The 55,445-nt window shown below is 66.7% G+C and carries 53 protein-coding genes and 1 pseudogene (1 of these 54 only partly in view); 24 read left to right on the top strand and 30 right to left on the bottom strand.

All coding sequences use genetic code 11. The annotated features are described in order from the left end of the window. Both ON40_RS40020 and ON40_RS40025 read left to right on the top strand, forming a co-directional pair. Positions 1–79, top strand: the 3' end of a protein-coding gene (locus ON40_RS40020; RefSeq protein WP_040830752.1) for a ZIP family metal transporter. 749 nt of this gene lie to the left of the window's left edge; the window shows 79 of its 828 coding nt (coding positions 750–828); its start codon lies beyond the left edge, outside the window; its stop codon occupies positions 77–79. A gap of 54 nt (positions 80–133) precedes the next feature. Further along, positions 134–319, top strand: coding sequence for a hypothetical protein (locus ON40_RS40025; RefSeq protein ID WP_040830753.1), 186 nt, complete (start codon positions 134–136; stop codon positions 317–319). A gap of 239 nt (positions 320–558) precedes the next feature. Here the strand turns inward: ON40_RS40025 and ON40_RS40030 are convergent, their stop codons facing one another. The 4 genes from ON40_RS40030 to ON40_RS40045 form a co-directional block, all read right to left on the bottom strand. Continuing rightward, on the bottom strand, positions 559–1,044 hold the full coding sequence (locus ON40_RS40030) for a hypothetical protein (protein ID WP_157186748.1): 486 nt from the start codon (positions 1,042–1,044) through the stop codon (positions 559–561). A gap of 852 nt (positions 1,045–1,896) precedes the next feature. Next, positions 1,897–2,913 (bottom strand): aldo/keto reductase, encoded by a 1,017-nt coding sequence (locus tag ON40_RS40035; RefSeq protein WP_040830754.1) that lies wholly within the window; start codon positions 2,911–2,913, stop codon positions 1,897–1,899. A 132-nt stretch (positions 2,914–3,045) separates the two neighbouring features. Further along, positions 3,046–3,804 carry a carboxymuconolactone decarboxylase family protein gene (locus ON40_RS40040; RefSeq protein WP_040830755.1) on the bottom strand — a complete coding sequence of 253 codons (759 nt, stop codon included), beginning with the start codon at positions 3,802–3,804 and terminating at the stop codon, positions 3,046–3,048. Positions 3,805–3,828: 24 nt separating this feature from the next. Further along, positions 3,829–4,251: a (R)-mandelonitrile lyase gene (locus ON40_RS40045; RefSeq protein WP_040830756.1), complete on the bottom strand. Its 423-nt coding sequence runs from the start codon at positions 4,249–4,251 to the stop codon at positions 3,829–3,831. A 141-nt stretch (positions 4,252–4,392) separates the two neighbouring features. On the opposite strand from ON40_RS40045, the gene ON40_RS40050 reads away from it, so the two are divergent. Next, positions 4,393–5,277: an aldo/keto reductase gene (locus tag ON40_RS40050; RefSeq protein ID WP_040830758.1), complete on the top strand. Its 885-nt coding sequence runs from the start codon at positions 4,393–4,395 to the stop codon at positions 5,275–5,277. A gap of 27 nt (positions 5,278–5,304) precedes the next feature. Here ON40_RS40050 and ON40_RS55640 read toward each other — a convergent pair whose 3' ends face one another. After that, positions 5,305–5,856 carry a protein kinase domain-containing protein gene (locus tag ON40_RS55640; RefSeq protein WP_040830760.1) on the bottom strand — a complete coding sequence of 184 codons (552 nt, stop codon included), beginning with the start codon at positions 5,854–5,856 and terminating at the stop codon, positions 5,305–5,307. A gap of 225 nt (positions 5,857–6,081) precedes the next feature. Between ON40_RS55640 and ON40_RS40060 the strand changes: the two genes are divergently transcribed. Next, a complete protein-coding gene (locus ON40_RS40060; protein WP_040830816.1) occupies positions 6,082–7,263 on the top strand; it encodes a spirocyclase AveC family protein in 1,182 nt (393 codons plus the stop codon). Between the two features lie 22 nt (positions 7,264–7,285). On the opposite strand, the gene ON40_RS40065 is transcribed toward ON40_RS40060, so the two are convergent. Then, the gene (locus ON40_RS40065; protein ID WP_040830762.1) at positions 7,286–10,561 is read right to left on the bottom strand and encodes a protein kinase domain-containing protein; all 3,276 of its coding nucleotides are present in this window, start codon (positions 10,559–10,561) and stop codon (positions 7,286–7,288) included. Between the two features lie 124 nt (positions 10,562–10,685). After that, entirely contained in the window at positions 10,686–11,243 is a 558-nt protein-coding gene (locus ON40_RS40070; protein WP_040830764.1) for a TetR/AcrR family transcriptional regulator, read from the bottom strand. A gap of 78 nt (positions 11,244–11,321) precedes the next feature. Here ON40_RS40070 and ON40_RS40075 point away from each other — a divergent pair, with 78 nt between their 5' ends. Next, complete coding sequence (locus tag ON40_RS40075) at positions 11,322–12,365, top strand: aldo/keto reductase (RefSeq protein ID WP_040830766.1); 1,044 nt, start codon at positions 11,322–11,324, stop codon at positions 12,363–12,365. Between the two features lie 46 nt (positions 12,366–12,411). On the opposite strand, the gene ON40_RS40080 is transcribed toward ON40_RS40075, so the two are convergent. The 6 genes from ON40_RS40080 to ON40_RS40105 all read right to left on the bottom strand — a co-directional run bounded on the left by ON40_RS40080 (position 12,412) and on the right by ON40_RS40105 (position 18,319). Further along, a complete protein-coding gene (locus tag ON40_RS40080; RefSeq protein ID WP_245568200.1) occupies positions 12,412–13,590 on the bottom strand; it encodes a cytochrome P450 family protein in 1,179 nt (392 codons plus the stop codon). Positions 13,591–13,905: 315 nt separating this feature from the next. Beyond that, entirely contained in the window at positions 13,906–15,012 is a 1,107-nt protein-coding gene (locus ON40_RS40085) for an alpha/beta hydrolase family protein (RefSeq protein WP_040830769.1), read from the bottom strand. 157 nt (positions 15,013–15,169) lie between these two features. Further along, a complete protein-coding gene (locus tag ON40_RS40090) occupies positions 15,170–15,703 on the bottom strand; it encodes a LysR substrate-binding domain-containing protein (protein ID WP_051194331.1) in 534 nt (177 codons plus the stop codon). Between the two features lie 30 nt (positions 15,704–15,733). Continuing rightward, positions 15,734–16,723: an Rpn family recombination-promoting nuclease/putative transposase gene (locus ON40_RS40095; protein ID WP_157186749.1), complete on the bottom strand. Its 990-nt coding sequence runs from the start codon at positions 16,721–16,723 to the stop codon at positions 15,734–15,736. Positions 16,724–16,983: 260 nt separating this feature from the next. Next, positions 16,984–17,784, bottom strand: coding sequence for a hypothetical protein (locus tag ON40_RS40100; RefSeq protein ID WP_040830771.1), 801 nt, complete (start codon positions 17,782–17,784; stop codon positions 16,984–16,986). A gap of 1 nt (position 17,785) precedes the next feature. Further along, a complete protein-coding gene (locus ON40_RS40105; RefSeq protein WP_051194332.1) occupies positions 17,786–18,319 on the bottom strand; it encodes a lipoprotein LpqH in 534 nt (177 codons plus the stop codon). Between the two features lie 192 nt (positions 18,320–18,511). On the opposite strand from ON40_RS40105, the gene ON40_RS40110 reads away from it, so the two are divergent. From ON40_RS40110 to ON40_RS40125, 4 genes are all read left to right on the top strand, one after another. After that, positions 18,512–19,825, top strand: a complete 1,314-nt coding sequence (locus ON40_RS40110; RefSeq protein ID WP_040830818.1) for a hypothetical protein — start codon at positions 18,512–18,514, stop codon at positions 19,823–19,825. Next, complete coding sequence (locus tag ON40_RS40115) at positions 19,825–20,841, top strand: hypothetical protein (RefSeq protein ID WP_040830772.1); 1,017 nt, start codon at positions 19,825–19,827, stop codon at positions 20,839–20,841. Before ON40_RS40110 ends, ON40_RS40115 begins: the two co-directional genes overlap by 1 nt. 83 nt (positions 20,842–20,924) lie before the next feature. Then, a complete protein-coding gene (locus ON40_RS40120; RefSeq protein ID WP_040830774.1) occupies positions 20,925–22,424 on the top strand; it encodes a tetratricopeptide repeat protein in 1,500 nt (499 codons plus the stop codon). Between the two features lie 32 nt (positions 22,425–22,456). Next, positions 22,457–23,686, top strand: coding sequence for a CHAT domain-containing protein (locus tag ON40_RS40125; protein WP_051194345.1), 1,230 nt, complete (start codon positions 22,457–22,459; stop codon positions 23,684–23,686). Positions 23,687–23,749: 63 nt separating this feature from the next. Here ON40_RS40125 and ON40_RS40130 read toward each other — a convergent pair whose 3' ends face one another. Further along, positions 23,750–24,565 (bottom strand): SigB/SigF/SigG family RNA polymerase sigma factor, encoded by an 816-nt coding sequence (locus ON40_RS40130; protein ID WP_040830776.1) that lies wholly within the window; start codon positions 24,563–24,565, stop codon positions 23,750–23,752. A gap of 149 nt (positions 24,566–24,714) precedes the next feature. Between ON40_RS40130 and mbp1 the strand changes: the two genes are divergently transcribed. Further along, positions 24,715–24,966, top strand: a complete 252-nt coding sequence (gene mbp1, locus ON40_RS40135) for a microaggregate-binding protein 1 (RefSeq protein WP_040830819.1) — start codon at positions 24,715–24,717, stop codon at positions 24,964–24,966. A gap of 151 nt (positions 24,967–25,117) precedes the next feature. Here the strand turns inward: mbp1 and ON40_RS40140 are convergent, their stop codons facing one another. Further along, complete coding sequence (locus tag ON40_RS40140; RefSeq protein ID WP_040830820.1) at positions 25,118–25,960, bottom strand: DoxX family membrane protein; 843 nt, start codon at positions 25,958–25,960, stop codon at positions 25,118–25,120. 120 nt (positions 25,961–26,080) lie between these two features. Here ON40_RS40140 and ON40_RS40145 point away from each other — a divergent pair, with 120 nt between their 5' ends. Further along, positions 26,081–27,130 (top strand): phosphotransferase family protein, encoded by a 1,050-nt coding sequence (locus ON40_RS40145; protein ID WP_051194333.1) that lies wholly within the window; start codon positions 26,081–26,083, stop codon positions 27,128–27,130. Between the two features lie 15 nt (positions 27,131–27,145). Here the strand turns inward: ON40_RS40145 and ON40_RS40150 are convergent, their stop codons facing one another. Continuing rightward, positions 27,146–28,003, bottom strand: a complete 858-nt coding sequence (locus ON40_RS40150) for an SDR family oxidoreductase (protein WP_040830822.1) — start codon at positions 28,001–28,003, stop codon at positions 27,146–27,148. A 102-nt stretch (positions 28,004–28,105) separates the two neighbouring features. Here ON40_RS40150 and ON40_RS40155 point away from each other — a divergent pair, with 102 nt between their 5' ends. Further along, complete coding sequence (locus tag ON40_RS40155) at positions 28,106–28,933, top strand: helix-turn-helix transcriptional regulator (protein WP_040830777.1); 828 nt, start codon at positions 28,106–28,108, stop codon at positions 28,931–28,933. Between the two features lie 76 nt (positions 28,934–29,009). On the opposite strand, the gene ON40_RS40160 is transcribed toward ON40_RS40155, so the two are convergent. Next, entirely contained in the window at positions 29,010–29,486 is a 477-nt protein-coding gene (locus ON40_RS40160; RefSeq protein WP_040830778.1) for a MarR family winged helix-turn-helix transcriptional regulator, read from the bottom strand. A 41-nt stretch (positions 29,487–29,527) separates the two neighbouring features. Between ON40_RS40160 and ON40_RS40165 the strand changes: the two genes are divergently transcribed. The 4 genes from ON40_RS40165 to ON40_RS40180 all read left to right on the top strand — a co-directional run bounded on the left by ON40_RS40165 (position 29,528) and on the right by ON40_RS40180 (position 34,153). Next, the gene (locus tag ON40_RS40165; RefSeq protein ID WP_040830823.1) at positions 29,528–30,424 is read left to right on the top strand and encodes an alpha/beta hydrolase; all 897 of its coding nucleotides are present in this window, start codon (positions 29,528–29,530) and stop codon (positions 30,422–30,424) included. A gap of 61 nt (positions 30,425–30,485) precedes the next feature. Next, positions 30,486–32,051, top strand: coding sequence for a DUF6924 domain-containing protein (locus ON40_RS40170; RefSeq protein WP_051194334.1), 1,566 nt, complete (start codon positions 30,486–30,488; stop codon positions 32,049–32,051). Positions 32,052–32,096: 45 nt separating this feature from the next. Further along, entirely contained in the window at positions 32,097–33,068 is a 972-nt protein-coding gene (locus ON40_RS40175) for a fumarylacetoacetate hydrolase family protein (RefSeq protein WP_051194335.1), read from the top strand. A gap of 392 nt (positions 33,069–33,460) precedes the next feature. After that, entirely contained in the window at positions 33,461–34,153 is a 693-nt protein-coding gene (locus tag ON40_RS40180) for an LppU/SCO3897 family protein (RefSeq protein WP_169541990.1), read from the top strand. Between the two features lie 98 nt (positions 34,154–34,251). On the opposite strand, the gene ON40_RS40185 is transcribed toward ON40_RS40180, so the two are convergent. The 3 genes from ON40_RS40185 to ON40_RS48890 form a co-directional block, all read right to left on the bottom strand. Further along, a complete protein-coding gene (locus tag ON40_RS40185) occupies positions 34,252–36,744 on the bottom strand; it encodes an Hsp70 family protein (protein ID WP_040830780.1) in 2,493 nt (830 codons plus the stop codon). Positions 36,745–36,807: 63 nt separating this feature from the next. Beyond that, on the bottom strand, positions 36,808–37,170 hold the full coding sequence (locus ON40_RS40190; RefSeq protein WP_051194336.1) for a hypothetical protein: 363 nt from the start codon (positions 37,168–37,170) through the stop codon (positions 36,808–36,810). Positions 37,171–37,195: 25 nt separating this feature from the next. Beyond that, positions 37,196–39,955: a tetratricopeptide repeat protein gene (locus ON40_RS48890; RefSeq protein ID WP_051194337.1), complete on the bottom strand. Its 2,760-nt coding sequence runs from the start codon at positions 39,953–39,955 to the stop codon at positions 37,196–37,198. Between the two features lie 255 nt (positions 39,956–40,210). On the opposite strand from ON40_RS48890, the gene ON40_RS40200 reads away from it, so the two are divergent. Beyond that, a complete protein-coding gene (locus tag ON40_RS40200; RefSeq protein WP_040830781.1) occupies positions 40,211–40,408 on the top strand; it encodes a hypothetical protein in 198 nt (65 codons plus the stop codon). Positions 40,409–40,715: 307 nt separating this feature from the next. Further along, the gene (locus ON40_RS40205; protein WP_063713200.1) at positions 40,716–42,344 is read left to right on the top strand and encodes a serine/threonine-protein kinase; all 1,629 of its coding nucleotides are present in this window, start codon (positions 40,716–40,718) and stop codon (positions 42,342–42,344) included. Positions 42,345–42,356: 12 nt separating this feature from the next. Here the strand turns inward: ON40_RS40205 and ON40_RS40210 are convergent, their stop codons facing one another. The 3 genes from ON40_RS40210 to ON40_RS40220 are packed head-to-tail and all read right to left on the bottom strand — an operon-like array spanning position 42,357 to position 44,824. Continuing rightward, a complete protein-coding gene (locus ON40_RS40210; RefSeq protein ID WP_051194339.1) occupies positions 42,357–43,136 on the bottom strand; it encodes an ABC transporter permease in 780 nt (259 codons plus the stop codon). Positions 43,137–43,176: 40 nt separating this feature from the next. Continuing rightward, positions 43,177–43,740, bottom strand: coding sequence for a TetR/AcrR family transcriptional regulator (locus tag ON40_RS40215; RefSeq protein WP_040830782.1), 564 nt, complete (start codon positions 43,738–43,740; stop codon positions 43,177–43,179). A 16-nt stretch (positions 43,741–43,756) separates the two neighbouring features. Next, a complete protein-coding gene (locus tag ON40_RS40220) occupies positions 43,757–44,824 on the bottom strand; it encodes a magnesium and cobalt transport protein CorA (protein ID WP_040830783.1) in 1,068 nt (355 codons plus the stop codon). A 141-nt stretch (positions 44,825–44,965) separates the two neighbouring features. Between ON40_RS40220 and ON40_RS40225 the strand changes: the two genes are divergently transcribed. Beyond that, a complete protein-coding gene (locus ON40_RS40225) occupies positions 44,966–45,592 on the top strand; it encodes a VOC family protein (protein WP_040830834.1) in 627 nt (208 codons plus the stop codon). Between the two features lie 47 nt (positions 45,593–45,639). On the opposite strand, the gene ON40_RS40230 is transcribed toward ON40_RS40225, so the two are convergent. Next, entirely contained in the window at positions 45,640–46,950 is a 1,311-nt protein-coding gene (locus ON40_RS40230) for a DUF3089 domain-containing protein (RefSeq protein WP_157186751.1), read from the bottom strand. Between the two features lie 320 nt (positions 46,951–47,270). On the opposite strand from ON40_RS40230, the gene ON40_RS40235 reads away from it, so the two are divergent. Further along, the gene (locus tag ON40_RS40235) at positions 47,271–47,762 is read left to right on the top strand and encodes a beta-class carbonic anhydrase (RefSeq protein WP_040830785.1); all 492 of its coding nucleotides are present in this window, start codon (positions 47,271–47,273) and stop codon (positions 47,760–47,762) included. A gap of 211 nt (positions 47,763–47,973) precedes the next feature. On the opposite strand, the gene ON40_RS40240 is transcribed toward ON40_RS40235, so the two are convergent. Both ON40_RS40240 and ON40_RS40245 read right to left on the bottom strand, forming a co-directional pair. Continuing rightward, a complete protein-coding gene (locus tag ON40_RS40240; RefSeq protein WP_040830786.1) occupies positions 47,974–48,174 on the bottom strand; it encodes a DUF397 domain-containing protein in 201 nt (66 codons plus the stop codon). Further along, on the bottom strand, positions 48,171–48,974 hold the full coding sequence (locus ON40_RS40245; protein WP_040830787.1) for a helix-turn-helix domain-containing protein: 804 nt from the start codon (positions 48,972–48,974) through the stop codon (positions 48,171–48,173). Before ON40_RS40245 ends, ON40_RS40240 begins: the two co-directional genes overlap by 4 nt. A gap of 306 nt (positions 48,975–49,280) precedes the next feature. Here ON40_RS40245 and ON40_RS40250 point away from each other — a divergent pair, with 306 nt between their 5' ends. Next, a complete protein-coding gene (locus ON40_RS40250) occupies positions 49,281–49,598 on the top strand; it encodes a hypothetical protein (RefSeq protein ID WP_040830788.1) in 318 nt (105 codons plus the stop codon). 28 nt (positions 49,599–49,626) lie between these two features. Here the strand turns inward: ON40_RS40250 and ON40_RS40255 are convergent, their stop codons facing one another. The 3 genes and pseudogenes from ON40_RS40255 to ON40_RS40265 form a co-directional block, all read right to left on the bottom strand. Then, positions 49,627–50,577 carry an FAD-dependent oxidoreductase gene (locus ON40_RS40255; protein ID WP_040830789.1) on the bottom strand — a complete coding sequence of 317 codons (951 nt, stop codon included), beginning with the start codon at positions 50,575–50,577 and terminating at the stop codon, positions 49,627–49,629. Positions 50,578–50,756: 179 nt separating this feature from the next. Continuing rightward, positions 50,757–51,082 (bottom strand): annotated as a pseudogene (locus ON40_RS40260) (darcynin family protein). A 103-nt stretch (positions 51,083–51,185) separates the two neighbouring features. Continuing rightward, positions 51,186–51,440 carry a Rossmann-fold NAD(P)-binding domain-containing protein gene (locus ON40_RS40265; RefSeq protein WP_157186752.1) on the bottom strand — a complete coding sequence of 85 codons (255 nt, stop codon included), beginning with the start codon at positions 51,438–51,440 and terminating at the stop codon, positions 51,186–51,188. Between ON40_RS40265 and ON40_RS40270 the strand changes: the two genes are divergently transcribed. Then, positions 51,428–52,294 carry a LysR family transcriptional regulator gene (locus ON40_RS40270; RefSeq protein WP_051194341.1) on the top strand — a complete coding sequence of 289 codons (867 nt, stop codon included), beginning with the start codon at positions 51,428–51,430 and terminating at the stop codon, positions 52,292–52,294. The two genes, ON40_RS40265 and ON40_RS40270, sit on opposite strands and share 13 nt — an antisense overlap. 111 nt (positions 52,295–52,405) lie before the next feature. Here ON40_RS40270 and ON40_RS40275 read toward each other — a convergent pair whose 3' ends face one another. Next, positions 52,406–52,951, bottom strand: coding sequence for a PadR family transcriptional regulator (locus ON40_RS40275; RefSeq protein WP_040830790.1), 546 nt, complete (start codon positions 52,949–52,951; stop codon positions 52,406–52,408). 47 nt (positions 52,952–52,998) lie between these two features. Between ON40_RS40275 and ON40_RS40280 the strand changes: the two genes are divergently transcribed. Both ON40_RS40280 and ON40_RS40285 read left to right on the top strand, forming a co-directional pair. Then, positions 52,999–53,562 (top strand): peptide deformylase, encoded by a 564-nt coding sequence (locus ON40_RS40280; protein ID WP_040830791.1) that lies wholly within the window; start codon positions 52,999–53,001, stop codon positions 53,560–53,562. Positions 53,563–53,640: 78 nt separating this feature from the next. Next, a complete protein-coding gene (locus ON40_RS40285) occupies positions 53,641–55,242 on the top strand; it encodes a dolichyl-phosphate-mannose--protein mannosyltransferase (protein WP_245568203.1) in 1,602 nt (533 codons plus the stop codon). Positions 55,243–55,445: the final 203 nt, after the last annotated feature.

The raw sequence follows: 55,445 nt of genomic DNA on the forward strand, positions 1-55,445 counted from the left end.
GCTGACGACCTGGTGTGTCTTCGCCGGTCTCGTGCTGGGCTTCGCCACCGACGCCGTGGTCACCGCAGCCGGGGCCTGACTCAACCACGCCTCAGCAAGCCCAGCCGCGGCTACTGCCGCCGTATGCGGCACCATGCCGACGAGATACGCCACCTCGCCGACCGAATCCATTGGGCAACCGTCGTTTCCGATCGGTATCCACAACGCCGGTTCGTCCGAATTCGGAGTGTCGCTCAACACCCTGGGCCGATTCGGCGACCGCCCATCAAGCGGTGAGGTATTCATCGAGGTCCGCGTATCGGTCGCGGCCGCGGCCTGATATCGATGACGCTGAGGGGCAATGATTTCCGGCTCCATCCCCAGATACAGCGGCCCGTCCCCGTGGAAAGGGGATCGGGTTTGTAGCTGTAGTTCCACACCTCCGCACCCGACCGACAGGCATCACAGACTCTGTAGTCCGGCAGCAGCGCGCCGCACTCCTCACATGCGGAAAACCCAGCCGCGCAGCCTTGGCAGACGCGGCGCCCGCCGGACACGTAACGCGCGGTGCGTGAGCGTTCAGTGGCCGAGGTCGGCGAAATGGCAATCCGGGGCGTGGTGCCCGGTGCAGGTGACGGTTCCCATCGTGCGGGTGGTAACTGCCAGCTTGCGACGGGCCGTGGTCTCAGCAGCGTCGATCAGGGGGCCGACAGCGTCTTCGTAATAGTCGCGCATCGAGCCGCCGACCGGAGGGAAACCGGCCTTGCGCCACATCCGCAGATACAACCCCGCGCCTGTGCTGTCGAGCGGCGTGGCAAGGCTGGTGGTCATCATCGCGGCGGCAACTTCGGCCGCGGTGCCCGGCCGGGTATCGCCCCCTGCGGCAACACGTTCGAGCAACTCACGCACATGGCTGCGATACACGAACTCGGTCGACATCACCCGATGAGTCGGCACACACAGCCCATCGCAGTGCCACAACAGATCCCCCGCCTCAGGGTGACGTTCCTGCGCCTGGCCGATCTCGTCCTCCATCCACTCACGCTGCGCGAACACAGCGTTCACCGTGGATTCGATGTGCCCGGAACAGGTCACGCATATTGCCGAGTGCTGATGGTTCACGCTCACCAGTCACGAATGTCTCTCTCCGTGGCGCAGGCGTCGACTTCGGTGAGCACGGCTGTCATCTCGGTGACGGCCCGCTCGGTGAGTGTTCGAATCAGGTGTTGACCTGCGTCGTCGCGTACCTGATCGCGGCTATAGCCGCTGGTGGACTCGGACTTGTGCTGGGTGCACGATTCCCGACGGCGGTGACTGTGCCCGCGATCGTGCTCATGCTCATCTGGCGGCGATACCGTTCTTGCTCATCGCGCTGATCGTCAGCGCCGTGAGCGGAACCGCCTCGACCGAACGCCACGCCCACTCCGCTCCCTATGGCACACCGCATCCATCGCAGGGGCCTGCTCAATATCCGAATCCAGCTCCTTACGGCATGCCGCATCCGCCGCAGGGACCGCCGCCCCAATATCCGAATCGAGCTCCCTACGGCACGCCCTACCCGCCGCAGGCGCCTCCCCCTGAGCCGGATCAACCGATGTTGGTGTTGCCCCGGCGGGGTCATGGGGCCGGAAGCCGCTGTTCTGTCCACCTTCCACCGTGCCGGTAGTGGCTCGGCTGAGGGTTCGAGCGGGGGGACACTGTGCAGCGACGGAAGCAGCGCTCCGGGTACCCGCTCGCACCATGGTGGCGAGGCGAAGAACGAGGGGCACGTCCATCATGGTGGCGGCTACGGTAGCAGGCGGGCAACACCGCGCGGCCTGGGTGAGGGGAGAGGTCAGGACGTACCCCGACATGAATTCGGCTGCGTCCCACGGTGTCACGGTGGGTGCCTCTCCCCGGATATGACGTGGATGACGGTCAGCGGCGGCGGGCTGCCGGGAGGAGTTCGTGGGCTCCGTAGCTGTTGTCGTCGGGGTTGATCGTTACGCCGGGTGCTACGAGTTCGTCGATCCGGTCGAGGACGTCGGTTGTCAGGGTGATATCGGCTGCGGGCAGGTAGGACTGGAGTTGGTCCATCGTGCGTGGGCCGACGATCGCGCTGGTGACGCCGGGGTGGGTGAGGACGAAGGCGATCGCGAGTTCGAGCAGTGAGATGCCGGTCTGTTCGGCGAGTTGTGCGAGGTTCTCGACGACGTCGAGTTTGCGTTGGTTGGCCGGATCGGTCATGTCGAAGCGGGCGCTCGGGCGGGCTGCCGAGGTGGGCGTGGGGGCGGCGTTCTTACGCCACCGGCCCGAGAGCCAGCCGCCGGCGAGCGGGCTGTAGGTCAGGGTGCCCATGCCGTGGCGCTGGACGGTGGGGAGTACGTCCTCCTCGATACCGCGTACGAGGATCGAGTACGGGGGCTGCTCGGTGACGAACCGCGAGAAGTGGTTCTGCTTCGCGGCCCATTGCGCTTCGACTATCTGCGAGCCGGAGAACGACGACGAGCCGATGTAGCGGACCTTGCCCTGGTGCACGAGGTCGCTGAGCGCGCCGAGGGTCTCGTCGATGTCGACGTCCGGGGTCGGCCGGTGTACCTGGTACAGGTCGATGTAGTCGGTGTTCAGCCGGGTGAGGGAGTTCTCGACCTCGCGGATGATCCACCGGCGCGAACCGCCCCGCTGGTTCGGGTCCTCGCCCATCGGCATGAAGAACTTCGTCGCGAGGAATACCTCGTCTCGGCGGTCTTTCAGAGCCTCGCCGACGATCTGTTCGGAGACGCCGCCGGAGTACACATCCGCGGTATCGACGAAGTTGATCCCCGCGTCGAGCGCGGCGTGGATGATGCGGATCGAGTCCGCTCTGTCGTCATTGCCCCACGGGCCGAACATCATCGCTCCGAGGCACAGCGGGCTGACCTGAACGCCGGTACGGCCGAGCGGACGGTACTGCATAGCGGAACTCTCCTCACCGATTCGACAGGCGGCCACAGCGACGCTGCGGCCCAGGGCCGATGCCCGCATCCGACGCTAGGCCCATGGCCGACAACGAGGGAGGGGCTGTCATTACCCCTGACCGAGAGTGATTCACGCTGCGGGTGCGGTGTCGTCGAGGATGCGTAGGGCGTTGAGGGTGCGTGGGTAGCCGAGGAAGGGGAGGAGCTGAGTGAGCACGGTCAGCAGCAGGGCTCGGTCGTTGCCGACCGTGAGGTTGGCCGTGACGTGGCCGCGTAGCTGGGCCTCGCAGCCGCCGAGCGCGGCGAGCATCGAGAAGGTCAGCAGTTCACGGGTTTTCAGATCCAGGCCGGTGCGGGTTAGGTGATCGCCGAAGCAGTTCGCCGACAGATAGTGCTGGATGTGCACCTCGTCGTCGGCGGCAGCGGCGTACATCCCGTCCACGACCTGCTTGCCGACGATTCGTTGCTGGACCGCCAGCCCCTCCTCCTCGCGCGTCGACGGCGAGGTGGTGGACTGGCCGGGCAGGGGGAGATCGAGGCCGTGCTCGGTCAGCACGTCGTTGGTGGCGTGCAGGAAGTCGAATACCTTGCCCATGCCGACGTACGGAACGGCCTGGTAGACGATCTCCCTGGCTGCCACTGGCGTGACGCCCGCGGTGAGCGCCGCCCCGAGCATGACTCGGTACTCGCCGAGTGCCGGGATGGCGATGAGTGCGGCCAGTTGGGTCATGAGCCGGGTGCGGGTGTCGAGTTCGCCGTAGCGCAGGACCTCGTCGAAGGCGAAATTGTCGAAAATCTCGATCAGTTCGGGGTCGGTGTTCCGCAGGGTCGAGACGTGTCCGGGGAACAGGGCGGCGTGGTTGGCGCGGGCGGTTTCGCTCAGTGCCATGGAGTTCTCCTTCCAAGCGTGCGGTCAGGACCGATCGCGCTGGTGGTCGGCGCGCCGGTATTCGTCGTCGGTGACCTGCTCACCCCAGGTGGTCTCGGGGACGTTCGGGTCGCCCGCGCCCTCCCAGATCGCCAGATGGGTCATGAAGTTCTCGGAAGTCGCACCGTGCCAATGCCATTCGCCCGGCGGGGTGTGGACGGTGTCGCCGGGACGCATCACGATCACCTTCCCGTCGCGGGTGGCCACCAGGCCGATGCCCTCGGTGACGTGCAACGTCTGCCCGACGGCGTGGGTGTGCCAGGCGGTGCGAGCACAGGGAGTGAAATGAACGGCGTTCACTCTGGCTCGCGAGGGCTCCTCGCCCCGGTAGATCTGGTCGAACCAGACCTCCCCGGTGAACGACTCGGCAGGGCCCTTCCGGGATGCCGGATTTATCAGTCTCTCCATGGTGTCGAACCCTTTCTGCAGAAGTATCGATCCGTTGTTCGTATTCGAGTACACGCCCCGGACCAGGGCTGTGGGAGTCACGGGGCTTCCAGGTAATCGCAGTACCTCCCTCGCACGTCACGCACGTTTTAGGGTCGGGATATGACTACTCCGAACCTCACCCTGAACAACGGAGTCACCATGCCGGCCCTCGGGTTCGGCGTCTTCCAGACGGCTCCGGACGAGACTGTCGCGGCTGTGCAGGCAGCGTTGACGACCGGGTACCGGCATATCGATACCGCTGCGGTCTACGGCAACGAACGCGAGGTCGGCGAGGCTGTTCGCCGCAGTGGGCTCGACCGCGACGAGCTCTTTCTCGAGACCAAGATCTGGATCACCGATTTCGGGTACGAGCAGACTCTGCACGGTTTCGACAAGAGTGCCGGAAAGCTCGGTGTCGAGCAGATCGACCTGCTGATCCTGCATCAGGCGGTGCCCGGGGAGTTCGAGCGCACCATTCAGGCGTACAAGGCGCTGGAGAAGCTGTACGCCGATGGCCGGGTTCGCGCGATCGGCGTCTCGAATTTCATGCCCGACCACATCATCCGGCTGCTCGCGGCGACCGAGGTCGTGCCCGCGGTCAACCAGATCGAGGTGCACCCGTATTTCCGCCAGTCGGATCTGCTCGCCGTCGACAGCGAGCACGGGATCCTCAATCAGGCGTGGTCGCCGATCGGTGGCATCACCTTCTATCGAGGTGGGCCCCACGGATCCACGCTCGAGGACCCTGTGATCGCGGAAATCGCTGCGGCGCACGGTAAGTCACCCGCGCAGGTGATGCTGCGCTGGCATCTGCAGCAGAACCGGCAGGCGATTCCGAAGTCGGTGCGTCCTGCCCGGATCGCGGAGAACTTCGACATCTTCGATTTCGAGCTGACCGCCGCCCAGCTGGCGGCGATCGATGCACTCGATACCGGTGTGCGCGGCGGCCCGGACCCGGTCGACATCACCCGGGAGAACTACGGCGTCGAAATCCCCGAAGCCTGACCGGGGAACGTGGTCGCCGCTTCGGGGTCACTCGCCGCGCACGTCGGTGCCATCGCTTGGTACGCCGTTTCGGGTGACGGCACGGGTGGGACCGGCTGCGAATGGTCGATGCACCGGTGCGGGGTGGCCCTGTTCGGCGATCCACGCGGCGATCTGGGCGCGTGAGGTGAATCCGAATTTGGTGACGATGTGTTCGACGTGTCCCTGGGCGGTGCGCTGGGAGATGCTCAGTCGGCGGATCCGGGCGTCCAGGGAACCGTGCGGGTAGTAGGGCGTAACCAGATAAGGCACCCCCGAGGTGGTGGTGCCGACCTGCAACACACCCAGGACATTGGGCTGCCTGGTCAGTCGGCCCATCGCTCGCTGTTCCCGGACGAATCGCTGCATATTCGTTGCATACTCGGCGGTGAGCACCTTGACTGCCGCGGTCCGGTCCAGGGTGGCCTGGTTGCACCTGTACACCACGCCGAACCCACCGCGTCCGATCTCCTCTGCGCCGGAAAATCCGGCGTCTGCCAGCTCGGACGTGACTCCTGGGATCACGGTGCGTTGAGTTTTCGGCGAGTCGATCGCACTCATTCTCGAGTCCTGGTCTGTGGTATGGCTCACTCTACCGCCTGGTCGGCTGTGATCGTGATGAGTCGAAATATTGCATCGAATCGGCTGTGCCGATCCGTTGGACGCGTCCGACGCCCTACGGGCCGAGTTTCGATATCGCATCTCGAATACCATCCGGATACTCAGATACTAGTTGGTATATTGGCGGCGGTCGCGCGTGCGAGCGATGTGGATACGGGAGGCATCATGAGCGAGCTGTCGAACGAAAAGTCCTCGGTGACAGGGGAACTCGACTCAGTGGTGCAATCTGCCGAGGTCCGATCAGCCGCGCAGGATCGTCTGCGGGTGAAGCGAGTGCAGGTCTGGGCGACGGCGGGCGGGCTGCTCCTGGCGCTCCAGGTGTACGTGTGGGTTCGGTGGATCACCGGGCCGTACTTCCAGCGGGTGCCCGGCGGGCCGACCAACCCGCCGACGTACATGAAGGCATTCCTCACGATGAACGCCGTCGTGGTGTGTATCGGTCTGCCGGTGGCGATCTGGTGGTTCATCGTCCGGCCCTGGCGCCGGGAGCGCAGGATCACCCTCGACGGCATGTTGCTGGTGTCGATGGGGTTGATGTTCTTCCAGGACCCGCTGCTGAATTACCTGAACACCTGGTGCACCTACAACACGTGGCTGTTCAATCGCGGGTCGTGGTCATCGGATATTCCGGGATGGGTCTCGCCCGAGCAGCCGGGACACCAGGTTTCCGAGCCGCTGTTGATCAATGCGCCCGGTTACGCGGTCGGAGTTCTGATGATCACGATCTTCGGCTGCTGGGTCATGGGCAGGATCTCCTCGCGCTGGCCGAATATCACCAATCTGCGGCTCATCGTGGTGACCTATGCGTTCACGTTCGTGCTCGACTTCGTCATGGAGGCGGGTTTCATGCTGCCGTTCGGGCTCTACACGTATCCCGGGGCGATTCGATCCGTCTCCTTCGCAGCGGGCACCTATCACCAGTGGCCCGTGTACGAGGGGCTGATGTGGGGTGCGGTCCAGGCGGGCTTGTGTTGTCTGCGTTTCTTCACCGACGAAGACGGTCGTACCGTCGTCGAGCGCGGACTCGATCATCTTCGTGGCGGATCGGCGCGGCAGCAGCTCGCCCGGTTCCTCGCGGTTTTCGCCGGTGTGAGCGCATGCTTTTTCTTCTTCTACAACGTGCCTGCGCAATGGATCGGCACGCATTCCGATCCGTGGCCGGCGGATCACCTGAAGCGCTCGTATTTCAACGGGGGTATCTGCGGTGACGGTACCGACGTGCCGTGTCCGGACCCCGCGCTGCCGATGCCGACGAAGCGGTCGGGTTACATCGACACCGACGGGAAACTGCTACTGCCCGGCGGAGTCCGAGTTCCGCAGACCGTGCCGTTCCAACGCACGAATTGACTTCGGGCGACCGAATTTCACCTCAGGTGTTCTGCCGGTCCGTGTCCTCGATCACCCACGCGGCGATCTGCACGCGGGAGTTGAATCCGAGCTTGGCGAGGATGTGTTCGACGTGGCCCTGGGCGGTGCGTTGGGATATCACGAGTTTCGCGGCGATCTGCTTGTTGCTCAGGCCCTGGGCGACGAGTTCGGCGACCTGCTGCTCACGATTGGTCAGATGTACGGCAGGGTGTGGTGCCGCAGTGGTGCGGTCGTCTCCGAGCGCGAAGGTGAGTGCGGCGGCCATACCCATCGACTGGCCGCGGCGGAATGCCGTGCTGAATTTTCGGTTCCCGAGTGCGCGACGCGCTGTCTCCTCACATCTCTGGTGAAATGGCGACATATCCGGAGAGATGATCGTGGCGCTGCTCGTGGCCGGCCACATGGTGTCGGTGGCCCCCATCAGCACCGCGGCCCGTTCGGGATCGATATCCGCCACCACCCATGCCAGGGACTGAAGTACGAAAGAGGCACTGACCGGGCTGTTCAACTCGCTGTTCAGGCGCAGCGCGGTCTCGATCAACTGCTGGGCACGGTCCCGATCGCCCTGCTGCCACGCCTGCACGCCGATTCCGCGCAGGGCGGCACTGCGATAGGCCAGCTCGCCGGACGGTTCGGTGACGGCCACTATCCGCCGGAAGTATTCACTCGCCTGTTCCAGGTCGTCTCGCATTTCACAGACCCACCCGAGATAGGCCAAGCAGCTGACGTACAGCTCGGATTCCTGCTGCGATTCGAGTCGGCGCACCGCGCTTTCGAGGAACGAGCATGCTCGGTCGACCTCGCCGCTCAGGAGTGCGAAAGTGCCGTCGGCGTGATCGATGTGCGCCCGGATCGTGGGGCTCGGGTCCTGTTCCGCGAGCGCCCGCGCCTTCGCCAATGCTGTTTCGGCGGTAGCCAAATCCCCATGCGCGGAGGCGAGTTGGAGGTCGACCCACAGCGCGCGTACCCGGTTGGGTATCGGGCCGGCGTCGGGACGGGCCAGCGCACGCTCGATCCACGACCGGCCTTCGCCGTACAGCCCGCCGAAGAACCAGAACCCGTGCAATGCGACAGCGGTTTGCAGGGCCGCGTCGGCCGCCTCCGCGGACTCGTCGCAGAGGAAGGAGTCGAGTGCTTCGCGAAGGTTCGGCTTCTCCCGATCCAGGCGAGCGAACCAGTACGGTTGCCGACGGCTGAGCCACTCGGCGTCGGCCTCCAATACCAGCTCTCGATACCAATCCCGGTGTCGTCGCCGCAGTTCCTGGTATTCGCCGGATTCCTGTAGCTTCTCCCGACCGTATTCGCGCAGGGTTTCGAGCATTCGGAAGTGGACGACGGCGCCGGCTTCTTCTCGGACCAGAATCGATTTGTCCACCAGGGAGGACAGCACGTCGAGCACGCTGTCCAGCGTGTGCAGGGGACCGGATACCTGTGTGGCAGCGTCGATTTCGAACGTTCCGGCGAAGATCGTCAAGCGGGCCCACAGCTGTTGTTCGGCCGGGGTGCACAGCCCGTAGCTCCAGTCGATACACCATCTCAATGCCTGTTGCCGGGTGGGTGCGGCACGACTTCCGTGGGTCAGTAACGAATAGCGGTTGTCCAGGTGCTGCAGGATCTGCGTCGGCGACATCGAACGCAGGCGAGCCGCCGCCAGCTCGATCGCGAGCGGCAATCCGTCGAGGCGGGCGCAGATCTGCGCTATGGCGGATTGGTTCTCCTCATCGAGCACGAATCCCGGCAGGGCTGCGACGGCGCGGTCGGTGAACAGCGTGACCGCGTCGAACCGGGGCATCCGCGCCAGCGTGGGCTTCTGGTCGGGGACCGTCAACGGCGGCACTCGAACCACCGACTCTCCGGCGATGTTCAGCGCCTCGCGGCTCGTGGCGAGGATCCGCAGATTCGCACAACTGCGCAGCAGGGTGTCGGCCAGTTTCGCCGCCGCGTCCACGAGGTGCTCGCAATTGTCCAAGATCAGCAGCATTTCCCGAGAGCTCGAGAAATGGATCACCACGTCGAGTAACGATGCGCCCGGCATGTCCCGGAGGCCGAGCACGGCTGCGACCGCATCGACCAGGAGTGTCGGATCGGATACGTCGGCGAGTTCCACCAGCCATGTTCCGTCGGCGAAGTCGCGTTGCTGGGTCGAGGCGGCGCGCAGCGCCAAGCGGGTCTTTCCGACGCCTCCGATGCCGGTCAGTGTCACCAGCCTGGACGAGGTCAGGAGGTTCTTGACCTCGGCCAGCTCGCTGCGCCGGTTGATGAAGCTGGTCAACTCCGACGGCAGATTGCCGCGGCCCCGGCCGCCTCCCGGCGCCCCCAGCGCGGCCGGGGGCTGCGGGGGGACAGGAGCCGTCCGGTCGCCGGACGGGCGGCCGGGCTCGGCGGGCAGCGGCATCTCGTCCACCGGAAAACCGTTTTGCTGTTGGCTCCGGCGCAGAGCCTCGCCCAACGCCGCGGCCGTCGGCCGTGCGTCGGGGTCACGGCTCATCGCTGTGGAAACGAGTGACGCGACGTCGTCGGGAAGACCGTTCCGCTGGAGATTCGGTATCGGCTCCGTGGTGATCCGAAGAAACTGCGTCATCACGTTTTCCCCGTCGCAGCGCTCGAACGCCGCATGGCCGGTGAGGGCGCAGAACAGCGTGGCACCCAGGCCATACACATCCGAGGCAGGGCCCGGTGTGCCGCCTTCGAGAACCTCGGGCGCGGTGAATGCCGGTGATGCGGTCAGAGTGCCTGCCGACGTCCGGAACCCGTCGGTGATGTGCGCGATGCCGAAGTCGGTCAGCGCCGGTTCACCGTATTCGGTGAGCAGGATATTTCCCGGCTTCACGTCGCGGTGCACGATTCCGAGACGATGAGCGCTCTCGAGCGCTCCGGCGATCTTCACCCCGATCGATAGCGTGCCTTCCGGCGAGATCGGTCCGTGCTTGCGGATCCACACTTCCAGCGAATCCGCCGAGTGGTACGGCATCACCAGGTACGGGCTCCCACCGGCGGTGGAACCGACCTCGAGCACCGTCACGATGTTCGGATGCCCGGTCAACCGGCCCATCGCCCGCTGTTCGCGAAGAAAGCGCGCCCTGCTGTCGGCATCCAAGCTGTCGGTGAGGACCTTCACCGCGACAGTCCGTTCCAGCATCACCTGCCAACACCGGTACACCACGCCGAACCCGCCGCGGCCGACCTCCACCGCATCCTCGAAACCCGCAGCCTCCAACTCCGCCGTGAGAGAGGTAACGACCTCGCGGCGCGTGCGCAGTGCTTCGTCGTCGGTCATCGGTCGCGTGTGCGTCCGCCGACCTCGTGGATACCGGGCATCAGCTCATCTTTCTCCGCGCACAGCTTATCGCCGCGCCGCCGCGCCCCATGCCGAATCGCGGTTCAGGTTCCGGTGCCTCGGATCAGCAGTGCTGTTCGGGCCTGCACCGGTCGAGGATTGCCAGCAGTGCGTTGGTGAAGGGGGCGGGGTCGAGGTCGCCGCGGATGGCCAGTTGCTGGTTGTAGCCGCTGCAGATGGCTACGAACGCTTCGGCGATCTGGTCGGGGTCGTGGTTGTCGTCCTGGGGCAGGAGATTGGTGACGGCGTTGCGCAGGGCCGCCAGTTGGTCTTGGACGATCGTCGAGAGGGTAGGGGACAGGGCTGCCTCGGCCATGATCTGTGCGGTCAGTTTGGCGTGGCCCGTTTCCCTGGCCAGGGTTCGCACGTGTTCGAGGAAAGTGGTGATGGCCTCGGGGGTGAGTGCGCTCGGGAACGCGCTGCTGGCCTGTTCGCAGACCGCGATGACGATCTGGTCCTTGCTGGTGAAATAGCGGTAGATCGCGCCATTGGACAGGCCGGACTCGGTGATGATGTCGGTCATCGAGGTCCCGGCGAAACCCTGTTCGGCGAAACGTGTGCGCGCCGCGTCGACGATCTGCTGGCGGCGGGCATCCAGGTGTTCTCGGCTGACTCTGGGCATAAGAGAGGGAGCGCTCCATTTATTTGGTAGGTTGGGTCATCGTAGCTCGTCACAACCCTTCCCGAGAAGGAGCGTTTCATGCGGTATCGGACCTTCGGACGTCGGACCGGCCTGCGGGTCTCCGAATTCGCGCTCGGCGCCTCGAACTTCGGGATCGAAGCGCCGAGTATCGGTCCCGAGGCCACCCGTCGGATCTTCGAGACCTTCGCCGACGCCGGCGGGACGACGATCGACGCCTCGAACATCTACCAGAACGGGCAGGCCGAGACGATGCTCGGCGAACTGCTCGAATCGCGCCGCGACGATTTCGTCGTGATCACCAAATACAGCGGCACCCGGGAGGCGAATCCACGTCCCGCGACCACCGGAAACAGCCGCAAGATCATGATCCGCTCGGTGGAGGCGAGTCTGCGGCGACTCCGGACCGAGTACGTCGACGTCTTCATGCCGCACTTCCCGGACGGGGTCACCCCGATCGAGGAGATCCTGCAAGGGCTCGACGACCTGACCCGCTCCGGCAAGATATTGCACGGCGGCCTGTCGAACTTCCCGGCCTGGCGGGTCTCCGGAGCTGCCGTTCTCGCCGATCAGCGCGGTCTGGCCCCGCTGGTGGGTATCGAAACCGAGTACAGCCTGGCCGAGCGCTCCGCCGATCGTGAGCTGCTGCCGATGGCACAGGCCCACGGGCTGGGCGCGCTGCTGTACTCGCCCTTGGCCGGTGGCCTGCTGACCGGCAAGTACCGGACGGGCGGTCGCGGACGGCTGAGCCCGCGCGGCACGGTCGAGCGCGATGCGCAGCAGACCGCGGTGGTCGACACCGTTCTCGCCATCGCCGAGGAGCTCGATTCCACCGCCGTCGAGGTCGCCCTGGCCTGGCTGCGCCACCGCGCCGCGAACACGGCAACGGCCCTGGTCCCGATCCTCGGACCGCGCTCGGTCGACCACCTCGAGCAGTACCTCCGCTCGCTCGAACTGGAACTCGACGCCCAGCAGTATCAGCGCCTCGAGACGGTCAGTGCGGTCCGACTCGGGACCCCACACGAGGATGTCGAAGCGGCCCTGGCCCATGGCGCGGACGGCGACCGCACACAATTGGCGGCGCCCAGCGTCCCGGTGAGGTGAGTTCGACGCTCCACCCGGGCTTCCCGCGTTCACATTGTTGCGGGTCTCAGGCCACCTGGTTCGGCCGCAACGGAGTGAAGGTCACCGGCATCGCGGTCAGCGCCCGGTGGAATGGGCCCGGCCGCCAGACCAATTCCTCGGGGCGGATCGCCAGCCGGATTTCACCCACGCGGTCGAAGAGTTGGTCGATGGCGCTCTCGACGGTTCGATAGGCCACATCCTTGGCAGGGCAGACGTGTGGGCCCGAGCTCCACGCCAGGTGCGAGCGGTTGCCGATACTGCTGGCGCTGTCACCGCGGATGCGCGGATCGTTGTTGCATGCGGCGAGGCTGATGAGTACCGGTTGATCGGCCGGTAGCCACACGCCGTCGATCTGAATCGGTTGCCGCGGATAGGTTGTGCAGAAGTTCGCCATCGGCGGGTTGTCGAACAGGACCTCGTCGAGCGCGTCGGTGGTCGACAAGTTGCGACCGCTGTCGGGTTGGAATCGCGGGTCGGTCAGGATGAGCAGCAGAGCATTGGCCATGAACGTGCGCTGCGCCTCGAAACCCGCGCCGTAGAAGCTCATCAGCTGTGCGAACACCTCGATGTCGTCGAGGCCGTTGGGGTGATGAGCCAGGTGCGAGGTGACGTCGTTGCCGGGCTGCTCGCGCTTGAGCGCGATCAACTCCATGAGCGCACCCCGGAGATCCACCATGCCCTGTTTGGCCTTGACGCGGTCGGAGTCGAAGCGGTCGGCCATCCCGAGGGCAACGCGCGTGCCGATATCGGCCGGACAGCCGCACATCTGGTTGAGTACCTCGAGTACCAGCGGAAACGCGTACTGCATCACGAGATCGGCCGAGCCGTCCTGACAGAACGTGGTGATCAGCGGTACGGCGGCCCTCTCGACCATGCTCAGGATGGAGTGCTGGTCGATGTGATCGATCGCGACCACCGAGGGTTCGCGATAGCGCTGATGCGCCGCGCCGGTGTTGTAGCGGGCCGCTGGATACCACTCCATCATGGGGCGGACCGGCGAATCCGCGGGGATGGACTTCTGCCAGGCACGTGGGTCGGACGGGAAGTGGTCGGGATCGTTGAGAATGCGGACCGCGGTGCTGTAGCCGATGACGAGAGTGGCCGGAACGTCGGGAGCCAGTTCGACGGGGACCAGGCTGGAGTGCTGTTGGCGCATCCGGCTGTAGGTGTCGTGCGGTTCGGTGACGAACTCCGGTGTGTCCATACGGAAACGAATCTCCGAGGTGTCATCCGAGGATGTGCCGTGCTGGACAGGACATACACCGGTCGCCGTCGTGTACGGGTCGGGAACAGGTGCTTGCGGTGTGGTCAAAGACGTGACTCCGGACGATGAACGGGAATACGACGAGAACTGGGTCGAGCGCGGAAGACCGATGCGCTCACGTGGGTAGCACGAGGCCGGCTGTGTGCCCGATTGCGGAGGCGACGTCTCCGCAGGGGGCGATGAACTCTCGTGCGGTACTTGGTGTCTCGCCCACGCATAGCAACATAGCAGCGATGAGGGCGACGGGCTCGGCCGTTACCCGACCGATGCCTCGGTGGTCAGCTGCGTCATCGTGGCTGCGGCCTGCTCTGCCTCGGCAACGCTGCAGCGCCCCAGACCGCATGCGGTCGCGACGCCGTAGGCGGTGCGGCCGGCCGCCTCCTCGAACAGGTGTAGCGCGCGGGCGCTGTCCACATCGGACGTCGAGGACACCACACCGGCGATGAGGCTCCACTCCGGGGACAGGCGACGCAGCGGTGCGTAGAACGCGGGATCCTGCGGAGCCGGTTCACTGCCGAAGGCGCACGGAATGTGCACGGCGGGAAGGGGAGTGCCCTGCGTGCGCAGGTGCCGCGCGGTGTGGTTCAGCAGGGTGACCGCGGGGGCCAGCGACCGCGGGCCGAGTAGCGACTTGTGCTGGTAATCGCCGTAGCAGAGGTGGACGACACTGTTCGCCCCGACGTTGTGCATTCGGCCGAGCAGCCCGGCGAGCTGGCGGGCCAGCAGCGGCGCGGCCGCCCACTTCGCGCTCAGCTGTTCGGCTTTGACCATGCCCAGCAGTGCGAACGGCGATTCGACCTGCCAGATCACTCGGTCGCCGTAGCGATCGTTCACCGCGGCGATCTCCTCGAGCGCGGCTTCGGTGAACATCGGCAGCGCCCGCAGCGCGGCCACGATGAGATTCGATCGCCGCAGCGCCTGCCCGAGCGGGAATCCGGCCGACACCGCTGCGCCGGCGAATACGAACATCGCGAGATCCAGTGGGTTGGGTTGACTCAGTTGTAGTTTCGTCTGCGCTAACTCCGGTCGATCGGCGCGTAGTGCGTCGAAGGCGGCGACCACGGATTCGATGCGCTCGAACCGGTCCATCGACACGTGCCGCGGCTCCAGCTTCGCACCCGGGCGCAGGCCGTAGCTGGGGAAGTCGCTGTAGTCCGCGTACTCGCCGGCGCGGACGATCTCGAAGACGTCATGGTGTTCGGCGCGGTCGAGGAGGTACTGGATGATCCAATCCGGGTCCAGATCGCAGGGCAGCCCGGTCGGATGGCCGCCGCTGTTGTCGGCGAACCAGCGCAGTACCGCGCCATCCCCGGTCATCAATTCCTTCGGAACACTGCCCACAAAATGCGCGTATCTGGTCATCAAGACTCCTCGTGGTTCCGTTCGGCCCGATGACATTCTCGGCCGAATCGGTTGCCTCCGAGAGAAATTCCGCGAAGTACGAGGTCAGCGTGGGTGCTGTGGTGTGATGATCCGACGTGCGGACGCGATGAGTTCCGCGAGATGGGGGTCCAGAGGGCTACTCGTCGCCGTCGAGGACGACTCCCAGACGATGTGTCCGCGACAGCACCTCTCGGCAGTAGGACACCACGGCCTGTGCACGTCTGGTCAGTTGAACGTCCGCGGCCTGGGCCAGGACCACGGGCAGGGCGGCAATGGGGTCGGAGAGGGGTTTCGCCGCAACGGGTTCGCCTTCGTAGGAGTAGTCGACCTCGGGTTTCTGGATCAGCAGGGAGTAGCCCAGGCCACGACCCACCAGCGAGCGGACCATCTCGAATTGTCCTGTGACATGGCGGATTCGAGGCTCGATGCCCGCGGCGCGGAGCAGGCCGGTGAAGTAGCCCATGCTCGGGTCGACGTCCAGGGCGATCATCGGTTCCTCGGCCAGATCCGCCAGGGATATCGAGACCTGTTGTGCCAGAGGGTGATCGCCCAGAACGATGGCGTGTGGACGGGTCGCGTACAACTCCGTGCACCGGATGCCGGGGAAGATGCCGGTGTCGTAGAGGATCGCCAGTTCGAACTGGCCCGCCAACAGGGCCCCCTGCAGCACGATGATCTTCTTGGCGATGGGGCCGACTTCTCAGGCCAGCGTCTCCTCGAGGGTGGAGGCTCGCAACACTCGCCGCGACCAGAGCTTCAACTGCTCGATATCGGCCGCGTACACAGTCTGTTCGACTGCGGGATTCAATGCCCCGAACTTGTCGACCAACTGATCGATCAGCACTGCTGCGCGGCCACGTGCTTCACCCTCTGCCCTGAGCATTTCGGCGGTTGTCACGATGATCTCCTTGGCGATGGGGCCGAGTTGATCGGCGAAGGATTCGAGCTCATTGGGGCGTAGTTTGCCGACTCCCTCAATGTACGTGACGATCACCTGGAAATCCTCCCTGGCGTCGGGGCCTTCCAGGAGGGCGAGCACGTCGGGGACCAGGTCGGGGAGGGTCGGTAGCAGGATCAGGCGGCCGCGACCGGTGGTCTTGACCAGCGCCAGTGCCAGTCGGCTCCGGGGAGTGCCGGGACGGGCCAGCAGTGTGGGTGCGTCGATCGCGTTGACATCGTCGAGCAGATACCGCATGCGAGGCAGGTAGTCCTGCATCACCGCACGGGTGTCCGGGTCCAGGTCGAACAGTTCGCTGACTTCCAAGGGGGCGTTCCAGTGCACTCCTTTCGGTCCGGCGTGCACGACCAGGGACAGGACCGCGGGTATCCGATCGACCTTCTTTCTTCCGCGTTTCCCGAAGTCCCGCAGATGTTTTCGGATGATGGCGATCTGGTACTCGAGTATCCGGAACGCCATCAACGGATCCGGCGTGCTCTGATGCTCCAGCAGTAGGTAGACGAACGCGCGCTGCCGCCCCCGCTTGATCCGGGTGCGAAACAGCAGATCACTGTACTGTGCCCGCAGATCGGCGGACACGAACGCGCCGTCCATCCGTTCCAATGCATCCCAATCCAGCCGGTCCGCAATATCTTTCGGTGATATCAGCCGTATTTCTGCCCCGGCGTCATCGGGGTTGGACAGTAATTTGCGAATCAGCGCGTCGTGCGGATTGGAGGGGTCGGACGTCATGTCGGACACCGTACGCGAAAACGTCGGAAAATGCCCAAAGAGATTGCGCGACAAGGACTTTGTGCATTCCAGTTCATCGCTGACTCAAATGGACTGGTATCAAATATCTAGTTGCTCAAAAGAATCTATTTCGGAGTTCGGCTATCGATACATGGTGCCGATGGACTCGTATCCGAGCGCTGGTGGTGTGAGTGAATGGGGTTAGGACATGTGAAATCCGCTGCGGCTCGGGGAGCGGCAGCGGATTTCTCTGTGCTGGTTCAGGTTTGGACGGGCAGGGACAGGACGACGTCCTGTTCGTCGGCGGGGAGGTAGTGCACCTTCACGATTCGCCCGATCTGGACCAGGTCGATACCGGCCGGGGGAAGGAACTTTTCGGTGTGGGTGGTGAAGGTGGTGCCGTCGGGGCGGGTTACGGCCAGGTCCAGGGCAACCTTGGTGTAGCCGTCGCGGATTTCGCCGGGGACCGAGAGAGATTGGACGACCGCTTGGGCGGGCGTGCCCCGGGCGGCGATGTCCAGTTTGGCGGGGGTGGTCAGGCCACGGCGGATCATGTTTTCGTTCCAGGCGCTCTGTGCGGCGGTGTGATCGCCGGAGCGGTCGATCTCGACCTTGTCGGTTCGGCCGGGCAGGTAGCGGACCGGGAGCACGACGCCGGGGCGAAACAGTGCGAGTTCGGTGAGCGGGACGATGACCTTCGCATGGGAATCGAAGGTGTGGCCGCCGGCATCCTCGACGGCCAACTCCAGACGGACCTGGGGTTGATCGTTGACGCTCACACCGGTCTGCCGGACGGAGGTCACCGTCGCGATGCCGACCGGCCCGGTACGAAACGCCGCACTGTTGCGGCCGGTGAACGCCTGGGCGATACCTTCTCCGGTGAACGCGAACACGATCGGGACGATGGTCAGCGCGATGATCGGCAGCGCCATCTGCCAGCCCACCCAGCCGAGTTCGTCACCTGCGAGTCCCTCGGAGCGGTAGGTCAGGCCGTGCCAGAGGTAGTACCCGATCGCCGCGACCGCGGCCAGGAGGGTCAGCGCCCGGATTCTCGTGGTCATCTCAGCCTCCGATCACGGTCGGGCACGCGAAGGTGATGTCGAACTTCGAGGACTTGACCTGCGCCATCGGATTGCTCGGGTCCGGGGTGCCGATGCCCTCGCCGGTGACGTGGAAGGTGTTGCCGCTCTTGGTGACCGACGCCGAACCACCCGGCAGGCCCTTACCGAATCCGATCGCGTACGGCAGGCTCGACGAACCGCCCTTGCTGCCGGTGATGCCCACCGCCTGAACCGAATTGCCGCCCGAGACGGTCGCGCTCACAGCCAGATTTCCGTAGGTGGTGTTACCGGTATCGGTCAGCGCCAGGGCGAGCAGGCCGCTCTGATTCACGCAGGTGGTTGTGAAGGCGCCGGATACCGACTTGCCGTCGATGGACAGGGTCGAGGAGCCGGGCGCGGATGCTCCGGTGCTCGGGTGCGTGGCAGCGGCCGCGGGTGCGGGCGATGACGAACTGCTGCAGCCGGTCAGGGCCAGAACCAGGCCGGCGGAGGCGGCGAGAGCGGTGATGCACAGGCGAGCGGATGTGGTGTTCATGGGATTCCTCCGGATCGGTGCGGCTCGCGGGGGTGGAGCCGATGCCCAAAACCTAGAAACGATTCGTTCCCTACCGATCCCAGGTTTTCCGCGTCGGGCCGGGTGGTCCGGCCGTGGAATTCGCGGTCGCGCCCTTCGGTGGAGCGCCTCGGAAATACCGTCTAACCTGAGCGAATGCGACGCCCCCGGGACATGGTGCTGGACGAGGTCTGGCGTGCCCTCGACGGTGTGGCGGCGTTGAGCGGGGCGCAGGGCGGGCCGTTGCGCCGCACCGTCAAACTGATCCTGGACCCGCTGGTGCTGCGCCCGGTACAGAATCCGTTGTGCGCGGGCCCGATCCTCACGGCCGAGGGCGTCACCGAGGTGACCGCCCGGCTGCATGCGGCACGGCCGGTGCTGCGGGCCACCGCCGAATGGTTCACCCTGCTCAAACAGGTCCGGCGCACGCTGCGGATCACCGAGGGCAATCCGCAGGACCTGTACTTCCAGCGGTGTTTCGAGCTCGCGACCGCTCATGGTGTCCCGGATCGATTGCGGGACAACCAGATCGCCGAGTCCACGCTGCTGGAGTTGCACGGGTTCACGGCTGGGCGCACCACCCGGGCGCTGCGCGAGTACCTCACCGAACCGGCTCGGGCGGCGGAGTTGCTCGGCTCGATCCGGGTCGGCTGGGGGCGCAGGCCGCTGCGTGAGATCGAATTCCGCGACCGCACAGCAGAATTCAACGCGCTACTCGACGTCTGCGCCGCCACGCGCGGTCGATCCGTTCGGGCCGAGGGGGACTTGGTGCATGGCGAACTGCTGGCCGATCGTGCCGGAACCCATTCGGGAATCCGGCTGTGGTCGGCCGAAACCGAGCCCGGCGCCGAATATCTCGGACTGACCGAACATCCGGTCCCGCAGCCTCCGCCGCTCGGGTCGACCGCGTCCACGGCCACACTGGCCCGGCCGTTCGATCGGTCGATCTACGAACGGGTCTTCACCGTGCTGCAGGCGGCGCTGGACCGGGCCGATCTGCCGACCGTGCCCGATCTGGTCGGCGCGGAGATCGCGCGCAGCTGTGCGCCGTGGGCGCTGCTGGACGAATCGCTGCGACTGGCGGCAGCTGCGGGTGTTGTTCTGGCGCTGGGACTTCGGCCGCTGGAGAATGACTCGACCGGCGAATCGGTTGCGCAGCAGGTGGTCAACGGGCGTTGGCGTCGAGAGGCGTATGTGCTGCAGGCTCGTCGGCTCGCGGTGCGCCCCGAGGACGAGCCCGGCGGTCCGTTGGCCGTGGTGGCTGCCGATCTGCGGATGCCGTGGCGGCCCTATCTGCGGCGACTGTGGGTTCGGCTGCACGGCCGTGACGTGCGTGAGTTGCCGCTGTCGGATATCGGCGAGTTCTGGGACGTTCTCGACGGCGTCGCCAGATCCGTGATGCTCGATCACCGGATGCGGGTGAAGCAGGCATTGAGTGCGAATCCATCAGGGGAACAGTCGGATTCGACGGAATCGAGGGCGAGCTGATGGCGGATCGGATCATCGTGCGCAGCGGCCCGGCGGGCACACTGATCGTCGGGCCCGAGGCGGGCCCGGTGCCGGGGGAGGGCATCGCGGGGCTGGATGTCGCGGTGCTGGAGGTGCACGGCGGTTATCTGGCGTGGAGTGTCCTTGCCGGGCAACCGATTCCGACGGCCGCACTGGATGATCCGGATACCGCACAGGAGTGGATCTGGGCGGTGTACGGCGAGCAGGTCGCGCTGGCTATCGACGATTTTCGCGGTGCCGCAACGGAATCCGTAGCCGAACCGGGCCTGCCCGCGCTGTGGGCGAGTGCGCGCAAACTCGGCTACGCGCACTGGGCTTCGCGGTGGTGGCCCGCGTCCACGCTGGACGGCATTCCTCCGCTCGAGCAGCGGCTCGTCGAACTCGACATTGCCACTCTCGCCGCCGAATGCGAGCGTCTCGTGGACGGGGCCGATGCGGTCGAGCCGCAGGAGCACCCGCCTGTCATCGCGGATCGCGCCGAGGACTACGCGCTCGCCGCGGGTCCGGGCGCTGCTGCGACGGACTCTCTGATTGTCGCCCGGGGCATCGGCGGCTGGGATTGGCGTCGCTGCCCGCCCGGCATCGTCGATGCCTCCGAACGCGCGGTGTCCTGGGAAGTGCGGCGGCGATCGGGTGATACGGCGGTCGAGGTCGTCGTCGTGGCCGCACCGCAGACGAGTTCCGGCGTGCCGCTGCATCTGCGGCCGCGAGCTCTGGTGCGCACCACCGCTGCCGCCACCGACGTCGAGTTGACTCTCACCGACGACACCTGGACCGGTACTGCACCGGCGCCGACCGGATGGGAATCCACTGTGGCAGTGGATATTTATGTGCCCGGTGTGGGCCCCTCCGATGCCGCCGACCCGGATGAGCCACGAATTCGCGGGCAGATCCGGGATTTCGTGACGGCCCGCGTGCGGGATGCGGCCGATGCGCCCGACGACACTCTGCTGCTGGCCGAGATCGCGGCCGCAGCCACCGAGACGGACTTCTGACATGCGGGTGGACTTCGCACGATCGCCGGTCGTGCCACGCGGGCGTCGCAGCGTGAAAACCACCGGATCCAGGGAGTCGTGAGATGACCGATGCCGAGCCCGACGGGCACGAATCACTCCATGCAGGAGCCACCGCCTACCGGAACGGGGATGCTACCGGAGCCCTGCGCATCTTCGAAGCCGCCGTGCAGTCCACCTCGGGGCGAATCAGGTTGTCGGCCATGGTGAATGCGGCGAGCATGGCCGACGAGCTCGGCGACCATCAGCGTGCGGTGACCTGGTTCCGGACCGCCCTGGCCGAGATGCCCGGCGATATCGGCGCGATGCGGCCGACTGCTCTGGTCAACCTGTCGCAGGCGCTGCAACATCTCGGCGACCTGGACGGAGCGCAGACGGCGCTGAACGAGGCGCGAACCTTACTCGCCGACGATCCGGACCAGGGCATGCTGCGGGTGGCCTGCCTGCTGTCGTGCACCGCGGTGGCGATTCATCGTCAGCAGTGGGCGGAGGCGATCGACCTGGCTACCGAATCACTGGATACCGCAAGGTATTTCGCGCCGCACCTGGCAGGGCATCCGCTGATGAATCTGGCCGCCGCCTATTTCGAGACCGGACGCGGTGAGCTGGGCGTTGACTTCGCGCAGCAGGCGCTCGAGGCGTTCGCCGCGGCACAGGATCACAACGGCGTCGCGGAAACGCAGCAGAATCTCGCCCTCATGCACATCAGGTCCGGGCGGGCGGGGGAGGCGCGGGAGATGCTCGCGGCGAGCCAGCCGTATTTCGAACGGTCCGGACTGGGGCCGCGTGCCGGAATCGGGCTCAAGGCACAGGGTTTCGTCGCCGAGCTGGACGGCGCGCAGGTGCGGGCGTACGAACTGTACGGGCGCAGTCTCGGGCAGTTCGTCGCCTCCGGTGCGGTGTTGGAAGCCGCCGACGCCCGAATTCGTGTGGCGACAGTGGCATTCACGCTCGGTCGGCGCGACGAGGCGAGTCGGCTGTTCGCCGAATCGTTCCGGGTGTTCGCGGAACACGGGCTGGGCCTGCACTGTGCGCAGGTCGACTTCTGGCACGCACAGCTGCTCGAATCGATGCTGGACGACACCCGACCCGATCCGCACCGGCTCGCGGAGGCGCTGCGTCTGGCGGTGCTGTCGGCATTGGCGATCGACGCCGTGCGGCACACCTTCCCCAGCGGCGAACAACGACACCGCTGGAATCGCGAACTCGCCGAGCCGGCAATGCGATCCGCGTTCCGGCTCGCCGCTCGCAGTGGCGACGCAGGCTTGGTCTCGGACCTGATCGAAGCCCGATGTGCCGGGGCCACAGTGAAATTCACCGATCCCGAACCCGGCGGACCGGCCGAGCGCTGGGATATGCCGCAGGAACCACCCGATCCGCTGACCGGGGCACTCACCTTGGCTGCTGCTCTGGCGGAAGTCGCTGCGGGGGAGGGTATCTCGATCGCGCCACCGCCACGGCTGCGATACGAACCCGGTGGCCGCATCGTCCTGGCGGACTACATCGCCGAGGCCGAACGCCGTTACGGCCGCCGGATCCGCGACGACCGGGTGCTGGCGCTGTGATCGAGGAGCGACAGCCGACGGTGCTGGTACGCATGGCCGATGCCGGCGATCTCTACGTATCGTGGCGATGGCAGGACGAGTTCGCCGGTGCGGGGGTGTCGGTGATCCCCGAGACGCAGGTGGATCCGATCGTGGCCCGCGTGCAGGCCGCACTTCCGGGCGCGTCGGCTGTTGGTGTCGAAAGATCGCTCACCACAGGGGAATTCGCCGACTACGACGCCGAACACGATCTGGCCCAGGCCCTCGCCCGCACACTGCTGCCGTACGGACTCGCCACCCAGCTGTACGACCTGCACGTGCGTGGTGTGCGTCCACAGATCCGCTGGCAGCCCTCGCCCCGGACCGCGCAGATTCCCTGGGAACTGCTGGCCCCGGATCCCGGTCTGCGCCTACTCGACATCGCCGATGTCAGTCAGCTCGCACCGGCAGGTCTGGTGCCCGCGCCCGATCTCGCCAAGCGATCCTGGGAGCAGACGCGCGCGCTGCCGATCGTAACCGTACTGGATCCGCGCGTGCCCGGATTCCGCGCCGATTCCGGCCTCGGCTCGGTACTCGGTCGGATGTCCGCGGATCTGCCGCTCGCCGAGCACATCGGCCGATATCTCCCGAATGATCGCCTGCGACCGGCGGTTTCGGATCCGGTCGAGGTCTTCCGCCGCCAGGACCAGGATCGGCTGTGGCTGAGCGAGGCGTTGCGAGCCGGAGCATCCCGACTGCTCTACGTCGGCCACGTGACCGCGGCGGCGCCGGAGTCCGGCCGCAGTGAGGACGCCCGCCTGCACCTGGCCTGCACGGCCGAGATCCAGGGCTTCGCCCCGCCCGAGCGCACCCATCGCCCGCTGTCGGCCAAGGATCTCATCCTCGGCACCCACACCCTCGATGGTGCGCCGCGACACGGACCCGACCTGTGGCCGATCCCGAGCCGCGTCGCGCTCATCGCCTGTGAGAGCGGCGGTGACCTGCGGTTCGGTGAAACACTCGGCCTACTCGCCGCCATGCTCAACGGTGGCGCGGAACTCGTCACCGCAGGCCGCTGGCCCCTACCCACCGACCTGGCCTACCAACGTTTCGCGGGCAGCTCCACAGACCGACATCCCTTGCAGGAGAACATCTGTGCCATCGATACCGCCCACGACCACCCCGACCCCGTCGCGTCCCTCATGCGCTGGCAACGCGAACGTTCGGCCGCCTGGCGCGCGGAGCGATCGATATGCGATTCCCCATTACTGTGGGCGGCCTTCGCCACGGTGACCACGCGATGATTGCGGCAGCGCCGCAGACCGCCGGTATCGGGCAGTGACCGGTTTACCCGAGCGTGCACCGATTCAGGCCGGGAGTGCTCGTTCGCGGAGTTCGCGCAGGGTGCGGGTGAGGATGCGCGATACCTGCATCTGGGAGATGTTGAGGGTCCGCGCGATCTGGGTCTGTGTTTTGGACTCGAAGAAGCGCATCACCAGGATGCGGCGCTCGCGGCGGGGCAGGTCGGCGATGAGCGGACGTACGGCCATCGCGTCCTCGGTCAGTTCGTAGCAGTGTTCCTCCACGCCGAGCCGGGCGCCTGCGGCGTTGAGGTCGTTGTCCTCGTCGTCGTCGACCACGTCGTCGAGTGAGCTGGACCGGTACGCGTTGCCGGCGACCAGGGCCTGGGTGACGTCGCCGACGTCGGCCGACAGCGCCGTGGCGAGTTCTCGCGCGGTCGGCATGCGCTCGAGGTCCTGCGCCAGCCGCTCGGTGGCCGGACCCACCAGCGACTGGAGGTCCTTGAGTCGGCGCGGGACCCGGGTCGCCCAGGTGCTGTCGCGGAAATACCGCCGCACCTCGCCCATGATGGTCGGCACCGCGAACGACAGGAACGATGTTCCACGCGTGTGGTCGAAACGGTCGACCGCCAGCACCAGTCCGAGCTGGGCGACCTGATACAGATCCTCATAACTCTCGCCGCGGCCGGTGTAGCGCAGCGCGATATGGTCCGCGAGCGGGAGACACAGCCGGATGATCTCGGTGCGGATCTCCTCGCGGTGGTGGTCGTCGGTGGCACAGCCGGCCAGTTTGTCGAACCAGGCGTCGATGTCGTCGTAGCTGTTGGGGCCATGGCGGGACCGGGGAGGCCCGGCCTCGGCCACGATTGTGTCGTGGACCATTGGGATCCTCTCGTTGCCACATGATGCGACAGTTCTGGGGTACCCACAGTGGGGGTTGCCGAAAAGTTTTCGGGGGCGGGAATGTTTGGGCGTGCTGCGCCCGGGTAGGGCGAGGGCGTCAGCGAATCCGGCATTTGGAGGTGGATGTCTTGTCCGAGCACGAAAAGACCGGTGTCCGTGAGGGTTTGGAGGGCACCGTCGAAGGTGTCAAGGGTAAGGCCAAAGAGGTCGCCGGCGTCGTCGTGGAGGATGACGAACTGCGGCGCGAGGGCCGGGCCCAGCAGGACCGGGCGCAATCGCAGCGGGCAGCGGCCGCGAAGGAGGCCGAGGCGGAAAAGGAGCGTGCCAAGGCCGCCGCCCAGGAGGAACGCCAGCGCGCCCACCAGCACGACGGCGACTGATCCGAATACCCGAACCTGTGCGCGCAGGCCGTCCCGGCAGCGGGACGGCCTGCGGCCCGTTTCACCCCATGACCGACGAGTACGCGTTCGATGAACGCACTCGCAGCGCAGCCAGGAGACGGCCGGACGTCAACGATGTCCAGATTCCGCGTCAACCGGCCGTCGCGGCGGTGTTGGGCAGACGGTGTTTGACGGTCTCCGCGAGTTCGGCGCCGCGGTGCCGGGTGGTTTCGGCGAGTTCGGCCCCGCGGTGCCGGGTGGTCTCGGCGAGTTCCGCGCCGCGGGTGCGGGTGGTTTCGGCGAGTTCCGCACCGCGGGTGCGCGTGGTCTCGAGCAGGCGTTCACCGTGGCGAAGCGCGGTTTCGGCGAGTTCGGCGCCGCGTTCTCTGGCGGTATCGGTGATGACCGGGCGAGCGGCGTTCGTGAAGTCCACGGCCTCGTGGCGGGCCTGCTCGGCCAAGGTGCGGGCAGTGTCGAGGGCGTCGTGCATACGGTGTTCCAGGACATCGCGCGTATGCCGGGCCACAGCGTTGTCGCCTGCCGGGACCGCTCTCGAGGGCAGCGCGGCGGAAATCGCGTCCGCGGCCTCGCGTGCCGCGCGTCGTCCACGCCAGCCGAGCGAGGGTTTGCCCTCGGTGTCGGCCACCGCGAGCAGTAGTCCGCCGAGTAGGCCGATGTCCTTGACGAATGCGGTCGCCCTGGCGGATCGGCGCTCCGGATCGCTCTCCGAGCGGAATTCCTGTTCGGCCAGCAGTACCGGGATCGTCGTCGCGGTCAGGGTGAGTGCGGCCACCCGCGGTGCGGCGCCGAGTGCGAGCAGCAGTCCGCCGCCGATTCGGCTCGCGGCGATGATCCACACCAGCCGGGCGGGGTCCGTCGGTGATTTCGCCGCGATCCTGCTCTCGGTGAGTGGTTCGGGATGGATGAACATGGTCGCTCCGTCCACCACGAATGCGGTAGCGAGCAGGGGGCGGGCAATTCTGCGCAGCAGCATTATCGACTCCGTTGGTTGGATCCGACTGGGTCCGATCTGGGCTGTGTTTCCTCGCTCTACCCCGCAGCTTGCCATCTATTCCCGGTCAGGTGAACAACCCCGCCGCTCTACACTGCCTGAATGAGTGAACACGGTGATGCGGTGCCGGGCGAAGCGGAACTACCCGGGCTGGATCCGGATCGGCTCACCGCATGGTTGAGTGATGTGCGACCGGGGCTGGTGGCGGGGCCGTTGCGTGGGCGGTTGATCGCCGGTGGCCGGTCGAATCTGACGTACGAGATCACCGATGGGACCTCGGTGTGGATTCTGCGTCGTCCGCCGCTGGGGCATGTGCTGGCCACCGCACACGATATGACCAGGGAATATCGGGTGATCAACGCGCTGGCCGACACCGATGTTCCGGTTCCCGCGGCGTATGCGCTGTGCGAGGACGCCGACGTCATCGGTGCGCCCTTCTACGTGATGGAACGGATCCTCGGCACCCCGTATCGGACCGCGGCCGAACTCGAATCGCTGGGCGTCGAACGCACCCGGGCCATCTCCGCCGACCTGATCGACACCCTGGCCGCCCTGCATCGGGTCGAGCCGTCCGCGATCGGACTGGCGGAATTCGGGCGGCCCGAGGGGTTCCTGGAACGTCAGGTCCGGCGCTGGAAGAAACAGCTCGACGCCTCGTACACCCGGGATCTGCCCGCTGCCGAGGAATTGCACGCTCTGCTCGCGAAACATGTTCCGGCGCAGTCGAGTACGGGCATCGTGCACGGTGACTACCGGCTCGACAACGTCCTGGTCGACGAGCAGGATCGCATCGCCGCCGTGATCGACTGGGAGATGGCCACACTCGGTGATCCGCTCACCGATGTCGGTCTGCTGCAGGTCTACAAGCGAATGAGTGCGTTCGAGCTGGCCGGAATCAACGATGCGGCCGCCGCACCCGGCCAGTTGTCCGAAACCGAAATGCTGGAACGCTATTACGAACGCAGCGGCCGCGACCTCTCGCATATCGGCTTCTACATCGCGCTGGCCTCGTTCAAACTCGCGGTGATCTGCGAAGGTATCCACTTCCGGCACCTGAACGGCCAGACCGTCGGCGAGGGTTTCGAAGCCATCGGCGCGACGGTCGAGCCGCTGCTGCAGTCCGGAATCGCTGTGCTGCAAGAGAATCGGTGAGGCATCCGGCCGAACTCAGCGCACGCCCTGCGGGGATTCCGCATCGGTGAAATCCGTTGTGGCGGCGCTTTTCTGCTGCGGCAGGAGCTGATCCAGGCGCGACTGCAACTGCGTGGTGATTCCCGCATACGCATCGCTGCCGAGTACGAGGCGTGGGGGAGCGGGGCGTTCGTCGGCGCTATCGATGACACGGGTGACCATCCGCACCGGATCCCCCGGAATCGGGACGTTCCCGCCCCGGAGCGCACGGACGAACGCGGCGGGCGTGCCGTCGTACGCGGACATGGGCTCTGCGAGCCGAAGACTGCTGTGCGAGAACGAGGTTCGAGTTCCACCCGGTTCGACCAAGGTGACTTCGATGCCGAACGACGCCACTTCCCGGGCCAGCGCCTCGGCGAAACCTTCCACTCCCCATTTGCTCGCGTGATAGATCGAGGCTCCGGCATTCGCGGTCAGACCGGCGACCGACGAGATCTGGATGATCCGGCCGCTACCCTGCGCGCGCAGATGGGGCAGCACGGCTCGAACGGTCCGGATGGAGCCGAGCAGGTTCGTGTCGATCTGGTGCTCGATCTGCTCGTCGGTGAATTCCTCCGCGGCCCCGAACAGGCCGTAGCCCGCATTGACCACGACGACATCGATCCGGCCGAATGCGGTGGCCGCGTCATCGGCGGCCGCGCGAAGCTGGTCGGCATTCGTGACGTCGGCCCGTGCGACCCGCAGGGCCTCGCCGTACCGAGCCACCAGGTCATCGACCGAACCGGGCGTGCGGACCGTACCCGCCACCCGATCGCCGCGGGCGAGCAACTGTTCGGTCATCTCCCGCCCGAATCCGCTGTTGATGCCGGTGATGAACCAGTTCTGAGCTGCCATGTCGCCCAGCATGGCCGGGATTCGCCGGGTGTGGCAGGCCGGTGTGTTCCCTGGTAAGAATTCGGCCACCCTGCGGATTCCCGGTCGACGTAGCGTGTGGATATGGACAAAGCCCTCGGTCAGTTCCTGCGCGCTCGTCGCGAACTGGTGACTCCGCAGGAGGTGGGGCTTGCCGTCGGTGGTTCGGTTCGTCGTGTTCCGGGGCTGCGGCGGGAGGAGGTCGCGATGCTGGCCGAGATCAGTACCGAGTACTACGTCCGGCTCGAACGCGGTCGCGACCGGACGCCGTCACCGGCGGTGCTCGGCGCGTTGGCCGCGGCATTGCTACTGGATGCGGAGAGCGCCGAGCATCTCATGTCCCTGGCCGGACGCAAACCCCCGCGGACGGTGAAACGGCCGGGCGACCATGTGCCGCACAGCCTCGACTTGTTCCTGCGCACCATCACCGTGCCCGCGGTGATCCTGAACGAGTACGGTGACGTCCTGGCCGCCAATGCCGTTGCACAAGCGCTGATTCCGGGCATGATCCCGGGAACCAACCGGCTGCGTTGGGAATTCACCGATCCTCGGGCGCAGCAGATGAACCCGCTCTGGGAGCAGACCGCCGCCGCGGCGATCGCGCACCTGCGCGCCCGGGTCGGGAGGGATACGGACGACGAGCGATTGCATCGGCTGATCGGGGAGCTCTCGGTCAAGAGTGAGAAGTTCCGGACACTCTGGGCGCGTCACGATGTGCACGCGGCCACCGGCGGCGAGGTGCGGATCGTCCATCCGACCGCCGGACCGCTGACCCTGCTCGCCGAGAAGTTCCGTTACGCGGGTGCCGGTGGTCTCGAACTTCTGGCGCTGCACCCCGAACCCGGTACTCCTACAGCCCGCGCCTTGGCGGAGTTCGCGGCGGGCGAAGGCAGTCCGGTGCGTTTCGAGTGACCGCGCCGAAATAGTTGGGCCGCAACCTGTTCGATCTCCAGCGGCCGCCCGTGCGATCGGTTTCTACTGGTTCGTCTCATCCGGTCGGGAGCCCGAGGTTGCGTTGCTCGAGGTCCGCGCGCAGGGCGTCGAAGGCCGCGGAAAGCATCGTCAGTTGATCGCGTGAGACGGCCGCGCCGAGGATCTCGTGGATGGCCGCCTGCCAGATGGGTTCGGCTCGGGACGCGACCGCCTCGCCCTCGGAGGTCAGCGCGAGCAGGGACGAGCGGCGGTTGGCGGGATTCGGGCGGCGTTCGATCCAGCCCTGCTTCTCCATCCGGTCGACGATCTTGCTGGTCGTTCCGACGCCGATCGCGAAGGTCGAGGCGACATCCGCGACGCGGGCGTCCGGATGATCCCGGACGTAGCGGAGCAGTTCGAAGTGTCCGGCTGCGACACCGGCCTGCCCCTTCAGACGTTCGGCGACCGCGTTGTAGAGCCGCGTCTCCGCGCGCACCAGGTCGGTGAACAGGGTGTCCAAGGCGGCAAGATCTTCTCTTGCAGTATCTGCCATGGCATGTACTGTAGTGGAATCAACCTCGGAAGGGAATGGCGATGTCCACAATTCAGCGGGAACACCTCGATGCGCAGCTGCGCGGCGGCGGTGTCGGAGAGGAGGAGAACGTCGCCGCGGCGCGGGCGAACTTCGTGAACCTCATGAGTTCGATGCCGGTGCCGGAAGAGATTGGCGTACAGGAGATTTCACTGGGCGGACGCCCCGCGTTGCGCGTCACCCCGGATGCCGGCGCTCGCCCTGGAACCCTGCTGTACTTCCACGGCGGGTCGCACGTGGTCGGCTCGCCGCGCACGGCACTGGGGCTCACCGGAGGTTTGGTGGTCAGGACCGGGGTTTCCGCCATCTCCCTGGACTACCGGCTGGCGCCGGAGCATCCGTTCCCGGCCGATGTCGAGGACGTCGTCGCGGCCTACCGGGAGCTCCTCGAACAGGGGAACGCTCCCGAATCCATCGCTTTCGCAGGCGATTCCGCGGGAGGCGGCCTGACCATCACGGGCGCACTCGCCGCCCGCGACGCGGGACTGCCCCTGCCCGCGGCGATCCTCGCGTTCTCCCCGGGCGTGGACGCGACCCGAACCGGCGAGAGCATGCAGACGAAGGCCGCGGCGGACCCCTTGCTCACCAGGGCGGGCATCGATCGTCTGAGCAGTCTCTACGTCGGCGACCAGGATCGCCGCAACCCTCTGCTCAGTCCCGCGGTCACCGCCGACCTCACCGGTCTGCCCCCGATCCTGGTGCAGGTCGGCACGAACGAGCTACTCCTCGACGACGCCCGCCGACTCGCCCTGCGCGCCGCCGATGCCGACGTCGACGTCATCCTCGACATCACCGCCAAGGTGCCGCACGTCTTCCAGTCCTTCACCCACGCACTCGACGAGGCCGGTGAAGCGCTCGACCGAGCCGCGCTGTTCCTGCGTCAGCGGGTTCGCGGCTGAGCTCTCCAACCGCCTATCGCGTTGGCTGGCAACGATTGTCGCGATACCTGATAATCGTTGCGTGAATTCGCACGACGTCGACAACGATTCCACCACTGCGCAATCGGCCTTCGAGGATTCCGCACCGGTCGCCCGGATCACCCCCGAACGTCCACTCCACCGTAGAAATGACAGCGGTGAGGTGACGCACCGGATCGAGCGCAGCCCCGACGGCTCACTGCGCGGCGCGGAGAAGAACATGTCGTATCTCGTCGCCACCGCTGCACTCGCGCAGTGGATGGAGCAGGACGGCGCGGTCCTGACCTGGTTGCCCAGGCCGGAGGATGGTGAGTTCGCGGTATGCCTGCTGGACGTCGATGGAAACATGTTGTGGCGCACCAGGTCCGAGGCGTGGACCGAGGTCCCGCCACCCGCGCGGCCACACGATCACAACGGTCCGGCCCTGGGCGCGGGGTCGCGTCTTCGTCGCCAATCCCTGACCTCTCCGTCCGGCTCGCACACGCTGCTGCACCACGACAACGGAGATCTGGTGCTCTACTGCAACGCCACGCACACCGCCGTGTGGGCGACCGGCACGGACTGGATCGGCGACGGCTGGCTCGATCTGACGCTCGACGGTGACCTGGTGTTGCGGACGTCGTGCGGCGCATCGGTCTGGCGGTCCGGCACCGCTGACAGGGGTGTGGCACAACTGACCGTCCAGGACGACGGCGCCCTGGCCCTGCTGGACGCCGCCGGAACGGCCGTCTGGCAGATCGGGGATCACGCGCCCTGCACCGGGACCGGGCACACCCCGCCGCGCGGCGAGATGCTGCGACGAGGGCAGACTCTGCGCGGCCAGTCCCTGACCTCTGTGGACGGTGGCGCTGTGCTGTCCCAGCAGCCGGGCAACGGGATTCGGCTGTTCGAGCCCGACGGGTATCAGGCGTGGGTCTCCGATTCGGTCCGGAAAGCGGCCGAACTCGCGCTCGACGACGACGGATTCCTGCGGGTCCGGGATGCGCAGGGTGCTGTGCTCGAGGAACTCGGTGGCCCGGCCGACCACCTCGTCGTCGTGCCGGGCGGCGAGATCCGGCTCCGCACCGACGCCGGCGAGGTGCTGTGGCGCGCGGGCCGATACGTTTTCGACGGTCCCGACGCCATACCGGTCGCCCCTGCGCGTCCGCTCACTCCCGCCGCGCTGGAAGCGGTGTTCAACACCCGGTCGACCCCGATCGTGCGCACCGACTTCTCCGACGACGACGCCTGGGAGAGGGCGTGGCGCGATATCACCCGGCTTCGCAAGTACTGGGACGATGAAGTCGTGCTCGACGGCACATTGGTCGCCCTGCCCGAATTCGACGGCTGGACCGGCGCCGACCTGGCCACGATGTTGTCGGAAGTGGATATGCACGCGGTCGTGCTGACCGTGGATGCGGTCACGCTCGCCTCGCCCGAGCATCCCGTACTCGTCACCGAGCTCGATCCGGAGCCGGCGGAAAAGCAAGATGAGCCCCGTTCCTTCCGTGCCACCCCGCACGCCCTGCTCGATGCCGTCCTCCAACTCTCGATCGCGAATTTCGACTGGGAGGACTTCAGCGAATCCGTCGACGAGGACGGCATACTCCGCACCTCCACCGCCGATTAGCCTCGGCCGGGTAGCTTCGGTGCCGAGCTGAGGAACGGAGATGTCATGAGTCCTACGGACGATGCGGCGGAGAAGGGGGTGCCCGTTGCGCCACCGCGGCTGCGGCGGGTGCTCGATCTCGCCGCGCGGCGGATCATGCCGCAGATCGATAGCGGCCCCGGCTGGAGTAACGTCGAAACTGCCAGTGCCGAAGGTGCTTTCGTGATTCCGACGGCATTGTCGGCAGAGTTCGAAGTCGCTCGGTACGAAGGTCTGGGACTGGGCGACGGGGATGTGGTGCTGCCGGTGTGCCCGGTGTCGTTTCGGGACTTCATGCTTTTCGAGAAGCATGCCATCGATGCCGCGCGTGGTCTGGCTCGGCGGTTCGTGCCTGCCGGGTATCGGGTCGGACAGCTCTACGAAACGTTGACGCGGCGGACATTTCCCGCATTCCGCCCGAACGCGCTGTGGTATCGCCAGCCGATCTACTACATGTCGAATGCGTTGACCGTCGTCCCGTCCGGCACGCCCGTCGGGTTCCCGACCTACAGTCGCGCACTGGATTTCGAGCTGGAACTCGGCGTGGTGCTGTCCGTGCCGCTGCGTGACGCGAGCGTCGAGGAGGCCGCGGCTGCGATCGGTGCGGTGGTCGTGGTGAACGACTTCTCCGCTCGCGATGTGCAATTGGCGGAGATGCGGTCCGGATTCGGCCCGCAGCGGTCCAAACACTTCATATCGTCGATGTCCGCCACCGCGGTCTCGGGCGTGGCGGTCGCCGATCGTCTCGACCGGCTCACCGCGACGGTGAGCATCAACGGAAATACCCTCGCGCACACCGGAACCAGCGATATGCGCTACTCGATCGCCGAGGCGATCGCGCACGTCTCCCGGAGTGAACAGCTCTACCCGGGCGAACTGTTCGCCACCGGCACGCTCCCCGGCGGCAGCGGGATGGAACTCGGCAGATGGCTCGCCCCCGGCGATGAACTCCGCCTCGAGATCGACGGCATCGGCGTCATCGAGCACCTGATCCGGTAGCGGCTGCCTCATCGTGCGCGCACGATCCCGGAGACTCACCGGTCCTCGTACCGTGGGTATCGGGGGACTGGATGCGGCCCGGTGGAATTGGGTGGCTGCGGTTGTCGACAGGTCGGTAATCTCCTGTGCCGTCAGGATGACGTGGCTCACTCGGCAGGGTGAGGTTCAGAGCGCGGGGGTTACAACCGAATGCATTTTCATCGTCGTGGCGTGGTGAGCCCGATCGTGAACACCTCCGATTGTGCTGGTGCGCCGAAGGTGTCGGCATGATCGAGGCTGGAGATATTCCGTGGCGGGCGCGGCTGTGGTCGGTAATACGTTGTGCTGCAGTTCTATTCGCAATGCTTCCGGGGATCGGATTTCTCGTCGCATGCAGCAGTGTCAGCGGCTCGGTGCAGCACGGGGATTGTCTGAAGAAGAACGGTGATTCGTTCGACAAGGTGTCCTGTTCCGATTCGGCCGCCGCCTATGTCGTGCTCGATCGGGCGGGATCCGGTCACCCGCACGGGGACTGCATCGATGTCGCGGGCACCGAGTACGACTACAGCGACGACGACGGTTACGTGTGCGTCGGTGACAAGGGTGCGGATCCCGCGCACGCGGTGAATGTCGCGCAGATCGGCGATTGTCTGACCGGCAGTGACGGTTCCTCGGTGCAGAAGGTGAACTGCACCGACGCGACTGCTCGCTACCGGGTTCTCGCCCGCGACACCGAGAGCATGATCGGGCTGAACATGGCGTGCAAGGACGTCAGAGGCACCGAACGCACCTACAGCTTCGAGCTGAAGGTCACCAAGGGCATCGGCGCCGGACTCGGCAGGGGCGTCACCTTCTGCCTGGCGGCCAAGGATGCGGACACCTCGCGCACGGTGGACAACGCCGAGGTCGGCAGTTGTCTGCAGGAGACCGGTGCGAATCAGGTCCGGGTCGTCGACTGCACCAGCCCGGACGCCAAATACAAGGTGTTGCGGAGCGTGGGCCTGTCCACCCTGTGCGACAACGTATCCGGCGTCATCGCCACGTACTCCTACCAGTCGCCGGGCGAGATCCTCGGAACCTATCTCTGCCTGGGTGCACCGCAGTAACCGACTGCGGGCCGAACGGAATTCGGCCCGCTTCACCGGAAATGCGTTCCGGATGCGCTGGGGCACAGGGCATCCGGAACGTCACCGCGATCGAACCGTCACAGCGATCGGATCGTGCTGAACGGATCGGGCTCCGGCGGGGGATCGGCCATCAGCGTGCGCAGCCGGGTGTTGATATTGCGCAGCCGGGTGATCTCCTGTGCGTCCAGAGCCGCGCGCCCTTCGGCGATCAGCCGATCGGCCAGCACGATGTCGACCATCTCGGCGCGGTACTTGATCAGTTCCTCGAAGATGAGGATCTGCAACTCGCCGGTGCGATCGAGAATCCGCCGCACCATCGACGCCAGCTCGGAAGTGCGCTGCCGCAACAGATCCGGCTCGTGCGAGTCGATCGCCTCGCGGATCGCGACCTCGTGCTGGTCGAATTCGCGCCGGAACATATCGTCGTTCAACTCGTTGACGCGCATGCGGGTGTATTCGAGCGTCTCCTTCGCCCGCGCCACCAGACTCGGCCACAGCAGTTCGTCCTCGGCCTGATCGATCGCCGCACGCAGATCACGCAACCGCTGTTCGGCGGCGATGGCCGCATCCGGGTCGGTGGCCGCCGCGGCCACCAGATGTTGGGTGTCGGTGACCGTCTGCTCCTGCTCGAGCTGGCTCAGCAGCAGCTCCGAGGTCGGATTGCCGAACTCACCGTGCTGCTGGCGGACCTGGTCGAGCCGCTGCAACTCGGCCTCGGTGTTGCGGCGCAATGCGGTTGCGTCCGGACGTGATTCGGTGTGCAGATCGATGACGTTCTCGAATTCGGCGTCCAGATACGGCAGATAGGCGCGGGCGAGCAGGATGCGCGAGGCGTCGATCTCCAGGGTCAGTTCCAGATCGCTGCCCTCGGGGATGCTGCGCTCGATCTGATCGGCGGTGATATCCAGATGACCGATCGTGCGGTTGCGGTCACCGCGGGCATATTCGCCCTCCAGCACGGGAATTCGGATCAGTCCGGTGCGCTGTGCGCCGTAATGGACCGCGACCGAGGTGCGCAGCCGCTTGCGGGCGCGCGCCGGGAGCGGAGTGTTTCGCTCGATCAACTGGATCGTCGTATTGTCCGACAGGCCGACGCTGATCGTATGGATCAGCGGCGGCTGGGTCTCGACCGCGCCGACGGTGTAGGTCAGCGTGGCGGGGGTGATCTCCCGACGACGCCCCGCGGCATCGGTGAGCTCGAGCTCGAAGGTGTTGGCGCGACCGGTTTCCGCCCACAGCGTCGTGGTGAACACGCCGGTGTCGGAGACGGGAATCTTGCCGCTGCGCCACGGCGGCTGCGCCCCCGCGTTGACCAGCTCGACGGCCACGCCGTCCAGTGCGCCCGCGTCGGTCCCGGAGATACGGCCCACCACCAGCGGCTCGCGATCGGGTCCGACCGGCTGGTACTCCAGCTGGACGGTGAAGCCACCGGGCACCGCCACCGGTGCGGACAGCTGCGGAATCCGTTGTGTCCCTGCGAAGATCGCCGCACCGCGGGCGACGACGGTGAGCGGGTCCTGGCTGGTGTCCAGCGCAATCCCCAGGCCGCGAGTCGCATCGGTGAGATGTTCGCGCAGATAGGGCGACAGGGTCGGGCCGCCGACCAGGATCAGCTTGTCGATGTCGCCGGGCGACAGGTGCGACTCGTCGAGCGCCTTGCGGCACAGGTTGACCGAGCGGGTGAGCAGGGGTTCGGCCAGCCGCTCCACATCCGTGCGCTGCAATTCGTAGTAGAACTCGAACCTCTCGCCAGCGCCGTCGTCGAGTTCGATCTCGATCGTTTCCATCGGCGCGCGCGAGAGCTGGATCTTCGCCTTCTCCGCGGCGAGCTTGAGCTTGTTCACCACCGGCCGCCACCGGGCCGCCCCGCGAGTGAGATCGGACAGCCCGAATTCCTCCCGGACCGCGGGAATCAGCAACTCCTCGACGATCCGCCAGTCGATCAGTTTGCCGCCCAGATAGTTGTCGCCGCGGTGGTTGAGCACGGTGAACTCGCCGTCGCGCAACTGGATCACCGCGGCGTCGAACGTGCCGCCGCCCAGGTCGTACACCAGCCAGCGGGCATTGTCGTCGGTGGCCTGGAAACCGTAGGCGAGCGCGGCCGCGGTCGGCTCCTGCAGCAGCGGCGAGAAACGCAGGCCCGCGGCCTCGGCGGCCGCGCGGGTGGCATCGCAGGCACTCATGTCGAACGCGGCCGGGACGGTGATCACCGCGGCCTCGATATTCTCGCCGAGTCGCTGTTCGACATCCGCGCACAACGTCTTGAGCACCTCGGCGGAGAGCTGTTGCGGGGTGAGTTCGCGTGCACTGGCGGCGAAACGCACCGACTCCTGGGCGGTGCCCATCCGCAGCTTGAACTCCGAGGTGGTGTTGTCCGGATCGGACTCGCTGCGGTCCTTGGCGGCCCGGCCCACCCGTAACCGGTCGCGCTTGTCGATCCACACCGCCGACGGCGTGGTGTCGGAATCCTCGTTGTTCTTGATCACCTCCGCGTCGACGCCGTGCAGGACGGCGATGGCGCTGTTGGTGGTGCCGAGATCGATTCCGAAATCAACCGTCGACCGTGCCATATCTCCTCCGAAAATGGTTGTGCCACAACGTGGTGACACCCGTTCTGATTCGCGTGCGCGAGCTCAGGATTCCTGTTCCGCCGACTCCGGTGTGGCCACGATGATCTGGCCCATCTGCACGACCCGGCCGTCGGCGTACACCGTGGGCATGATCGTCTCGGCGACCCGCTCGCGGTCCACGGTGGCCGAGGGTGCGTACGCGATCACCTGCACCGATTGACCGCCGTCGAACGGTTCGCCGGTATGGGACTGCACCTGGATCCCGGCCTCGGCCAGTGCATCCGCCATCGAGGTGACCTGGCGGGTCACCGCGCGTAGCAGTTTCGCCGGATCCGCGTCGGCGTCGGTGTCGGCGAGCTTGTTGCTCAACCGCCAGACACCAGTTGCCAGATCGGCCAGCAGTGGCCGGAAATCCTTGTCCGCCATACAGATTCTCCCCTTCATCGGGCGGCTATGCGGGCCGCTCGCCTTTTCGCCAGCCCTGGCCCAGCAATTCGGTCAGGGGTGGGTATGTCATTGCCCGGTTCTCGACCCCATCGGTCCCCAGCGACAGCTTGGCGATTCCGGCGCCGATCGCGACGATCACGCAGATCGCCGTGATGACGAACAGCGGATGCACGGCGAAACCGAAGATCAGACTGAAGAACGCGCCCACCGAGGCGAGGGTGACGGCGGTGCCGAGCTGCCTGCGCTTGGTCTCATCGGGGAGATGCAGCTGGCGGCATCGGTCACAGCGCGGCACCTCGACGGTCAGTGTGCGCCAGCGCTTGGTGTTCCCGGAGTACGTCACGTCGCGGTGCAGACCGAACGGGTAGTGCTGTCCCTGTGTCGCGGGCCGGTCCTGGCAGAACCAGCAGGTGTTCCGCAGTCGGGCCGCCGCGTTGCGCTCGCCCAGCATGCCCGCGAGGACCGCGATCTGTTCCTGCACGAAGGTGCGCGTCTCGCCGCCGACGGGTAGCGGTTGGATCCGGTGCAGCACCTGTTCGGTGGACTCCAGATCGCCGGTGTCGTTGCAGTAGGACACCGCACACGAGGTGGCTGTCGTCGCGATATGGTCCTGCGCGCGGGCGATCCGCTCACCGCCGGGATCCTCACCCGCGCGAATTCTGGCCAACGGCAACCGGGTTCGGTCCAGCAGATCGCGCGCGGCCTGCAGGCCCTGCTTCTTGTTCGCTTCGGTGCTGGAGCGGGCCTCGGCGCAGAGCTTGTCCACCTGGAGCGTCGCCGCGGCGGACCACTCCTTGGCCAGGCGGTCGCGGATGGCCGTGGTCGTGGCGATCGGACCGAGCCGCTCGAGCATCGCGACACTCGATGCGATATCCCTGACCTCGTTGTAGTGCTGGATATCGCAGACGATCGCGGTGCCGACGATATCGTCGTGCGCACCGGCGCCGAGCGGATCGGTCGGCGGGCGCAGCCGGTCGATGACCCGCAGCGGCACCCGGGCGCGATCGAGCATCCGGTGCACGGCCTGGGCCGCCTCGGCGGGGCGCTGGGATCCGGCCCGATGTGCCTCGTCCGCAATCGATTTCAGGCGCGCGGCAAGCTTGCGGACCGCCCAGCCGCGGGCATCGTCGATCGCTCCGGCGTCGAATCCGCCCGGATGGGTCTCCACCTGGTCGGCGAACCGGTCGAGCACGGTGATGTGCAGGTCGGCGGCCGCGAAATCGTCCTCCGCCGTGGCGTTCACGATGAGTGCGGCCTGGATGCGCAGCAGCATCGCCGGTAGCGCGCCGCGCAACTCGTCGACGGCGGCGGTATCGAGTCGGCGATCGTCGATGCGGGAGGCGCGGTCCCGCAACCGATTCCACACCGCGTCGGCGCCGACGGCCGAACCCCAGGCGGTGAGGGCGTCGAGCCAGGTTTCGGCGGCCTGACCGCGCGAGGTCTCGAGTCCCTGGATGTGCCGCAGCACCGCGATGTTGTGTGCCGCGATCGCGTCCTGGCCCATCCGGTCCAGCCAGATCTGTTCCGCCGCGGCGGTGTCGTCGCGGAACAGTGCCGCGAGCGCAGGATCGTCATCGGTGCACGGCCACAGCCAGAACAGTTCCTGCACAAGGCGATTCACCGGCTCGCGCAGACGGTTGAGCGCGGCCTTCACATCGGCGGCATCCGGCGCAGGCGATACGGCCAGGGCGGTGGTCCGGGTCAGCGCAGCGCCGAGCTTCTCGGCCGCCTCCAGTTCGGTGACGCGCTTGCGGACCTGACGGGAATCGGCATCGGTCTGCAATCCGGCGAGCCGAAAAGGGTTGTGCCGGTAGGGAGTATCCTCGACCAGCGCATCGAGTGCCGCTCCGATGCCCGACGAGTCCGCCCCGGATTTCGGTGGGATGCCGCCTGTCGCGCGAACCACGCGGTCGGGCAGGACGGTTCGTTCGACACTCGGCCCTGCGGGCGCGGCGTCGCCGTCACCGCGCAGCCGGGTGAGATTGGTTTTCGCATTCGGATTGTCGGCGAGGGCGGCGCGTTCGTACCACTCGGTGGCGGCGGGCAGATTCGGCTTGTCCACCTTGACCTCGAGCAGTGTGCCGAGGTTGTTCATCGCGCCCGCGTGGCCGTCCGCGGCGGCCTTCTCGTACCACAGCAGCGCGTCGGGCACGTCGTTGCCGGCCTCGGACATCAGGCCGAGAGTGAATTTCGCGTTGGTGTATCCGTCGGCGGCGGCGCGCTCGTACCAGTGGCGCGCGGCGACCGGATCGTTGGGTTGCAGGGTGTATCGGTACAGCTGGCCGATGTTGTACATGGCCACGGCATCGCCGTGCTCGGCGGCCTTCTCGTACCATTTGCGCGCGGCGGCGGGGTCCGGGGGATCGAGACGTTCGGCGAGCAGGTAGGCGAGTTTGAAGTAGGCGTCCTGGTACTGGGCCGAGGCCGCGCGCTCGTACCACGGGCGCGCTCCGGCCGGGTCCGGTGGAGTCGTGCGGTCGGCCAGCAGTCCGGCCATGTTGTACATGGCCGTGGCGTCGCCCGCGATCGCTCCCCGCTCGTACCATTCGCGCGCGGACTTCAGGTCGGGCGGATTCTCGGCTTCGGCGAGCCGTCCGAGATCGTTCATCGCACAGCGATGTCCGCTCGCGGCAGCCCGCCCGTACCAGTCCAATGCGCCGGGGATGTCGGGTGGCGTCGACCGTTCGAGGAACTGGCCGAAATCGTGCATCGCCTCGACATCGCCTGTCGCGGCGGCGCGTTCGTGTTCTTCGCGAGTTGTCATGGCACCCCCCGTTCACCCGTGGGATCGAACGGCCGCACAGCCAAGCGGATACCAGCACCCGCCCCTCCCGTGCTGGACATGGTAGCCGGACGTCCCAGGCGATGCCACAGAGTTTCCGGCATCGGGTGCGGGCAGGACGGTAGCAACGCCGGAACGGCTGTGGCCCAACGAAATTCCGGATGTTGCCGGGTGAATTCGGGGCTCGTTCGGCCGGTTCGCCCGGACTACGATTCCGGTGGACGAAGGGTCGGAGATATGAACATCCGCCGTCTGTTCGCAGTATTCCGCCGCAATGATCGTGTCGAGGAAAAGCCGACCGTGCAGCAGCGCGCCGATCGCGTGGCGCGCGAACTCGGCCGTACTCGTTGTGACAATCACCGCTACCGCAGTCGGCGCGGCACCGGCCGGGTCGGCGACGGGTACAAGGCCGAGGACGGTGGCCTCGACCTGTAGCGCGGCCCGGTGAGGTCGCCGTCGCGCGCAATATCGGCGGCCGCGGACGACGATGCGATGAGCCCGGCTGCCGCGATCGGCGTCGCCGCTATCCTCGTGGTCATGGCGTGCCATCGATATCTGCTCACCCCCGTGGCAATTCCTGCGGTGCGAACCGCCCATCGCGTTTGTTGACAATCGGTCCCGGCCGGTCCTACCGGCTCGAATCCGGCAAACCTCGTCACGTTCACCGCCGATCATCCGGTCGACTCGGACCGATCGATGTCCGCGGCCGAACGGAAAGTGTGTCCCCATGAATCAGCCCGCGATGAGTGAGACGGTCGCAACGCGCCGGTCGCGCGTCCCGACCCGCCCGCTGGGCGTCGGCGATCCGGAGACCCTGGGCCCGTACCGGCTGCTGGGCATTCTCGGCGCGGGCGGGATGGGCTGCGTCTACCTCGGTCGCGACAGCGGTGGACATACCGTCGCGGTCAAGGTGGTGCGTCCGGATCTGGCCGGTGACAACACCTTCCGGACCCGGTTCCGGCGCGAGGTGGCCGCGGCCCGGCGCGTCGCGGGGCCGCACACCGTGCCGGTCTACGACGCCGACGTCGACGGTCCGCGGCCGTGGCTGGCCACCGGATACGTCTCGGGCCCGTCGCTCACCGATGCGATCGAGGGCTTCGGCCCGCTGCCCGAACCCTCGCTGATCGCCCTGGCCGCGGGACTGGCGCGTGCGCTGATCGATGTGCATGCCACCGGGATGGTGCATCGCGATCTGAAGCCGTCGAATGTGCTGATGGCGCAGGACGGTCCGCGGGTGATCGATTTCGGTATCGCACGGGCGACCGCCGACGAGACCGCGCTCACCACGACGGGCAAGATCATCGGCTCGCCCGGTTACATGTCCCCGGAGCAGATCACCGGCGGAGTCGCGGGACCGCCGGGCGACGTCTTCGCGCTCGGCGGCGTGCTCGTCTACGCGGCCACCGGCGTCGCGCCGTTCGGCACCGGCGACACGATCTCCATGCTGTGGCGGGTGATCAACGAGGAAGCGCGGCTGGACGGTGTGCCGGAGAGTCTGCGCGGGCCGGCGGCGGCCTGTCTGGCCAAGGATCCCGACGATCGGCCGACCCCGGCGCAGATCGCCCGGCAACTCGCCGCGCTGCATCCGCCCGGACCGGACCGGTGGCTGCCCGCCCCGATTCTGGCCGAGATCCATCGTCGCGCAGCCGAATTGGCGGATCTGGAGGCAGCCACGCCGCATCGGAGCGCTCCTGTCCGCACAGCCGTCAGCACCGGGCCCGTCTCGGGTGAGCAGCGCACCGCGACCTCCTCGGTTCCGCAGATCGAGCGGCCGCATACTCGCGCGATGCCGCGGCTGCGGCGCGGGCGGCGTCCGCTGATCATCGGGGGCGTAGCCGTGCTGGCGCTGCTCGGGGCCGGGGCGATCGGCGTCGCCGTCACCGACAGCGGGTCCGGGGGACACACCGGACAGGCCGCGGTTGCCACCGCCGATCCCGCGCCCAAGAATCCGGGCGCCGAGCATCCGGGCACGGCGCATCCCGGCACCGCGGCCGGCGGGTCACCCGGGGCCGCCGCGGGCGCACCGCTTCCGGCCATCTACGTCGGCACCTGGAAGGGCAGCGCGACCGATGGCGCGGGCGCCTTCGACGTCGTGGTGACCCTGCAATCCGGCAAGGTCGGTCAGGAGATCGGCACCGCCGTCACCACTGGCCGCGCCAAACAGGGCACGTGCAGTCGCAAGCAGATATTGACCTTCGCCGGACCCGCGCGAATCACCTTGCGCAACAAGCCTGTCGAGAACGGACTGCCCGGAAAGACGTGTGCCCGATTGGGTGTGATCACCACGCTCGAACGCAATTCGGACGGCACCCTCACCTATACCAACGGCCTGGTCACCAATATGACCGGAATTCTGCACCGCGGCAATTGATCTCGCGAGGCGTCAGCGGCGGCTCGCGCGGCGGTAGCCCAGCGCCGCGGGGACGGCGAAGACGACGATCACGCCCAGGGACCAGATCAGCGGCCGGGCCAGCGGTCCGCCCGCGGCCAGCGCGTGCATGGTGTCGACCGCCGTCGACATCGGCTGATCGTGCACCACCGGCCGGATCCACTGCGGATACGCCTGGAGCGGCACGAATCCGGTGCTGAAGAACATCATCAGCGAGGTGAGGATCGTAATGCCCTCCACCAGCGCGGATTTCGCGGTGAAGACCGCCACGGCGGTGACAACCGGCGCGAAGGCCACCCCGAACAGCACCGGGACGCACACGAATCCGATTGCGGCCCAGACGCCTTCGCGGAACCGGAAGCCGAGTGCGTAGCCGACCAGGACGATCGCCAGCGTTCCGGCGAGGATGCGGCAGCCTTCGGCCAGGATCCGCGAGGCCAGGCCGGAGGCGCGATGGACCGGCAGCACCCAGAACCTGGCCAGCAGTCCCGCGTCCCGTTCGCGCCCGAGCAGAATTCCGCTCGCCACCGCCCCGGACAGCGCACCGACGACGGCGGCCAGCGGCACCGAACCGTCCAGGGCGTCGGTGCCGGTGAATCGGCGGATCTGGTCGCCGATCACGGTGTCCAGCATGAGCAGCAGCAGACACGGGATGATCAGCGTCTCCAGCAGGGCGACCGGATTGCGCACCCAGCGCAGCAGCAGCCTTCGGGTCTGGGTTGCATCGGAGTTCGTATCTCCAATCTCCCCGCCAGGACGCCCCTTCGACAGCACCCCTCGTGATGACTCCCGCGCTCCGAGGGTGGTCGCAACCTCACCCCAGGGTGCTCAGGCCGTCCAACACCACACTCAGCATGCGCCGGGAGCGCTGCTCCCAGGCGGCGTCCTGCTCGCTCTGCCACAGGAAACCCACCAGGAGCAGCAGTTCCTCGGCCTCGATGTCCGGCCGCACCCGCCCGGCTGCCCGGCAGGCGCGCAGCAGCCGGTCGATCACGTCGACGACCGGCTGGTAGTGCTCGTCCGAGAGCGCGGAGCGGGTGGCGGTCTGCAGGACGCCGGCCAGGCCGTGCTTGACCCGGCCGAAGTCGGCGAGGCGATCGAGCCAGTGGCACAACGCATCCCACGGTTCATATTCGCTGAGCAATGCGTCCGCGGCGTCGACCAGCTCACCCACGTCCTGCCGATAGACCGCGAGCACCAGCGCCTCCCGGGTCGGGAAATGCCGGTACAGCGTGCCCTGTCCGACGCCCGCCCGCTTGGCGATGGCGTGCAGGCTGACATCACCGGAGGTGGACAGCGCGTCGCGGGCGACGGCCAGGATGCGCGCGCGATTGCGTTCGGCGTCCGAGCGCCGCGCGGCCGGGCGGGGTTCGGTCATCGAAATCTCCCGGTGCTCACAGCCAGTTGTTGCGCCGGAAGGTGACGAACAATCCGGTGCAGATGATCAGGATGATCCCGACCACCGCCGGATAGCCCCAGACCCAATGCAATTCGGGCATGTGCTCGAAGTTCATGCCGTAGATTCCGGCGATCATGGTCGGCACGGCCGCGATCGCCGCCCAGGCCGAGATCTTGCGCATATCGGTGTTCTGCTGCACGCTCACCTTCGCCAGCGCGGCGTTGATCAACGCGCTCAGCGATTCGTCGAAGTCCCGGATGCGGTCCACCGCGGCGGTGTGATGATCGGCCACGTCCCGGAAATAGCGCCGAATCTCCTTGGGCAGCGGCAGATTCGTCTCGTGGCTGAGCAGTTGCAGCGGCAGCGCCAGCGGGGCGACCGCGCGACGCAACTCCACCACCTCGCGTTTGAGCTGATAGCTGGCCTCGATGGTGAGGCGGCTGCGCGGGCTGAAGACCTCCTCCTCCATCTCCTCCACATCGTCCTCGATTTCCCCGGTCACCAGCACATAGGAGTCCACGACGTGATCGGCGACCGCGTGCAGCACGGTGCTCGGTCCCAGCGCCAGCCGCTCGGGCATCGCTTCGAGATCGTGCCGCACCCCGGCCAGTCCGGTGTGCTCGCCGTGCCGGACCGTGATCACGAAATCGGGTCCGAGGAAAACCATGATCTCGCCGGTCTCCACGATCTCGCTGACCGCGTTGCGGTCGTGTTCGACGTACTTGACTGTGCGCAGGATCAGGATCAGCACGTCGTCGTAGCGTTCGAGTTTGGGCCGGTTGCGTGCCTGCACCGCGTCCTCGGCGGCCAGTTCGTGCAGTCCGAAGATCCGCGCCACATCGGCCATCTGCTCGGCGTCGGGTTCGTGCAGGCCGACCCACACGAATCCGGTCCCCTTGTCCCGCACGTTCTCCAGGGCCGCGGCATGGGTGAACCGGCCCGGCAGCCGATGTCCGTCCCGGTAGACCGCGCAGTCGACGATGGCCCGCGCGGTCGGCACCGGAATCCGCGGACGGGTGGCGTGGACGGTCCGTCGGAGACCTCGGAACGGGAATTGCGGCATGCTCGGCACAGGCTGGATGCTAACCCGTGGTCGCCGGCAGTCGTCCCGGGTCAGCGCGCCCCGCGACGCCGCCACCGCTTCCCGCGGACCGGTCAGGAATCGAGAAGCACTGGTCACCGGCTCGCGAATAACGTCATGGACATGAACATCACCAAGAACACGACCGGTATCGAATCCGTCATTCTCACCACGCCCGATCCGCAGGCCGCCGCGGCGTTCAACGAGGCCGCCTTCGGCCTCGGCGCCCGACTTCAGGTGCGCGCAGGCGATGCGCCGACCAGCGGTTTCCGTGGTTTCACCCTCTCGCTGGTGGTCCCCGGGCCGAGTACCGTGGACAGTTTCTTCGAGTCCGCGCTCGCGGCCGGAGCGACGACGGTGAAACCGGCCAAGAAGAGTTTCTGGGGTTACGGCGGGGTTCTGCAGGCTCCGGACGGGACGCTCTGGAAGATCGCCACCTCCTCGAAGAAGGATTCCGGCGCCACCCGCACGGTGGACGATTTCGTCGTCCTGCTCGGCGTCGAGGACGTGAAGGCGACCAAGCAGTTCTATATCGAGCGCGGCCTGACGGTAGCGAAGAGTTTCGGCAGCAAGTACGTCGAGTTCGCCGCCCCGGCGGCATCGGTCAAGCTGGCCCTCTACGGGCGGCGTGCGGCCGCCAAGGATGCGGGGGTGGCCCCGGAAGGCACCGGATCGCATCGGGTGGTCTTCGGCGGCGGGCTCGGGACGTTCACCGATCCGGACGGATTCGAGTGGGAGACGCTCGCCTGATGAGTTCGATCGCGGTACGGAATCGCCTGTGCCGCAGCCAAATCGAACTACACGTGCGGGCCGGTGTGGGTCGCCAGCCACGCCTTGCTCTGGGCCGCCGCCAGTGCGTCCAGCTCGTCCTGTGCGAACTGCCAGTCGTCCATGTGCAGGCCCAGACCGGATCCGGTGGTCGGGCGGGCGAGTTCGACCTCGCCGCCGATCTGCAGCCAGTGCGCGGTGCCGTCGGCGTCCATGCCGCCGGTGCACTCCGCGGTCAGCGCCCCGGGATAACGAACGAATCCGGTGCCGAAGGGGCGTCCGGTGCGGTGCTGGGTCACCGACATGGTGGGCATCTCGGCGGTCACCGGGGTCGTCGAACCCGCCGGCGAGCCCTCGAGCAGCGCCGCGGGGTTCACGCAGGCGACCTGGTGGGTGCGGTCGGTCCGGCCGAATCGGGCGCTGGTGGGCAGCAGCTTTCCGGGAGATTGACGATAGGTCGAGAACGCCACCACGCAACCCGTCGGCAGCGGCGCGCTCGCTCCGCTGCGGGTGCAGACCGGCAGGTTCCGGAAAGTTGCCTCGGTATCGTTCCCACCGCGGTCCTGGCCGATCGGCAGGATCACATTCGCGCCGAGCAGCATCGCGCTGATCAGATGCGAACGCATCTGCTGATTCCCCTCGATGCGCTGCTGAATCAGGGTCTGCAGGTCGTAGCTGCCCTGCGAGTGGCCCAGTAGCAGCACCCCGCGATGACGCCCGGTGATCGGATCGATGTTGTCGTGCGCCCAGTACTGATCCCACGCCTGTTCGACGTCCCGGGCCCCGCGGGAGAAGTCGAGGGTACCGCCCTTCCCGCCGAATACCTGGCGCATCGGCAGCTGCCGATAGTTCGGCACGAACATGCGGCAGCCGCTGATCAGGCGCCCCACCTGCGCCACGGTCGTATTGATCTCGATATCGGTCGGCTTCGGCGGCTGATGCCCGTTCTGATTCAGCGGATTCGCCACCGGATCGACGGTCGGATACACGTAGAAGCAGTCCACCGGCGGGCGGTCCGGGGCGGGGAGCTGCTCGACCGTGGTGCTGCCGTCCCGCGCGAGGACCGTACTGTCCAGATCGGTGCGGGTGCGTGATTGCGGACGCCCGACCGTGAACGTCCGGCCCGGTGTCTGCGGTGATCCGAGCCGGTCCTGATTGCAGGGATTGTTCGCCATCCCCGGCCGACACAGCCAGACCGGCTGCGCGAGCGGTTCCGCGGTGCTCGTCGCGTCGCAGGCGGCGGTGAGCCCGGCCCCGGCCAGCATCGCGATTCCGGCGGCCAGTCCGGCCAGCCGTCGCCACTGCGGGGCTCGTGCGGTGCGTTCGGAATTCGGCGTCATCGGTTCCCCCCGGGGGCCGCGAGCGCGCGCGGTCGCGCGACCACGCTGCTGCGAATCATTCCCGTCCAGCTCCACACGGACAAGTATGTTTTCTGGACCCCGCCCCGTTACGGGCATGCAGTGCGTGTCACACCCCGGACCGCTGACGTGCCCGATCACACTTCCTCGCGGTATCGTGGGTGTGTGGGCGGAAGCGGTGCGGGCGACGCGCCAGAGTTCGATTCGGGGTGTTTCTATCCATCGTTGTTCCGGGGGTGACCCGAGACAATGGATGCGAACATTCGCATATCGAGACGTCTTCTGATCGGAGGTCTTTCCGCATGACAGTGACCGATGAGCTTCTGGACAACAACACGCGTTACGCGGCGCAATTCAGCGGGCCGCTTCCGTTGCCGCCGAGCAAGCATGTGGCGGTGGTCGCGTGTATGGATGCCCGCCTGGACGTGTACCGGATTCTGGGCCTGGGTGAGGGGGAGGCGCATGTGATCCGAAATGCGGGCGGGGTGGTGACCGACGACGAGATTCGTTCCCTGGCAATCAGTCAGCGGCTGCTGGGCACCACCGAGATCATCCTCATCCACCACACCGACTGCGGCATGCTGACTTTCACCGACGATGACTTCAAGCGCGGCATCCAGGAGGAGACCGGCATCAAACCGGGCTGGGCCGCCGAAGCCTTCGGTGATCTGAACGAGGATGTGCGGCAATCGCTTCGGCGAATTCAGACCAGTCCGTTCATTACCAAGACCTCGTCGCTGCGCGGATTCGTCTTCGACGTCGGCACCGGCAAACTCGAAGAGGTCACCGACTGAGCGCAATTCGCGTTCGGGAATGGTTCGTCGGCGGCCCGGCGGAACGAGCGCCATTCGGCGGGCCGTCGAATTCTGCTTGCTGTGTGGTCGCCATCGGGTGAATGAGCTTCCTGCACACCGAGGTTGATGTGAGGTGGGCCACGGTGGCGCGCCGGATTCCGGTGCCCGGTTGTGCCCCGGCGAGCCGGGGCGCACCCACTCGCGGGGGAAGCTATGTCCAGTCGTCGAATTCGCCCGCTTTGATGCCCTTGATCCATGCGGCCATCTCTGCCTGGGTGAACGCGAGTGTCCCGGCCTCACGCGCGTTCGAATTGCGTACCAGGGCACCGCCGTCGGGGGCCACGGCCACCTCGACGCAGGTGCCGTTGTCCGAGAAGGTCGATACGCGCCAGGTCGGATCGGTGTTGTTCATCGTCTATTGCTCCATTCCTTTGCCAGGCCAGTGATGAACTTCCGGGATTCACTGGGGGACAGGGCGATTCGATTCGCGGCATGCTCGTACACACCTTGAAAGTACTGAACCTCCTCGGCGTCGGTGATGAAGCGTCCTCCTCCGTAGCCTTCGATGTGAACCTGCGGCGTACCCCAGGGGTGGGACATGATGCAGAATGCGCCCAACCGGCGCGCCTCGTACTGCCCGGCCTCGTACCGGGTGATCCGGAGCGTGACATTGGGCAGCCGGGACAGTTCCACCATGGTCGAAAGTTGTTCCGCCATGACCTCGGGTGTGCCGATTCGCAAGCGCAGTGCCGACTCGGGCTGGACGAGACTCAGTTCCACCTCGCCGGAGCGCACCCGCTTCTGCCGGATCAGCCGGGTCTCGACGGTGCGGGCGATATACGCCTCGGACACGCCGTTGTAGCTGACGTGGCTGACGATGTCCTCGACATAGGCCGGGGTCTGCAGCAGCCCGTAAACGCATCGCGGTTCGTAGGAGGCGATCCTGGTCGCGGACTGCTCCATACCGAGATAGGTGCTCAACCAGGCGGGCATCTCGCCGTCGCCCTGCGGCATACTGGTCAGCATCGCGTTGAGCTCTTGCAGTTCCACACCCAGGGCCTCGGCGTATGTGCCACGCTGGTTGGGCTGCGGGGTGGAGTCGCCGCGCTCCCATTTCCCGATGGTGGTCCGGTCCACGCCGACCATGTCGGCAATCTGTTCTTGGTTGAGCCCGACGGCTTTTCGAGCGTCGATGAGTCGTTCGCGTCGCATGAACGCATCATAGAAACGCCTTGAATGCGCCATCGGAGATCGGCAACATGGAACAGGCTCCCCGGCCTTTAGAGGTCTGTCTCGTCATGCGTGGTCGGGGTGCCTTCAACCCAGGCCCTGCACGAGAGCGAAGGTTGCGATGTACGAATTGCCACAACGGTTTTCAGGTCAGCACATGTGTCCGCACCTCGCATCCGGAGTGACGGCGGATCTGCTACCGGCGGAGGTCGTGCAACTGTTCGTGGCCGCGGGGAGAGAGTGGCTGTCCAGACCGTCCGGTGACGACGTCGAGGGGCGGGCGTGCCGATGACCCGACCGGTAGCGATCGGGTACCTACGCAGGGACGTGTCCGGCACCCGGCAGCCGTGGGACGAGGAACAGATCCGATCTCTCGCACGACGATTCGGCTACGACCTGTCGCGTATCGTCGCCTTCTCGAACCAGACCGACGAACCGCACCAGCGCCTGTGCAACGTCGTGGGCCGAATCGGCGCCACCGCGGTCTTCGTCCCGAGCCTGGACCACTTCCTCACCCCCGAGGAGGTTCCGGCGGCACTACTGACCCTCGCCGACATCGTCACGGTGGACACCCGCTTCACCTACACCCGTTCCCGGGTCTCCTGACCGAACCCCGGTCGTAGCCGTCCGACATTCAAAGGGCGGCAACGAGTTCGGCCACCTCGCGGGCACAGCCGTAGCCGATGGTTATGCCTGCGCCGCCGTGGCCGTAGTTGTGGACGACGGGGGTGTCGGGGAGGGTGGTGTGGTCGAGTTCGAGGCGGACGTTCGGGCGGCCGGGGCGTAGGCCGACCAGGGTCTCGATGATCTCGCAGTCGTCGAGTTGTGGTGCGATGTCTCGGCAGCGGCGCAGGATCGACTGTGTCAGTTCGGGGTTCGGGGTGGTGTCCCACTGGTGGGGTTCCAGGGTGCCGCCGAGGATGCAGTCGGTGGCGCGGGGGTGGGCGTAGGCGCGGCCGAGGGGATGGGCTTCGTCGCGCACCGACCTCGATAGACCCGGGTTGGTGACTCGGACGATCTGTCCGCGGATGGGGTGGACAGTGGGGTCGCCGACGAGTTCACCGGCGCGCAGACCGGCGCAATTGATCACCACATCCGGTGTCAGGTCGGTGATTTCGGCGAGCTCGCCGATCGTTCGGCTCACCCAGTGCGCTCCCGCCGCGCTGACCTGGTTGCGTAGCCAGGGCAGGAAGATCGGCATTTCCACCAGCGGTACGGCGAAGCGCAATCCGGCGGCGTAACCGGGTGGCAGCTCCGATTCCTGCGCCGGGCGGAATTCTCGGACCGAATGCGCCCAATCGACGGGGCCGGGTTGTTTTCGGTACAGCGCCAACGATTCGCACATGCGCACGCCCGGAGTGCTGCCCTCGGCGAGTTGTTCCAGATGGGTGAATGTTTCTGTACCCCAGCTATTTACCTGGTCCGGCGGGCCCGCGGCCGTGGGAAACCATACCGCTGCCGCCAGATACGACGTGGTTGCCGCGATCGGATCGGCGCTGACGAGCGTGACCTCGTGCCCGGCACGTAACAACTCCGCCGCCGTGGAAAGGCCCGAAACGCCCGCTCCGACAACCACCGCTCGCATGCGGACGAGACTATGCGGTCTGCCGGGAAAGGGCCAGCACTTGGTTATCCCCCGCACTGGCGGGCGGCTTCCCTCAACTGCTTGCCGGAAATATTCTCTGCGGAAACAGCTTTCGTGCAGAAAAGCGTGGAGACCGGTGCCCTGGCTCGAATGGGGCACCGGTCCGCGGGTTCCGCTAACTATGTGCTGATGGTTGCGACCGGGGGCATGTCGTAGTTGTGGGCGTAGCCGTTCTCCACGCCGACCGGGATGTCGACGACCTCGAAATAGCGGTCCCAGAAAGGGGTTTCGCGGAGAGCGTCGATCAGGAGTTGGTAGGTGTGGTGGTCGGGGGCTTCCCAGATCCAGACGTCGGTGACCCGTGCGGAGTAGAACTCCGTGTCGTAGAAGCGGGAACGGACGCCGCTCACCCGCTTCCGGATGGTCGGGACGATATCGGTTTCGAAGGCGTCACCCGCTGTTCGACCGTCAGGGCGAGCCATTCGGGAGTGGTTTCGACCAACATGAAAGCGGTGATCGTCGATTCGGAGTTGTTGTCGGACAAGGTGATTCCCTTCTGGTGAAATCAGGAGCGTCGATCAGTGGAAGTAGCGACCGCTGGCCAGGTCCTAGAGCAGCCTCGGATATTCGGGATTCCAGCCCAGCAGCGCACGGGTGGCCGTGCTGGACGCGGCCATATCGATGCCGATGAATTTACTGAGCCAGCCGAAGTGATCACCGGCGCGTTCGGCCGGAATCGAGACGACGGGCAGGTCGAGTCCGCGTCCGATGGCCTCGGCGATATCCCGGGTCGCGATGCCGGTCTCGGTGGTGGCGTGCAGCACGGTTCCGGCGGGAGCGGGTTTTTCGAGTGCCGCCGCCACGATTCGCGGCGTCCGAGCGTCTGCACCTGTCCATCCCGGCCACGAGCCGGGCATTGGCGCGGCTGCGGCGGGCGATGAACGATCCGATTCTGGTGCGCGCCGGTCGCGGTATGGCTCCCACGCCGTTCGCGTTGCGCACCGCACCGCGAGTGCGCTCACTACTGGACGAAGCCGCCGCGCTGATCAGCGCCGAGGGTGCCGACAATATCGCGGAACTCGAGCGCACCTTCACGATTCGCATCAACGACGGTGTCGCCGCGACCCTCGCCGCGACGGCGGTGGAGGCCACGTCCGCAGCCGCGCCCGGGGTGATCCTGCGGTTCGTGGCCGAGGGCAACGAGAGCACCGAGGCCCTGCGCGACGGCTCGATCGACCTGGACATCGGTGCGGGGGAGAACACCGCCCCCGATATCCACAGCGCCTCGCTGTATCGCGAACGCGTCGTCGGCATCGTTCGCGCCGACAGTCCGCTGGGCCGTCATCGCCGCCCGACTCCCGCGCAACTGTGCCGTCACCCGCACGTCTCGGTGTCGCGTCGCGGCCACGTGCGCGGCCCCCTCGACGAGGCGCTCGAATCCCGAGGGCTGCAACGTCATGTGGCCGCTGTCGTTCCCACCTACCCCGTGGCCGCTCTCCTGGTCAGTTCGACGCATTACCTCGGCCTCGTCCCGCAACGCCTGGCCGAGCAGTACGGAACCAGCTTGGGCATCCGCTGGTTCCCCATCGCCGTACCGCTCCCCGAGATCGACGTTCGCCTGTCCTGGCACGCCCGTCTGGACGCCGACCCGGCCCAACGCTGGCTCCGCGACACCATCCGCTCCGCATTCGACAATTCGGCCCCTGCGGTCTCCTGACCATATTGTGCAGGAGCGCTTTTCGATTCAGACCGGCCAGATCGTCGGCTCGTGCTTCGAGATCATCTGGGGCCCGTGCGATTCCGCTTCGCTGGCCAGTGCATCCCGGCCTCAGCGCGGCGGAATGAGTTTATCGATATTGTCGAGAACCTTTTCATGCCAATCTATTTCGGCTTGAATTCGGATGCGGGCATGGTCGGCGATGAGGTCGTCGGTCGGGCTCTGGTCGGGCCACTGACGGTCGAGTTGGTGGTCGATTCGGGCGGTGCGGGCGCGCAGGGCGGTGATCCGGTCCTCCAGGTAGCCGCGCAGCAGGTCGCGGTCCAGGTCGGCGGCCGCGGCCAGGGCCAGGTCGACCGGGTCGGGGCGGATGTCGACCTCGGTGAGCGCCTCGTCGCGCAGCGCGCGCAGTTCGCGCTGGCCCTCCGTGGTGATCTCGTAGACGGTCCGCGCGGGCAGAGCGCCCTCCTGTTCGGTGCGGATCGGCCGGATCAGACCCTCGTCCTCCATCCGGTGCAGGGCGCTGTAGAGCGAACCGGGCTTGACCCTGGACCACAGGTCGGCCCGATCCACCCGCGCGTCGCGCCGAATCTGATGGCCGTGCATCGGGCCCCGTCTGGCCAGAGCCGCCAGGACGAACAGCCGGGTCTCGTTCATCCCTGTGAGTCTGGCACAACTACTCGGATTTGAGTACTCTCTGCCGAGTGGCGATACGACCGATTCTCATCGCAGGTGATCCCCGATTGGCAACCCCGGCGCTTCCGGTGACCGAGTTCGACGACGAGCTCGCCGCGTTCGTCGAGGATCTGTTCGAGACCAATACCGCTGCCGACGGCGCGGGTCTGGCCGCGAATCAGATCGGTGATGCGCGGTCGGTCTTCGTCTACGACCTGGTCGATGCCGGAGTGCGCCACCGCGGTCACGTGGTGAACCCGGTGCTGGAGACCTCGGAGCTGCCCGAGACCATGCCGGATCCGGACGATGATCTGGAGGGTTGCCTGTCGGTGCCGGGCGAGTGGTTCCCGACCGGCCGGGCGGGTTGGGCGAAGGTCACCGGTGTGGACATCTCCGGTGCACCGGTCGAGGTGGAGGCGACCACCGGATTGCTCGCCCGGTGCCTGCAACACGAGACCGACCATCTCGCCGGCCGGCTGTATCTGTCCCGGCTGATCGGGCGCAATCAGCGTGCGGCGCGCAAGATGATCAAGCAGCGGGGCTGGACCGAGCCCGGCGGCAGCTGGCTGCCGGGCACCGAGGATCCGCGATAGTCGTTGCCGCAGAGGCAGTTCGGGCGTGAGGCACGGCCGCCCGAACGGCTGCCGCCGCGACCGCATACGATCGGCGCGGTGAACCAGTTGACCGAGCGCCCGGTGGGTGGCGCGCGCCCGGCCCTGTCCACCCCGGCTCCGCTGCGCCCCTCGCCCGATCCCGGCCCCACCGATCGGCTGCGCGGATGGATGGTCACGCTGGTCCTGACGGCGATCGCCGCGATCACCCGATTCCAGAATCTGGGCTATCCGACCGACGGCGGCACACCGACTTTCGACGAGAAGTACTACGCCCATCAGGGCTGGGAGATGCTCACCGGCGGCGGGGTCGAGGACAATCCGGCCTACGGGTACATCGTGCATCCGCCGGTCGGCAAACAGATGATCGCGCTGGGGGAGGTGCTGTTCGGGTACACCCCGCTGGGGTGGCGGATCAGTGCGGCGGTGTTCGGAACGCTGTTGGTGCTGTTGGTCGTTCGCATCACCCGGCGCATGACGCGCTCGACCATGATCGGGGGTATCGCGGGTCTGCTGGTGATCTGCGACGGCACGAGCATGGTGCAGTCGCGCATCGGCATGCTGGACATCTTCCAGGCGCTGTTCGTGGTGGCCGCATTCGGCTGTCTGGTGGTCGATCGTGATCAGGTGCGTGCCCGGCTGGCGCGAGCGGACGCCGAGGGACGGATCGCGACGAGTCGGTACGGGCCCCGGCTGGGGGTGCGCTGGTGGCGGTTCGCGGGCGGCGTACTGCTCGGATCGGCTTGTGGGACGAAGTGGTCGGGTCTGTATTTCATCGCGGCGTTCGGGGTGCTGTCGGTCTGTTTCGATCTGGCCGCCCGGCGCGCGTACCGGGTGCCGCAGCCATGGTGGGGTACCGCACTGCGTGACATCGGACCGGCGCTGTATGCGCTGGTGATCATCCCGTTGCTGGTCTACCTGGGCAGCTACGGAGCCTGGGTCGCAAGTGAGGACGGTTACGACCGGTATTCGGTCGGCAACCCGTATGCCGGCAAACATCCGGTGGGCTCGGGCGGCCCGTGGTCCTGGGTGCCCGACGCGTTGCGGTCGCTGTGGCACAACCAGGCCGAATCACTGAATTTTCATACGGCACTGACGAATTCGGCCGGATACCATCACCCCTGGGAGTCCAAGCCCTGGACGTGGCCGATGGGCCTGCGGCCGATGCTCTACCACTACGAGGACGGCGGTGTCGCCGGCTGCGGTAAGTCGTACTGTGTCGATGCGGTGATGCTGGTGGGCACTCCCGTGCTGTGGTGGGTGTCGCTGCCGATGCTGGCCTGGGCGCTCTGGCGCAGCGTGACACGTCGCGATTGGCGTTATGCCGCAGTACTCGTCGGCTACTGCGCCGGATTCCTGCCGTGGTTCCTGGACCTGGATCGCGAGATGTACTTCTTCTACGCGGTTCCGATGGCGCCGTTCCTCGCGATGGGTGTCGCACTCGTGCTCGGGGACATTCTCGGACCCGCGCCGATCGTGCGCGAGGCCGGTGGGGATCGGTTCCTGGCGCACAGTGAGCGGCGAACGTTGAGTCTGACGGTCGTATGCCTGTATCTCGCGGCGGTGGTGGCGAATTTCGTGTGGCTGTGGCCGATTCTGACCGGGATGCCGATCAGCGTGGACGACTGGCATGCGCACCTGATGCTGCCGAGCTGGCGCTGATTTCCGTCGGAAAGTCTTGTGTTGCGCGATTTTTCAGTGTGCCGGTACGCCGGGCACGCCGAGTAGGACCGGTACTTTGCGTTCTCCGGTGTCGTCGAACGAGATGGTCGTGTCCGTCTCCTGCGGCGCGTTGACGAAAGAGACGAAGCGGGAAAGGATTTCCTCGTCCGCGAGCACTGCGGCCCATTCGTCGCGGTAGCCGG

The sequence above is a fragment of the Nocardia jiangxiensis NBRC 101359 genome, from assembly GCF_000308615.1.
In the GTDB taxonomy this organism is placed as follows: domain Bacteria; phylum Actinomycetota; class Actinomycetes; order Mycobacteriales; family Mycobacteriaceae; genus Nocardia; species Nocardia jiangxiensis.

Bases quoted from the DNA above. Each gene is read 5' to 3' on its own strand.
- ON40_RS40025 (WP_040830753.1), top strand. From the start codon at position 134: ATGCCGACGAGATACGCCACCTCGCCGACCGAATCCATTGGGCAACCG.
- ON40_RS40035 (WP_040830754.1), bottom strand. From the start codon at position 2,913: ATGCAGTACCGTCCGCTCGGCCGTACCGGCGTTCAGGTCAGCCCGCTG.
- ON40_RS40040 (WP_040830755.1), bottom strand. From the start codon at position 3,804: ATGGCACTGAGCGAAACCGCCCGCGCCAACCACGCCGCCCTGTTCCCC.
- ON40_RS40045 (WP_040830756.1), bottom strand. From the start codon at position 4,251: ATGGAGAGACTGATAAATCCGGCATCCCGGAAGGGCCCTGCCGAGTCG.
- ON40_RS40050 (WP_040830758.1), top strand. From the start codon at position 4,393: ATGACTACTCCGAACCTCACCCTGAACAACGGAGTCACCATGCCGGCC.
- ON40_RS55640 (WP_040830760.1), bottom strand. From the start codon at position 5,856: ATGAGTGCGATCGACTCGCCGAAAACTCAACGCACCGTGATCCCAGGA.
- ON40_RS40060 (WP_040830816.1), top strand. From the start codon at position 6,082: ATGAGCGAGCTGTCGAACGAAAAGTCCTCGGTGACAGGGGAACTCGAC.
- ON40_RS40065 (WP_040830762.1), bottom strand. From the start codon at position 10,561: ATGACCGACGACGAAGCACTGCGCACGCGCCGCGAGGTCGTTACCTCT.
- ON40_RS40070 (WP_040830764.1), bottom strand. From the start codon at position 11,243: ATGCCCAGAGTCAGCCGAGAACACCTGGATGCCCGCCGCCAGCAGATC.
- ON40_RS40075 (WP_040830766.1), top strand. From the start codon at position 11,322: ATGCGGTATCGGACCTTCGGACGTCGGACCGGCCTGCGGGTCTCCGAA.
- ON40_RS40080 (WP_245568200.1), bottom strand. From the start codon at position 13,590: ATGGACACACCGGAGTTCGTCACCGAACCGCACGACACCTACAGCCGG.
- ON40_RS40085 (WP_040830769.1), bottom strand. From the start codon at position 15,012: ATGACCAGATACGCGCATTTTGTGGGCAGTGTTCCGAAGGAATTGATG.
- ON40_RS40095 (WP_157186749.1), bottom strand. From the start codon at position 16,723: ATGACGTCCGACCCCTCCAATCCGCACGACGCGCTGATTCGCAAATTA.
- ON40_RS40100 (WP_040830771.1), bottom strand. From the start codon at position 17,784: ATGACCACGAGAATCCGGGCGCTGACCCTCCTGGCCGCGGTCGCGGCG.
- ON40_RS40105 (WP_051194332.1), bottom strand. From the start codon at position 18,319: ATGAACACCACATCCGCTCGCCTGTGCATCACCGCTCTCGCCGCCTCC.
- ON40_RS40110 (WP_040830818.1), top strand. From the start codon at position 18,512: ATGGTGCTGGACGAGGTCTGGCGTGCCCTCGACGGTGTGGCGGCGTTG.
- ON40_RS40115 (WP_040830772.1), top strand. From the start codon at position 19,825: ATGGCGGATCGGATCATCGTGCGCAGCGGCCCGGCGGGCACACTGATC.
- ON40_RS40120 (WP_040830774.1), top strand. From the start codon at position 20,925: ATGACCGATGCCGAGCCCGACGGGCACGAATCACTCCATGCAGGAGCC.
- ON40_RS40125 (WP_051194345.1), top strand. From the start codon at position 22,457: ATGGCCGATGCCGGCGATCTCTACGTATCGTGGCGATGGCAGGACGAG.
- ON40_RS40130 (WP_040830776.1), bottom strand. From the start codon at position 24,565: ATGGTCCACGACACAATCGTGGCCGAGGCCGGGCCTCCCCGGTCCCGC.
- ON40_RS40140 (WP_040830820.1), bottom strand. From the start codon at position 25,960: ATGCTGCTGCGCAGAATTGCCCGCCCCCTGCTCGCTACCGCATTCGTG.
- ON40_RS40145 (WP_051194333.1), top strand. From the start codon at position 26,081: ATGAGTGAACACGGTGATGCGGTGCCGGGCGAAGCGGAACTACCCGGG.
- ON40_RS40150 (WP_040830822.1), bottom strand. From the start codon at position 28,003: ATGGCAGCTCAGAACTGGTTCATCACCGGCATCAACAGCGGATTCGGG.
- ON40_RS40155 (WP_040830777.1), top strand. From the start codon at position 28,106: ATGGACAAAGCCCTCGGTCAGTTCCTGCGCGCTCGTCGCGAACTGGTG.
- ON40_RS40160 (WP_040830778.1), bottom strand. From the start codon at position 29,486: ATGGCAGATACTGCAAGAGAAGATCTTGCCGCCTTGGACACCCTGTTC.
- ON40_RS40165 (WP_040830823.1), top strand. From the start codon at position 29,528: ATGTCCACAATTCAGCGGGAACACCTCGATGCGCAGCTGCGCGGCGGC.
- ON40_RS40175 (WP_051194335.1), top strand. From the start codon at position 32,097: ATGAGTCCTACGGACGATGCGGCGGAGAAGGGGGTGCCCGTTGCGCCA.
- ON40_RS40185 (WP_040830780.1), bottom strand. From the start codon at position 36,744: ATGGCACGGTCGACGGTTGATTTCGGAATCGATCTCGGCACCACCAAC.
- ON40_RS40190 (WP_051194336.1), bottom strand. From the start codon at position 37,170: ATGGCGGACAAGGATTTCCGGCCACTGCTGGCCGATCTGGCAACTGGT.
- ON40_RS48890 (WP_051194337.1), bottom strand. From the start codon at position 39,955: ATGACAACTCGCGAAGAACACGAACGCGCCGCCGCGACAGGCGATGTC.
- ON40_RS40200 (WP_040830781.1), top strand. From the start codon at position 40,211: ATGAACATCCGCCGTCTGTTCGCAGTATTCCGCCGCAATGATCGTGTC.
- ON40_RS40205 (WP_063713200.1), top strand. From the start codon at position 40,716: ATGAGTGAGACGGTCGCAACGCGCCGGTCGCGCGTCCCGACCCGCCCG.
- ON40_RS40215 (WP_040830782.1), bottom strand. From the start codon at position 43,740: ATGACCGAACCCCGCCCGGCCGCGCGGCGCTCGGACGCCGAACGCAAT.
- ON40_RS40220 (WP_040830783.1), bottom strand. From the start codon at position 44,824: ATGCCGCAATTCCCGTTCCGAGGTCTCCGACGGACCGTCCACGCCACC.
- ON40_RS40225 (WP_040830834.1), top strand. From the start codon at position 44,966: ATGAACATCACCAAGAACACGACCGGTATCGAATCCGTCATTCTCACC.
- ON40_RS40230 (WP_157186751.1), bottom strand. From the start codon at position 46,950: ATGACGCCGAATTCCGAACGCACCGCACGAGCCCCGCAGTGGCGACGG.
- ON40_RS40235 (WP_040830785.1), top strand. From the start codon at position 47,271: ATGACAGTGACCGATGAGCTTCTGGACAACAACACGCGTTACGCGGCG.
- ON40_RS40240 (WP_040830786.1), bottom strand. From the start codon at position 48,174: ATGAACAACACCGATCCGACCTGGCGCGTATCGACCTTCTCGGACAAC.
- ON40_RS40245 (WP_040830787.1), bottom strand. From the start codon at position 48,974: ATGCGACGCGAACGACTCATCGACGCTCGAAAAGCCGTCGGGCTCAAC.
- ON40_RS40250 (WP_040830788.1), top strand. From the start codon at position 49,281: ATGACCCGACCGGTAGCGATCGGGTACCTACGCAGGGACGTGTCCGGC.
- ON40_RS40255 (WP_040830789.1), bottom strand. From the start codon at position 50,577: ATGCGAGCGGTGGTTGTCGGAGCGGGCGTTTCGGGCCTTTCCACGGCG.
- ON40_RS40275 (WP_040830790.1), bottom strand. From the start codon at position 52,951: ATGAACGAGACCCGGCTGTTCGTCCTGGCGGCTCTGGCCAGACGGGGC.